The 55,076-nt window shown below is 71.7% G+C and carries 50 protein-coding genes, 1 tRNA gene and 1 pseudogene (1 of these 52 running past the window's edge); 22 read left to right on the top strand and 30 right to left on the bottom strand.

What is annotated here, in order from left to right; all coding sequences use genetic code 11:
- From ACFVJX_RS28580 to ACFVJX_RS28560, 5 genes are all read right to left on the bottom strand, one after another.
- Positions 1 to 984, bottom strand: the 5' portion of a protein-coding gene (locus ACFVJX_RS28580; RefSeq protein WP_384135945.1) for an ABC transporter permease. Its footprint begins 69 nt before the window's first position; the window shows 984 of its 1,053 coding nt (coding positions 1-984); it begins with the start codon at positions 982 to 984; its stop codon lies off the left edge, out of view.
- Complete coding sequence (locus ACFVJX_RS28575) at positions 981 to 2,501, bottom strand: sugar ABC transporter ATP-binding protein (RefSeq protein ID WP_384135943.1); 1,521 nt, start codon at positions 2,499 to 2,501, stop codon at positions 981 to 983. Before ACFVJX_RS28575 ends, ACFVJX_RS28580 begins: the two co-directional genes overlap by 4 nt.
- 2 nt (positions 2,502 to 2,503) lie before the next feature.
- On the bottom strand, positions 2,504 to 3,544 hold the full coding sequence (locus ACFVJX_RS28570; protein ID WP_384135942.1) for a sugar ABC transporter substrate-binding protein: 1,041 nt from the start codon (positions 3,542 to 3,544) through the stop codon (positions 2,504 to 2,506).
- Positions 3,545 to 3,635: 91 nt separating this feature from the next.
- Complete coding sequence (locus ACFVJX_RS28565) at positions 3,636 to 4,415, bottom strand: SDR family NAD(P)-dependent oxidoreductase (protein ID WP_384135940.1); 780 nt, start codon at positions 4,413 to 4,415, stop codon at positions 3,636 to 3,638.
- On the bottom strand, positions 4,412 to 5,749 hold the full coding sequence (locus ACFVJX_RS28560; RefSeq protein WP_384135938.1) for an enolase C-terminal domain-like protein: 1,338 nt from the start codon (positions 5,747 to 5,749) through the stop codon (positions 4,412 to 4,414). Before ACFVJX_RS28560 ends, ACFVJX_RS28565 begins: the two co-directional genes overlap by 4 nt.
- Before the next feature lie 257 nt (positions 5,750 to 6,006).
- Here ACFVJX_RS28560 and ACFVJX_RS28555 point away from each other — a divergent pair, with 257 nt between their 5' ends.
- Complete coding sequence (locus tag ACFVJX_RS28555; protein WP_384135936.1) at positions 6,007 to 7,092, top strand: PAC2 family protein; 1,086 nt, start codon at positions 6,007 to 6,009, stop codon at positions 7,090 to 7,092.
- Positions 7,093 to 7,158: 66 nt separating this feature from the next.
- Here ACFVJX_RS28555 and ACFVJX_RS28550 read toward each other — a convergent pair.
- From ACFVJX_RS28550 to ACFVJX_RS28530, 5 genes and pseudogenes are all read right to left on the bottom strand, one after another.
- A pseudogene (locus ACFVJX_RS28550) lies at positions 7,159 to 10,203 on the bottom strand (NPCBM/NEW2 domain-containing protein); the annotation flags it as partial.
- Between the two features lie 109 nt (positions 10,204 to 10,312).
- The gene (gene mshC, locus ACFVJX_RS28545; RefSeq protein WP_384128246.1) at positions 10,313 to 11,542 is read right to left on the bottom strand and encodes a cysteine--1-D-myo-inosityl 2-amino-2-deoxy-alpha-D-glucopyranoside ligase; all 1,230 of its coding nucleotides are present in this window, start codon (positions 11,540 to 11,542) and stop codon (positions 10,313 to 10,315) included.
- Positions 11,543 to 11,709: 167 nt separating this feature from the next.
- Positions 11,710 to 12,549, bottom strand: a complete 840-nt coding sequence (locus tag ACFVJX_RS28540) for an SCO1664 family protein (protein ID WP_384128244.1) — start codon at positions 12,547 to 12,549, stop codon at positions 11,710 to 11,712.
- Positions 12,513 to 13,103 carry a DUF3090 domain-containing protein gene (locus ACFVJX_RS28535; protein ID WP_384128242.1) on the bottom strand — a complete coding sequence of 197 codons (591 nt, stop codon included), beginning with the start codon at positions 13,101 to 13,103 and terminating at the stop codon, positions 12,513 to 12,515. The genes ACFVJX_RS28540 and ACFVJX_RS28535 overlap by 37 nt, the downstream gene beginning before the upstream one ends.
- A gap of 105 nt (positions 13,104 to 13,208) precedes the next feature.
- Entirely contained in the window at positions 13,209 to 13,931 is a 723-nt protein-coding gene (locus tag ACFVJX_RS28530; protein ID WP_384128240.1) for a histidine phosphatase family protein, read from the bottom strand.
- Positions 13,932 to 14,075: 144 nt separating this feature from the next.
- Between ACFVJX_RS28530 and corA the strand changes: the two genes are divergently transcribed.
- Positions 14,076 to 15,071, top strand: a complete 996-nt coding sequence (gene corA, locus ACFVJX_RS28525) for a magnesium/cobalt transporter CorA (RefSeq protein WP_384128238.1) — start codon at positions 14,076 to 14,078, stop codon at positions 15,069 to 15,071.
- A 16-nt stretch (positions 15,072 to 15,087) separates the two neighbouring features.
- Here corA and ACFVJX_RS28520 read toward each other — a convergent pair whose 3' ends face one another.
- Together ACFVJX_RS28520 and ACFVJX_RS28515 are read right to left on the bottom strand one after the other, a co-directional pair.
- On the bottom strand, positions 15,088 to 15,876 hold the full coding sequence (locus ACFVJX_RS28520) for a ferritin-like domain-containing protein (RefSeq protein WP_384128236.1): 789 nt from the start codon (positions 15,874 to 15,876) through the stop codon (positions 15,088 to 15,090).
- Positions 15,877 to 16,205: 329 nt separating this feature from the next.
- Positions 16,206 to 17,255 (bottom strand): LLM class F420-dependent oxidoreductase, encoded by a 1,050-nt coding sequence (locus tag ACFVJX_RS28515; protein ID WP_384128234.1) that lies wholly within the window; start codon positions 17,253 to 17,255, stop codon positions 16,206 to 16,208.
- Between the two features lie 140 nt (positions 17,256 to 17,395).
- Between ACFVJX_RS28515 and ACFVJX_RS28510 the strand changes: the two genes are divergently transcribed.
- Positions 17,396 to 18,379 carry an aldo/keto reductase gene (locus ACFVJX_RS28510; RefSeq protein ID WP_384128232.1) on the top strand — a complete coding sequence of 328 codons (984 nt, stop codon included), beginning with the start codon at positions 17,396 to 17,398 and terminating at the stop codon, positions 18,377 to 18,379.
- A complete protein-coding gene (locus tag ACFVJX_RS28505) occupies positions 18,376 to 20,676 on the top strand; it encodes a helix-hairpin-helix domain-containing protein (protein WP_384128230.1) in 2,301 nt (766 codons plus the stop codon). The genes ACFVJX_RS28510 and ACFVJX_RS28505 overlap by 4 nt, the downstream gene beginning before the upstream one ends.
- Positions 20,677 to 20,853: 177 nt before the next feature.
- Here ACFVJX_RS28505 and ACFVJX_RS28500 read toward each other — a convergent pair whose 3' ends face one another.
- Positions 20,854 to 21,513, bottom strand: coding sequence for a hypothetical protein (locus ACFVJX_RS28500; protein WP_384128228.1), 660 nt, complete (start codon positions 21,511 to 21,513; stop codon positions 20,854 to 20,856).
- 47 nt (positions 21,514 to 21,560) lie between these two features.
- Between ACFVJX_RS28500 and ACFVJX_RS28495 the strand changes: the two genes are divergently transcribed.
- On the top strand, positions 21,561 to 21,749 hold the full coding sequence (locus ACFVJX_RS28495; RefSeq protein WP_250970632.1) for a DUF5703 family protein: 189 nt from the start codon (positions 21,561 to 21,563) through the stop codon (positions 21,747 to 21,749).
- Positions 21,750 to 21,816: 67 nt separating this feature from the next.
- Here ACFVJX_RS28495 and ACFVJX_RS28490 read toward each other — a convergent pair whose 3' ends face one another.
- From ACFVJX_RS28490 to ACFVJX_RS28480, 3 genes are all read right to left on the bottom strand, one after another.
- The gene (locus ACFVJX_RS28490; protein WP_384128226.1) at positions 21,817 to 22,596 is read right to left on the bottom strand and encodes a chaplin; all 780 of its coding nucleotides are present in this window, start codon (positions 22,594 to 22,596) and stop codon (positions 21,817 to 21,819) included.
- A 138-nt stretch (positions 22,597 to 22,734) separates the two neighbouring features.
- The gene (gene chpH / locus ACFVJX_RS28485) at positions 22,735 to 22,968 is read right to left on the bottom strand and encodes a chaplin ChpH (RefSeq protein ID WP_136328227.1); all 234 of its coding nucleotides are present in this window, start codon (positions 22,966 to 22,968) and stop codon (positions 22,735 to 22,737) included.
- Positions 22,969 to 23,111: 143 nt separating this feature from the next.
- Complete coding sequence (locus ACFVJX_RS28480; protein WP_384128223.1) at positions 23,112 to 24,446, bottom strand: M20/M25/M40 family metallo-hydrolase; 1,335 nt, start codon at positions 24,444 to 24,446, stop codon at positions 23,112 to 23,114.
- A gap of 183 nt (positions 24,447 to 24,629) precedes the next feature.
- Here ACFVJX_RS28480 and ACFVJX_RS28475 point away from each other — a divergent pair.
- The 5 genes from ACFVJX_RS28475 (at position 24,630) to ACFVJX_RS28455 (ending at position 31,202) form a co-directional block, all read left to right on the top strand.
- Positions 24,630 to 24,714 (top strand) — tRNA-Leu (locus ACFVJX_RS28475).
- 138 nt (positions 24,715 to 24,852) lie between these two features.
- Positions 24,853 to 27,735: a glycoside hydrolase family 2 TIM barrel-domain containing protein gene (locus tag ACFVJX_RS28470; protein WP_384128221.1), complete on the top strand. Its 2,883-nt coding sequence runs from the start codon at positions 24,853 to 24,855 to the stop codon at positions 27,733 to 27,735.
- A gap of 103 nt (positions 27,736 to 27,838) precedes the next feature.
- Positions 27,839 to 28,906, top strand: a complete 1,068-nt coding sequence (locus ACFVJX_RS28465) for a hypothetical protein (protein ID WP_384128219.1) — start codon at positions 27,839 to 27,841, stop codon at positions 28,904 to 28,906.
- Entirely contained in the window at positions 28,903 to 30,126 is a 1,224-nt protein-coding gene (locus ACFVJX_RS28460; protein ID WP_384128217.1) for a hypothetical protein, read from the top strand. Before ACFVJX_RS28465 ends, ACFVJX_RS28460 begins: the two co-directional genes overlap by 4 nt.
- A gap of 140 nt (positions 30,127 to 30,266) precedes the next feature.
- Positions 30,267 to 31,202, top strand: coding sequence for a pseudouridine synthase (locus ACFVJX_RS28455; protein ID WP_384128215.1), 936 nt, complete (start codon positions 30,267 to 30,269; stop codon positions 31,200 to 31,202).
- Between the two features lie 21 nt (positions 31,203 to 31,223).
- Here ACFVJX_RS28455 and ACFVJX_RS28450 read toward each other — a convergent pair whose 3' ends face one another.
- The 3 genes from ACFVJX_RS28450 to ACFVJX_RS28440 all read right to left on the bottom strand — a co-directional run bounded on the left by ACFVJX_RS28450 (position 31,224) and on the right by ACFVJX_RS28440 (position 33,731).
- On the bottom strand, positions 31,224 to 31,853 hold the full coding sequence (locus ACFVJX_RS28450) for an MBL fold metallo-hydrolase (RefSeq protein ID WP_384128213.1): 630 nt from the start codon (positions 31,851 to 31,853) through the stop codon (positions 31,224 to 31,226).
- Positions 31,853 to 32,938, bottom strand: coding sequence for an S-(hydroxymethyl)mycothiol dehydrogenase (locus tag ACFVJX_RS28445; RefSeq protein WP_384128211.1), 1,086 nt, complete (start codon positions 32,936 to 32,938; stop codon positions 31,853 to 31,855). Before ACFVJX_RS28445 ends, ACFVJX_RS28450 begins: the two co-directional genes overlap by 1 nt.
- 91 nt (positions 32,939 to 33,029) lie before the next feature.
- Positions 33,030 to 33,731: a FadR/GntR family transcriptional regulator gene (locus ACFVJX_RS28440; protein WP_384128209.1), complete on the bottom strand. Its 702-nt coding sequence runs from the start codon at positions 33,729 to 33,731 to the stop codon at positions 33,030 to 33,032.
- Between the two features lie 143 nt (positions 33,732 to 33,874).
- On the opposite strand from ACFVJX_RS28440, the gene ACFVJX_RS28435 reads away from it, so the two are divergent.
- Both ACFVJX_RS28435 and ACFVJX_RS28430 read left to right on the top strand, forming a co-directional pair.
- Positions 33,875 to 34,384: a gluconokinase gene (locus ACFVJX_RS28435; protein ID WP_384128207.1), complete on the top strand. Its 510-nt coding sequence runs from the start codon at positions 33,875 to 33,877 to the stop codon at positions 34,382 to 34,384.
- An 11-nt stretch (positions 34,385 to 34,395) separates the two neighbouring features.
- On the top strand, positions 34,396 to 35,793 hold the full coding sequence (locus tag ACFVJX_RS28430; protein ID WP_384128205.1) for a GntP family permease: 1,398 nt from the start codon (positions 34,396 to 34,398) through the stop codon (positions 35,791 to 35,793).
- 191 nt (positions 35,794 to 35,984) lie between these two features.
- Here ACFVJX_RS28430 and ACFVJX_RS28425 read toward each other — a convergent pair whose 3' ends face one another.
- Both ACFVJX_RS28425 and ACFVJX_RS28420 read right to left on the bottom strand, forming a co-directional pair.
- Entirely contained in the window at positions 35,985 to 36,674 is a 690-nt protein-coding gene (locus ACFVJX_RS28425) for a cytochrome b/b6 domain-containing protein (RefSeq protein ID WP_384128203.1), read from the bottom strand.
- Positions 36,616 to 37,380 (bottom strand): molybdopterin-dependent oxidoreductase, encoded by a 765-nt coding sequence (locus tag ACFVJX_RS28420; protein ID WP_384128201.1) that lies wholly within the window; start codon positions 37,378 to 37,380, stop codon positions 36,616 to 36,618. Before ACFVJX_RS28420 ends, ACFVJX_RS28425 begins: the two co-directional genes overlap by 59 nt.
- A gap of 110 nt (positions 37,381 to 37,490) precedes the next feature.
- On the opposite strand from ACFVJX_RS28420, the gene ACFVJX_RS28415 reads away from it, so the two are divergent.
- The gene (locus tag ACFVJX_RS28415; RefSeq protein WP_384128199.1) at positions 37,491 to 37,922 is read left to right on the top strand and encodes an ASCH domain-containing protein; all 432 of its coding nucleotides are present in this window, start codon (positions 37,491 to 37,493) and stop codon (positions 37,920 to 37,922) included.
- An 18-nt stretch (positions 37,923 to 37,940) separates the two neighbouring features.
- Here ACFVJX_RS28415 and ACFVJX_RS28410 read toward each other — a convergent pair whose 3' ends face one another.
- Positions 37,941 to 39,173, bottom strand: a complete 1,233-nt coding sequence (locus ACFVJX_RS28410) for an aromatic acid exporter family protein (RefSeq protein ID WP_384128197.1) — start codon at positions 39,171 to 39,173, stop codon at positions 37,941 to 37,943.
- A 91-nt stretch (positions 39,174 to 39,264) separates the two neighbouring features.
- A complete protein-coding gene (locus ACFVJX_RS28405; protein ID WP_384128195.1) occupies positions 39,265 to 40,920 on the bottom strand; it encodes an FAD-binding dehydrogenase in 1,656 nt (551 codons plus the stop codon).
- 218 nt (positions 40,921 to 41,138) lie between these two features.
- Here ACFVJX_RS28405 and ACFVJX_RS28400 point away from each other — a divergent pair, with 218 nt between their 5' ends.
- The 4 genes from ACFVJX_RS28400 (at position 41,139) to ACFVJX_RS28385 (ending at position 43,394) form a co-directional block, all read left to right on the top strand.
- On the top strand, positions 41,139 to 42,032 hold the full coding sequence (locus ACFVJX_RS28400; RefSeq protein ID WP_384128193.1) for a DMT family transporter: 894 nt from the start codon (positions 41,139 to 41,141) through the stop codon (positions 42,030 to 42,032).
- A 78-nt stretch (positions 42,033 to 42,110) separates the two neighbouring features.
- The gene (locus tag ACFVJX_RS28395) at positions 42,111 to 42,623 is read left to right on the top strand and encodes an NUDIX domain-containing protein (RefSeq protein ID WP_384128191.1); all 513 of its coding nucleotides are present in this window, start codon (positions 42,111 to 42,113) and stop codon (positions 42,621 to 42,623) included.
- Between the two features lie 37 nt (positions 42,624 to 42,660).
- Complete coding sequence (locus ACFVJX_RS28390; protein WP_384128189.1) at positions 42,661 to 43,056, top strand: YidH family protein; 396 nt, start codon at positions 42,661 to 42,663, stop codon at positions 43,054 to 43,056.
- A complete protein-coding gene (locus ACFVJX_RS28385; protein WP_384128187.1) occupies positions 43,053 to 43,394 on the top strand; it encodes a DUF202 domain-containing protein in 342 nt (113 codons plus the stop codon). Before ACFVJX_RS28390 ends, ACFVJX_RS28385 begins: the two co-directional genes overlap by 4 nt.
- A gap of 33 nt (positions 43,395 to 43,427) precedes the next feature.
- On the opposite strand, the gene ACFVJX_RS28380 is transcribed toward ACFVJX_RS28385, so the two are convergent.
- Together ACFVJX_RS28380 and ACFVJX_RS28375 are read right to left on the bottom strand one after the other, a co-directional pair.
- A complete protein-coding gene (locus ACFVJX_RS28380; RefSeq protein WP_384128185.1) occupies positions 43,428 to 44,363 on the bottom strand; it encodes an NADP-dependent oxidoreductase in 936 nt (311 codons plus the stop codon).
- Between the two features lie 36 nt (positions 44,364 to 44,399).
- A complete protein-coding gene (locus ACFVJX_RS28375; protein ID WP_384128183.1) occupies positions 44,400 to 45,038 on the bottom strand; it encodes an NADPH-dependent F420 reductase in 639 nt (212 codons plus the stop codon).
- 110 nt (positions 45,039 to 45,148) lie between these two features.
- Here ACFVJX_RS28375 and ACFVJX_RS28370 point away from each other — a divergent pair, with 110 nt between their 5' ends.
- Entirely contained in the window at positions 45,149 to 45,490 is a 342-nt protein-coding gene (locus ACFVJX_RS28370) for a winged helix-turn-helix transcriptional regulator (protein WP_384128181.1), read from the top strand.
- Between the two features lie 47 nt (positions 45,491 to 45,537).
- On the opposite strand, the gene ACFVJX_RS28365 is transcribed toward ACFVJX_RS28370, so the two are convergent.
- Positions 45,538 to 46,827: a glucarate dehydratase family protein gene (locus ACFVJX_RS28365; RefSeq protein ID WP_384128254.1), complete on the bottom strand. Its 1,290-nt coding sequence runs from the start codon at positions 46,825 to 46,827 to the stop codon at positions 45,538 to 45,540.
- Between the two features lie 169 nt (positions 46,828 to 46,996).
- Between ACFVJX_RS28365 and ACFVJX_RS28360 the strand changes: the two genes are divergently transcribed.
- Positions 46,997 to 48,019, top strand: a complete 1,023-nt coding sequence (locus ACFVJX_RS28360) for a phosphotransferase family protein (protein ID WP_384128179.1) — start codon at positions 46,997 to 46,999, stop codon at positions 48,017 to 48,019.
- A gap of 8 nt (positions 48,020 to 48,027) precedes the next feature.
- Positions 48,028 to 49,242 (top strand): acyl-CoA dehydrogenase family protein, encoded by a 1,215-nt coding sequence (locus ACFVJX_RS28355; RefSeq protein ID WP_384128177.1) that lies wholly within the window; start codon positions 48,028 to 48,030, stop codon positions 49,240 to 49,242.
- 86 nt (positions 49,243 to 49,328) lie between these two features.
- Here the strand turns inward: ACFVJX_RS28355 and ACFVJX_RS28350 are convergent, their stop codons facing one another.
- Positions 49,329 to 49,493 (bottom strand): hypothetical protein, encoded by a 165-nt coding sequence (locus tag ACFVJX_RS28350; RefSeq protein WP_384128175.1) that lies wholly within the window; start codon positions 49,491 to 49,493, stop codon positions 49,329 to 49,331.
- A 74-nt stretch (positions 49,494 to 49,567) separates the two neighbouring features.
- Here ACFVJX_RS28350 and ACFVJX_RS28345 point away from each other — a divergent pair, with 74 nt between their 5' ends.
- Positions 49,568 to 50,449: a LysR family transcriptional regulator gene (locus tag ACFVJX_RS28345; protein WP_384128173.1), complete on the top strand. Its 882-nt coding sequence runs from the start codon at positions 49,568 to 49,570 to the stop codon at positions 50,447 to 50,449.
- Between the two features lie 4 nt (positions 50,450 to 50,453).
- Here the strand turns inward: ACFVJX_RS28345 and ACFVJX_RS28340 are convergent, their stop codons facing one another.
- From ACFVJX_RS28340 to ACFVJX_RS28330, 3 genes are read right to left on the bottom strand one after another with little or no spacing between them, the layout of a single operon-like run.
- Entirely contained in the window at positions 50,454 to 51,047 is a 594-nt protein-coding gene (locus ACFVJX_RS28340) for a TetR/AcrR family transcriptional regulator (RefSeq protein WP_384128171.1), read from the bottom strand.
- Positions 51,048 to 51,104: 57 nt separating this feature from the next.
- Positions 51,105 to 52,763: a class I adenylate-forming enzyme family protein gene (locus ACFVJX_RS28335; RefSeq protein ID WP_384128169.1), complete on the bottom strand. Its 1,659-nt coding sequence runs from the start codon at positions 52,761 to 52,763 to the stop codon at positions 51,105 to 51,107.
- Positions 52,760 to 53,524, bottom strand: a complete 765-nt coding sequence (locus ACFVJX_RS28330) for an SDR family oxidoreductase (RefSeq protein WP_384128167.1) — start codon at positions 53,522 to 53,524, stop codon at positions 52,760 to 52,762. The genes ACFVJX_RS28335 and ACFVJX_RS28330 overlap by 4 nt, the downstream gene beginning before the upstream one ends.
- Positions 53,525 to 53,708: 184 nt before the next feature.
- Here ACFVJX_RS28330 and ACFVJX_RS28325 point away from each other — a divergent pair, with 184 nt between their 5' ends.
- Entirely contained in the window at positions 53,709 to 54,998 is a 1,290-nt protein-coding gene (locus ACFVJX_RS28325; protein ID WP_384128165.1) for an exo-beta-N-acetylmuramidase NamZ domain-containing protein, read from the top strand.
- The last annotated feature ends 78 nt before the right edge of the window (positions 54,999 to 55,076 follow it).

The raw sequence follows: 55,076 nt of genomic DNA, 5'->3' as shown, positions 1-55,076 counted from the left end.
GAACTGGTTCCAGAGCGCGGGGACACCCCCGAGGGTCATCACGTTGACCACGAGTTGCAGGGTCAGTACGCCGGTCAGCGCACCGAACAGGGTGCCGCGGCCGCCCTTGAGGCTGATGCCGCCGATGACCGCGGCGGCGAACACCTGGAAGATCCAGCCGTTGCCCTGGGTGGCGGCGACCGCGCCGTAGTGGCCGGTGTAGAGGACGCCCGCGAAGGCCGCCAGCAGGCCGCCGACGGCGAGCACGATCCAGGTGACCCGGTCGACCCGGATCCCGGCGGCGCGGGCGGCTTCCGGGTTGCCGCCGATCGCGTACAGCGAGCGTCCGTGCCGCAGCCAGGCCAGTGCCGCGCCGCCGATCGCGAAGAGCACCAGGCAGATCCAGACCGCGGCCGGGGCGCCGAACCACGAGGTCTTGCCCAGGTAGCGGAAGGACTCCGGGACATCGGTGATGGACTTGCCCTCGGTGATGCCGATGTGGAGTCCGCGCAGCATCGTCAGCATGCCGAGCGTGGCGATGAAGCCGTTGACCCGCAGCTTCAGCATCAGGAAGCCGTTGACCGCCCCGATGGCGAGGCCGACCAGCAGGCAGACCGGGATCGCCGTCCAGGTGGGGAGCACTCCCAGGCCGGAGAAGCGGCCGCCCTCGGAGGGCAGGACCAGCCACATCGCGACGACGGGCGCGATGCCGATCGTCGACTCCAGCGACAGGTCCATCCGCCCGCAGATGAGGATCAGCGCCTGGCCCAGGACCAGCAGGCTGAGCTCGGAGGACTGCTGGACGACGCTGATCAGGTTGTCCGAGGTGAGGAAGACCGGCGAGACGATGAAGCCGATCACCATCAGCACCAGGATCACCGGCACCAGCGAGAAGTCGCTCCACCGGATCAGCTTGAGCCGGCTCAGCGGGCTCTCCCCGTCCACGCCGCCCTTCGGCGTCCCGTCGAGGTCCTCGGCCGCGGACGGCCGTATCGTGCCGGTCATTCCCTCTCCCCCACACCTTCCATGGCGGCGACGAGTTCGCCGTCCGTCCACCCGCTTGCGAACGTTGCGACGACCCGCCCGTGGAACAGGGCGAGCACCCGGTCGCAGACCCGCAGATCGTCCAGCTCGTCCGAGACGACGACCGCGGCGTTGCCCTCGTCGGCGACCCGCCGGACGACCCCGAGGAGCGAGTCCTTGGACTTGACGTCCACCCCCGCTGTCGGCCGGACCGCCACCAGCACGCTGGGCCCGCGGGCCAGTGCGCGGGCGACCACCACCTTCTGCTGGTTGCCGCCGGAGAGCCCGGTGACGGGCTGTTCGGGCCCCTGGGTCTTGATGTCCAGCGAGTCGATCATGCCGCGGGCGAACTCCCGCGTACGGGAGGGCAGTACGGTCCCCCACGGCCCGAGCTGGTCGGCGACCGTGAGGGTGGCGTTCTCGGCGACGCTGCGCTGCGGGACCAGCCCCTGGTCGTGCCGGTCCTCGGGGATGTAGCCGATCCCGGCGGCCAGCGCGTGCGGCACGCTTCCCGAGCGCACCTCCCGGCCGTGCACCCGGACCGTCCCGCCGCCGGCCTTGCGCATGCCCGCCAGGACCTCGCCCAGTGCCGTGTTGCCACTGGCCGCGGCCCCGGCCAGGCCGAGCACCTCGCCGGGGCGCACCTGGAGGTCAAGGGGCTCGAACCGGCCGTCCAGGGTGAGCCCCTCGGTGCGCAGGACGGGTTCCGCCGACGGGTCGGGCGGTGGGGCGGTGCCCGCCGCGTGCCAGGCGACGGCTCCGGCCGGCTTCTCGCCCGTCATCGCCGCCACCAGCTCCGCCTTGGCGACGTCGGCCACCGGGGCCGTCAGGACGTGCCGGGCGTCGCGGTAGACGGTGACCGCCGTGCAGAGCTCGTACACCTCCTGCAGGTGGTGGGAGATGAAGAGGAACGCCACTCCCTGGCTCTGCAGTTCCCGGAGTTTCCCGAAGAGCCGTCCGATGCCGCGGGCGTCGAGCTGGGCGGTCGGCTCGTCGAGGACGATCAGCCGTGCGCCGAAGGACAGCGCACGGGCGATCTCGACGAACTGCCGCTGCTCGACGGCGAGATCGCGCGCCCGGGTGTTCGGGTCGACCTGGACCCCGTAGTCGGCGAGGAGCCGCTCCGCGCGCTTGCGCAGCCGCCCCCAGCTGATCCACCGGGAGTTTTCGTCGAACCGGTTGAGGAAGAGGTTCTCGGCGACGGTCAGGTCGGGGACGACCATCGACTTCTGGTAGACGCAGGCGACCTTCGACTGCCAGGCCGTGGTGTCCCCGAAGGCGGGTGCGGGCTCTCCGCCGAACGTGACCGTGCCGGCGTCCGCCCTGTGGAGTCCGGTCAGGACGCCGACCAGGGTCGACTTGCCCGCCCCGTTGCGGCCGACGAGGGCGTGCGACTCACCTGGCCGCACGGTGAGCTTCACCCCGTCGAGCGCGACGGTCGGTCCGAAGCGTTTGACGACGCCTTCCGCCTGTACGGCGGGTTGGGGTGCCTGGTCCATGGCTATTTCTTCTTCTCCAGCTGGTTGGCCCACAGCTTCGGGTCGTCGACGTTCTCCTTGGTCACCAGAGGCGCGGGGAGCTGGTCCTCGAGACCGTTGGGGATCTTGATGATCGTGGAGTCGTGGTCGGTCGGACCCTCCTTGAAGGTCTTCCCGTCCAGCGCCGCCCTGGCGTAGTACAGCGCGTACTTCGCGTACAGGTCGGCGGGCTGGGAGATCGTCGCGTCGATCTTTCCGGCCTTGATGGCGTCGAACTCCTCCGGGATGCCGTCGTTGGAGATGATGGTGATGTGGCCCGGCGAACCGGCGGGCTTCAACAGCTTCTTCTGCTCCAGGAGCGCGAGGGTCGGCTGCAGGAAGACGCCACCGGCCTGCATGTAGATGCCGTTGATGTCGGGGTGCGCGGCCAGGGTCGACTGGAGCTTGGCGGAGGCGACGTCGCCCTTCCAGTCGGTGGCGAGCTCGAACACCTTGATGCCCGGGAAGTCCTTGTCCATGCAGGCCTTGAAGGCCTGGGACCGGTCGCGGCCGTTGATCGAGGAGAGGTCGCCCTGGAACTCGACGACCTTGCCCTTGCCCTTCAGCTGCTCGCCGAGGTACTTGCAGGCTTTGGTCCCGTACGCCTTGTTGTCTGCCCGCACCACCATGTAGACGTCGCCCTTGTCGGGGCGGGTGTCGACGCTGACGACCGGGATCTTCTTCCCGTTCAGGTTGCTGAGCGACTCGGCTATCGCGCCGGTGTCCTGCGGGGCCATCACCACGGCCTTGGCGCCCTGGTCGCTGAAGGTCTGGACGTTGGCGACCAGCTTGCCGATGTCGTTCTGCGAGTTGGTCAGCGGCAGCGCCTTGACCTCGCCGCCCTTGACCCCCTTCTCGATGTAGTTCTGGTAGGAGTTCCAGAAGTCGCTGTCGCTGCGCGGCAGGTCGATTCCGACCTTCCCGCCCCCCGCGCCGTCGTCCGACGATTCGCGGTTGCAGCCCGCGAGGGCTGTGACGGCCAGCAGTACGGCGCAGGCTGCCGCACTCGTCGTACGCACTCTCATTGGTGTCCCGTTCCTTTGTGGAGTAGCGGCTCGGAGATCCGTTGGCATGTGCTGGTTGCGGGTGGTGCGAGGGATGCGGCTCAGGTGATCGTCAGCTGTCGGCGGGGCGCAGGCGCAGGCCCTGCATTCCGCCGTCGACGGCCAGTGCGGTGCCCGTGACGGAGGCCGCGGCGGGGCTGGCGAGGTAGACGATGGCGGCGGCCACCTCGTCGGCCGAGACAAGCCGGCCCAGCGGCTGGCGTGCGTTGAGGGCGGCGCGTTCGGCGTCCGGGTCGTCCGCCCGGCCGAGCAGCCGGCCGATCCACGGGGTGTCCGCGGTGCCCGGGTTGACGCAGTTGACCCGGACGCCCTCGCGGACGTGGTCGGCGGCCATGGCGAGCGTCAGTGAGAGCACCGCGCCCTTGCTCGCGCTGTACAGGGCCCGCTGCGGCAGGCCGGCGGTCGCCGCGATCGAGCAGGTCTGGGTGATCGACACGGCACCGGGGCGACGGGCCGCGGCGCTCCGCAGATGGGGCAGGGCGTGGCGGGCGGTGCGCACCATGCCGAGGACGTTGACGTCCAGGACCCGGGTCCACTCCTCGTCGTCGTTGTCCTCGACGGAACCGATGGAGCCGATACCCGCGTTCGACACGAGGGTGTGCAGGGAGCCCAGTCCGGCCGCCGCACGGTCGACGGCCTCGCGCACGGCCGCGTCGTCGGTGACGTCCGCCTCGACGGCGAGCGTGCCCTCGGGGGCGCCCGCTGTCTCGCGGTCGAGGACGGCCACCTGGGCGCCCCGCTCCATGAGCATGGCCGCGACGGCGGCCCCGATACCGGAGGCTCCACCCGTCACCAGGGCGTTCATCCCCTCGAAGTCGCGTGTGCCGGTCATCGGCCGTCCTCCTCGGTGGTGCGGCGGGCCTGCCAGACGGGGCCCTCCGGGTAGCGGTGTGCGGCGATCGACTCGGGGAACATCTGCGCGGAGAAGCCCGGGGAGGCCGGGGCCCGGTAGCGGCCCGCCTCGATCACGGTGGGATCGACGAAGTGTTCGTGCAGGTGGTCGACGTATTCGATGACCCGGTCGTCCCAGCTGCCGGAGACGGCCACGTAGTCGAACATCGAGAGGTGCTGCACCAGTTCGCAGAGGCCGACGCCGCCCGCGTGCGGGCAGACGGGGACCTCGTACTTGGCGGCGAGCAGCAGGATCGCGAGGTTCTCGTTGACGCCCGCGACCCGTGCGGCGTCGATCTGGACGAAGTCGACCGCGCCCGCCTGGAGCAGTTGCTTGAACACGACCCGGTTGGCGACGTGTTCGCCGGTGGCGACCTTGACGGGCTGTCCGGCGCGCACGGCCGCGTGTCCGAGGACGTCGTCGGGACTGGTGGGCTCCTCGATCCAGTGCGGGTCGTACGGCGCGAGCGCGGTCATCCACTTCACCGCGTCGGCGACGTCCCAGCGCTGGTTGGCGTCGACCGCGATCCGCACGGTGTCGCCGACGGCCTCACGGGTGAGCCCGAGCCGGCGGATGTCGTCGTCCAGATCGCCGCCGACCTTCAGCTTGATCTGGGTGAAGCCGTCGGCGACGGCCTCCTTCGCCAGCCTGACCAGCTTGTCGTCGGAGTAGCCGAGCCAGCCGGGCGAGGTGGTGTAGGCGGGGTATCCCTCGGCGCGCAGCCGCGCGGCCCGTTCGGCCCGGCCCGGTTCGGCGGCGCGCAGGATCGTGAGCGCCTCCTCGGGGGTGAGGGCGTCGCTCAGGTAGCGGAAGTCGATGAGGGAGACGAGCTCCTCGGACGTCATCTCGGCCAGGAACTGCCAGACGGGTCTGTCCGCCCGCTTCGCCGCCAGGTCCCAGGCGGCGTTGACGACCGCGCCGGCCGCCATGTGCATCACGCCCTTCTCCGGACCCAGCCAGCGCAGCTGCGAGTCATGGGTGAGGTCCCGGTACAGGGCGCCGAGGTCGGCTGCCGTACGGGGGACGGGGCGCCCGACCACGTGGGATCGCAGCGCCCGGATGGCGGCGGCCATCACCTCGTTGCCGCGCCCGATGGTGAAGGAGAAGCCATGTCCCTCGATACCTCCGCCGTCACCGTCCACGGCGTCGGTACGCAGGACGACGTAGGCGGCCGAGTAGTCGGGGTCGGGGTTCATGGCGTCCGAGCCGTCCAGTTGTTCCGAGGTCGGAAAACGGATGTCGTGGACCTCGAAATCCGTGACGGTCTGACTCATGCGCGCCCCCAGGGGAAATAACATCGGACCTCTGCTCTGGTCATCCGATGTATAGCGGTCCGAAGGTTCCAACGTCCAGGGTCGAGGCGAAATTGGCCGCACACAGCTCGGATGTATGACAGGCTGGATGCCCTGATTAGGCCGGTGATGCACCCTCGTGGCCCGGGTTCGTCCGGCGACGGTCGGGAACTGCGGCGGGAGTGGCCGGAAGCCGTAAGGTTGTTCCGTACGCAAGGGAACTTCGGAAGGAGGCCTGGGTGATCGAGCTCGAGGGGGTTCCCGAGCTGATCGACCCGGTCATGGTGGCCGCGTTCGAGGGGTGGAACGACGCAGGTGACGCCGCTTCCACAGCGGTCGCGCACCTGGACCGGGAGTGGAAGGGCGAGGTGTTCGCGGCGCTGGACGCCGAGGACTACTACGACTTCCAGGTCAACCGCCCGACGGTGTGGCTGGACGGCGGGGTGCGCAAGGTCACCTGGCCGACCACCCGGCTCTCCGTGGTCCGCATCGGCGGGGACAAGCCCCGCGACCTCGTCCTGGTCCGGGGCATCGAGCCCTCCATGCGCTGGCGCTCGTTCTGCAACGAGATCCTGGGCTTCGCCCATGAACTGGGTGTCGAGATGGTGGTGGTGCTCGGCGCGCTGCTCGGCGACACCCCGCACACCCGCCCGGTCCCGGTCAGCGGCGTCACGTCCGATCCGGACCTGGCGCGGACCATGGACCTGGAGGAGACCAGGTACGAGGGGCCGACGGGCATCGTCGGCATCCTCCAGGAGGCCTGCACCCACGCGGGCGTGCCCGCGGTGAGCCTGTGGGCGGCGGTGCCGCACTACGTGTCGCAGCCGCCCAACCCGAAGGCCACCCTGGCGCTGCTGAACCGTCTGGAGGATCTCATCGGGCTGCGCATCCCGCTGGGCGAACTGGCCGAGGACGCACGCGCCTGGCAGCTCGGGGTGGACCAACTGGCCGCCGAGGACAGCGAGGTGGCGGAGTACGTGCAGACGCTGGAGGAGGCCCGGGACACCGCGGAGCTGCCCGAGGCGAGCGGCGAGGCCATCGCCCGGGAGTTCGAGCGCTATCTGCGCCGCCGGGATCCCGGTCCGCTGTCCGGGCCGGGTGGGCACGCCACGGAGAGCGGCGACGCCTCGTATCTGCGGGACACCTCCAGCGGCCGCACCAGGCCGCCGAAGCCGACCCGGCCGGAGACCGGCCCGGGGCCGGTGAGCGGCTCCGGCAGCGGGCCCGGAGCCGGTCCCGCGACGGGCCCGGAGCCGGACGACGGCGGTGAGGCCCACGGGGCCGACGGCCGGCAGGATCCGCCGGAGGACTCGCCGGAGGACTGACCGGGACAGCGGGGAGCCCGGCGGGGGCCCAACCCCCCGGCGCCCCCCATTGGCAGCGGTCAATAAGGAACAGACGAAGCGCGCGGCGCCCCAGTCGCCGTGGTCGCCGGTCTTGGAACCGTTGGTGTCCGTGACCTTCAGACGGACGTGGCGCGCACCGTCGAGCGCCACGTCGACCGGTACGGCGGCCGACGCCCCGGTGACCTTCGGCGAGGTCCAGAGCACCTTCCCGTCGGCCTCGACGGAGAACGCCACCTCGCCGTATCCGTCGATCTCGTCGTCGATGCCCGCGTCCGCGGTGAACTTCGAGCAGTGTCCGCCGAGATAGACCTCGATGTCGGAGTCGGCGTGCGTGCCGATTCCCTTCTCGTACACCTTTCCGGCCAGCGTGAGCGGGCCGCCGTCCTCGGCCCCCGACTCGCCGTTGCTGCGGTCACGCTCCGCCGGGCCGTAGCCGTTGACGGAGTTCAGCCACTCCAGATCACTCGCCCACACCTCACCGGCGGGCGGCGGCGGCATCACCGAGGCGGCGATCCGCCGAACGGCCGTCCGGGGTTCGCCGGCCGAGCGGTAGCGGGCGAGCGCGGTGATCCGCTCCTCCCCCACCGCGGCGTCCTTCGCCGGGGTCACCGACACCTCGACCCGCCGGGTGGTGCCCGCCGGGATCCGGCGCACGGCGGTGGCCGGGGTGACCTTCCAGCCCTTGGGGACATCCAGCGAGACCGCCGCGTCCGTCACATCGCCGCTGCCCGCGGTGACGTCGACGGCGACGGTGGCCGGGGCTCCCGCGCCGATCTCCTGCCCCTGCGGCGCGGAGACCGTGGCAGCCGCGGCCGCGTTCCGTCCGCCGACCGCGCTGGTGTTCTCCAGCTTCACGGAGAACTTCCTGTCCGTGGACAGCGGTGCGGTCTTGATCTTGACCACGCCGCCGCGGTCGTCGCGGTCGTACCACCAGCCCTGCTTCGCCGAGGCGTACGCCGCGGCGGAGCCGAGCCGGGGCAGCTTGCCCGCGAGCTTCACCGCACCGGGCTCGGAGCCGGTGTGCACGCTGAACTCGTACGGACGGCTGCTCTGCTTGCCCGCGAACTTCCCCTTGCTCGCACCGATGTCGACGGTGACGTCGCCCGCACCCTTGGCCGGGGCACGGACGTCGGCGGTCTGCGTGGCGTACGCGCCGTCGCGGTGCTGCCGGGTCACGCCGTCGTCCTCGTACAGGGTGAACGAGGACTTGCCCTGCGGGTAGATGTCCCAGGCGAGCGGGGAGCCGGCGGTGCGGTCCTTGTACGAGCGGATGCCCGGCCACATCGGCACACTGGCGCCGCCCTTGACGAACAGCGGCAGGGTGTCGAGCGGGGCACTGTAGTCGTCGACGGTGACCGGCCCCCGGTAGGTCCGCCCGGTCCAGTAGTCGGTCCAGGTGCCCTTGGGCAGGTAGATGCCGTCGCGCTCGGTGCTGTCCTGGTAGACGGGGGCGACGAGGAGGTCCTCACCCGACATGAACTCGTACTTCGCCGCGTCCGTCGCGGCCTTCGGGTCGTCCGGGTACTCCAGCACCAGCGGCCGGACCATGCCGACACCCGTCTTCGTCGCCTCGTGCGCGTAGGAGTACTGGTAGGGCAGCAGCGACTCCTTGAGCTTGAGGTAGTCGCGGTTGATGGAGGTGTACGGCTCCCCGTAGCGGTAGGGCTGCTTGTCGTCGGCCGCCCAGCCGTCCATGGTCATCGTGGTCCCCAGGAACATCTTCCACTGGAGGTCACGGGTGTACGTCTTGGCGCTGCCGCCGAAGATGCCGTCGACGTCGCCCGTGGTGTAGGCGAGGCCGGACATCGTGGCGCCGGCGTAGGTCGGGATCTGCCAGCGGATGTAGTCCCAGGTGCCGTACTGGTCGCCGGACCACTGCACACCGCAGCGCTGGGCACCCGACCAGCTCTCGGGGGCGTAGGTGAAGCCGCGGGCGTCGCTGTTGTCCTCGATGCCCTTGTAGGCGTCCTTGCAGCCGTCCAGGGCGAACTTGTAACCGTCGCCGACCCAGGCGACGTCCAGCTTGGCCACGCGCTGGCCCGCCTTGACCTGGTCGCCGAGCTTGTCGATACCGTCCTCGGTCCACAGGCCGAGCTGCATGTCACGGTCCTTCAGGCCCTTCGCGGTCTCCGCGAGATCCTCGTATCCGCAGCCGTAGCCGTCGTTGACGAGCATCCAGCCGTTCGGCATGTCGTTCTCGACGTATCCGTCGGCGACCTTCAGCGAGTCCAGGGTGCGGCGCTCGCCGCGGTTGGCGTTGTGCAGGTAGCAGTCCGAGTCGCCGATCTCCATGCCGTACACGGGCGGCAGGAACGGCTTGCCGGTGAGCTTCGTGTACTGGCCTATGACGTCCTTGGCGCTGTCACCGGCGAAGTAGTAGGCGTCGAAGCGCTGCTCCTGGGCACTGGTGGTCACCGGGTCGGTGAAGGCGTAGGTGTTGGGTGCGAAGGTGTTGCGGAACACCCCGTAGCCGGCCGACGAGAGGTAGAACGGCACCGAGTTGGGGTGGCCGCCGTCGTCCCAGTCGTAGTCGACGCCGACCTCGACGGTCCGGTCCCGGTGCGAGGTGTTGCCGCGCCCGTTCTGCATACCGGCGCCGTAGAACTGCTCGTCGCCGCCGCGCGCGAGGGTCTGGGTGGTCTTCTCGCCGTCCCAGCTCAGCCCCTTGGCCTCGGACCACACCCGGCTGCCGTCGGCCCGGTACAGGGCGAACCGCAGCGGCGACTTGTAGGCACGGAGCGTGATGTCGCCGGTGGAGAGGTCGTAGCGGTCGCCGCGCTCCTTCCAGCGGGTGCGGGGCGGCGATCCCTGGGGCAGCACGATGGCATCGCCTGCCGGGTCGGAGAACGTGCCGTCCGGGGCGAGTTCGATCCGGAAGGTCTCGTCGGACACGAAGCTGACACGGGCCTCGGCAGTGCCCGCGCGCAGGTGGTAGACGGATCCGTCGGCCGAGAAGCCGGTGAGGTCGCCGACCGTCGTCCCGTCGGGTGCGGCCGGATCCGCCGCCGCACCGCCCGGTCCCGAGAGGACGGCGAACAGCCCCAGCAGCGCTGCAACTACTGCCGATCTGATGCGCGTTGATGATTGCATAGAGCGCTTTTAGCGCAGCATCGAGCATTTGACCATGGACAAAACGGAACCGGCCCCGAACTTCATCAAGAAGTTCGAGGCCGGTGAACGGACCTGATCCTGCGGAGAGTTACAGCGCGACACCGAGCAGCGCGTCGACGGTGCGCGAGACGAGTCCCGGCGCCCCCTCGTCCGAACCGCCCCCGGCGGTCTGCCGCTCCGCCCAGCGGTCCACGGCGGCCAGCGCGGCCGGGGTGTCCAGATCGTCGGAGAGGGCCTCGCGGACCTCCTCGACCACCGCGTCGGCGGACAGCCCGTCGGGCCGCGAAACGGCGGCACGCCAGCGCGCAAGACGCTCCACCGCGTCGGCGAGCACCTGGTCGGTCCACTCCCAGTCGGAGCGGTAGTGGTGCGAGAGCAGGGCCAGCCGGATCGCCGCCGGGTCCACACCGTCGCGGCGCAGCGCCGAGACGAAGACCAGGTTCCCCTTGGACTTGGACATCTTCTCGCCGTCCAGGCCGACCATGCCGGCGTGCACGTACGCCTGGGCGAACGGGTGCTCGCCGGTCAGCACCTGGGCGTGCGAGGCGCCCATCTCGTGGTGCGGGAAGGCGAGGTCGGAGCCGCCTCCCTGGACGTCGAAGCCCATGCCGAGGTGGTCCAGGGCGATGGCGACGCACTCGATGTGCCAGCCGGGCCGTCCGGCGCCGAGGGAGCCGCCGTCCCAGCTCGGCTCGCCCGCGCGGGCGGCCATCCAGAGCATCGGGTCGAGCGGGTTCTTCTTGCCGGGGCGCTCCGGGTCGCCGCCGCGTTCGGCGGAGAGCAGCCGCATCGCCTCGGCGTCGAGGTTGGAGACCTGACCGAAGTGCGGGTCGGTGTCGACGGAGAAGTACACGTCTCCGTCGAGGTCGTAGGCGGCGCCCGCGTCCCGGAGTCGTTCGACGAGCGGCACGATGCCGGGTATCGCCTCGACGGCTCCGATGTAGTGCTGCGGCGGGAGCATGCGCAGGGCAGTCATGTCCTCGCGGAACAGGGCCGTCTCGCGCTCGGCGAGCTCGGTCCAGTCCTGCCCGTCGCGCACGGCCCGCTCCAGCAGCGGGTCGTCCACGTCGGTCACGTTCTGGACATAGTGAACCTGCCGCTTGGTGTCGAGCCACACGCGCTGAACCAGGTCGAACGCGTTGTAGGTCGCCGCATGACCCATATGGGTCGCGTCGTACGGCGTGATGCCGCAGACATAGATGCGGGCGACGGGACCGGGGTCAAGGGTGATCCGTCCGCCGGTCGCGGTGTCGTGGATCCGAAGGTCGCGGCCCTTGCCAGGCAGGGCGGGGACCTCAGAAGCGGGCCAGGCATGCATGCCACGAGCGTAACCGGACGCAGCTTCCGGATACGAACCGGAGGGGGGATCCTGTCCGAAGAGGCACTCTTGCGCACGGCCCCGAAATGTGTCCGGGCCCCGCCCGGCGGGCCGCCGGACCCGGTCTCCGGGCGATGCGGTGCCCGGGCCGCCGCCCCCGGCCCCGCCTACACCGGCGGCCACGGAATGGCCGGCCACCCACCGCTCGGCTCCCGGTGCAGCCCGGTGGAACGCAGCCCCGCCACACGGGCCCGCAGCGCCTCGATCTCGGCCGCGGTGATCAGTTCGCCCAGCCGGGTGACCAGCGCAGCCCCCGGCTCGAGCTCCCCGGCCAGCCGGTCCAGCACCTGCGTGGCCTCCGCGGGCAACGGCTCGCCGGCCCAGCCCCACAGCAGGGTGCGCAGCTTGTCGTCGGCGTTGAAGGTGACCCCGTGATCGATGCCGTACAGCCGGCCGTCGGGCGCGGGCAGCAGGTGTCCGCCCTTGCGGTCACCGTTGTTGATCACCGCGTCGAGGACGGCGAGCCGCCGCAGCCGGGGATCGTCGGCGTGCACCAGCAGCGCCGTCCTGCCCTCGCCGACCTCGGCGAGCGCCACGGCCTTCCAGCCCTCGCCCGGCTCCTCGTCCTCGACGAGCGCGAGCAGCCCCGGTTCGTCCTCGCCCTGCGGCACCGCCTCGATCCACAGCTGGCACATGCCCTGGCCGTAGGGTCCGTCCCGCAGCACGGTCGGCGGCACCAGCCCCCAGCCCATCGCCTCGGAGACCTCGTACGCGGCCACCTCGCGCTGGGCGAGGGTGCCGTCGGGGAAGTCCCACAGGGGCTGTTCGCCGGCCACCGGCTTGTAGACGCAGTGCGCTTCGTCGCCCTCGTACGCGACCGAGCAGTACAGCACCGCGTTGGAGGCCCCCCGAACCTGCCCGAGGACGGTGAGCTCGCCCTTGCCGAGCAGGGTCAGCCGCTCGGCGTCGGTCAGGCCCCGCGGCGGTATCCGTTCTGGCGCGGGCATACGTGTCCTTCCGGATCGAGCGGGAGGCTGCACAGGGGGCACGGCGGGCGGCCGGCGTTCACGACGTCCAGAGCCCGTTTCGCGAAGGCGCGAGCCTGCGCCCCGCTGAGCCGGACGCGGAGCATCGGCGGGCCGTTCTCCTCGTCCTGGAGCAGCCGCTCCTCGGCCTCCGCGAGATCCTCGACGGATTCCGCGTCCAGCTCGACCAGGGCCTGCGCCTCGACGATCATGCGCTGTTCCTCGCCGTCCCAGGCGAGCGCCATCGTGCCGACCCGGAACTCCTCCTCGACGGGGGCGTCGAGCGGGGCGGTGTCGGTGACGTCCATCGGGGCCACGGCGGGCACCGGGGAGTTGCCCCCCGTGCGCCGGACCACTTCGTCGAGCAGTTCGTCCACCCGCTCGGCGAGGGCGGCGACTTGGGTCTTCTCCAGGGCCACGCTGGTGACACGTCCGCCTGAGGATGCCTGCAGGAAGAACGTACGACGTCCAGGCAGCCCGACCGTACCGGCCACGAAACGGTCCGGGGGGTCGTAGAGGAACACCTGACGGGACACGTCCTGTCTCCCTTGTGATTTGACGCGGATGGGGGGCGGCCGGGGCCCGGGAGAGTCCTCCCGGAAAAGGCGCCTACGGCGCGTCCACCCTACTGCGCGGAGCGATCACGGTGATCCAGCGCCGCCGCCGACCGCCGCGTCCCCTTCCCCGCCGCTCTTCGCACCCGCGCCGTCGGCGGAGTCAGGGGCCGGTTCGCGCGGCGCCAGGGGGGCGAGGTCGCCGGTGTCACCGAGCCTCAGCAGGAACGGCCGCAGCCGGGTGTAGCGGATCGCGGTGACCGAGCACGGGTCGGCGTGAACGCGCTGGAAGAGGTCCAGATGCATGCCGAGCGCGTCGGCGACAAGGGACTTGATGATGTCGCCGTGCGAACACATCACGTACACGGCGTTCTCGCCGTGCTCCGCCTCGATCCGCGCGTTCCACTCCCGTACCGCGTCGACGGCCCGTGCCTGCATCGCCCGCATGGACTCGCCGCCGGGGAACGCCGCCGCCGACGGGTGCTGCTGCACGACCGTCATCAGCGGCTCGTCGACGAGCTCCGCGAGCTTGCGGCCCGCCCAGTCGCCGTAGTCGCACTCGCTGATCCGCTCCTCGGTGTGGAGAGGCAGTTCCGGCCGGGCGTCGAGCAGCGGCCGCAGCGTCTCGCGGCAGCGCTGCAGGGGGCTGCTGACGGCCGCGACGAGCGGGAGCGCGGCCAGCCGGCCGGGAAGCGCCGCGGCCTGCTCGGTGCCGCGCTCGTCGAGCGCGACGCCGGGTGTCCGGCCCGCGAGCACCCCGGCGGTGTTGGCGGTGGAGCGTCCGTGACGTACGAGGATCAGGGTGGGCATGCGGCCAGCCTAAGGGCAGTCCGTTCGGACCAGGCCGGGCTCCCGGGCCCCGCTCCCTGATCCGGCCCGATCCGGCATGGTCCGGACGGCAGGCCCTGGGCCGACACCCCCGCAAAGGTGCGTCCGGGAGCGGAGCAGGGCAGAATGCGCGCCGTGATTGTGGACTGTGCCATCTACCGGGACGGGCGCCGCACCGACGGCCCCGATGACTTCTCCGACGCTCTCGAAGAGGCCCGGGCCGCCGGTGACGCGTTCTTGTGGATCGGCCTGCACGAGCCGACGGAGAAGGAGTTCGACCGGGTCAGCAGCGAGTTCGGACTGCACCCGCTGGCCGTGGAGGACGCCCTGTCCGCGCACCAGCGTCCGAAGCTTGAGGTCTACGACGACTCGCTGTTCGCGGTGATCAAGCCGGTCATGTACGACCACGACACCGACACGGTCGACGCGGACGAACTGATGGTGTTCATAGGCGACTCGTTCGTGGTCACGGTCCGGCACGGCGAGGCCGCGCCGCTGGCCGCCGTACGCCGCCGCCTGGAGGCCGAGCCCGATGTGCTGAAGCACGGGCCCACGGCCGTGCTGTACGCGGTCAGTGACGCGGTCGTGGACCACTACATCGACGTCGCGGGAGAACTCCAGGTCGACCTGGAGGAGCTGGAGACCCAGGTCTTCGCCCCCAGCGGGACCGGCGACTCGAAGAACACCGCGGCCCGCATCTACACGTTCAAGCGCCAGGTGCTCGAGTTCCGCCGGGCCACCGTCCCGCTGGCCGCCCCGATGGCCCGGCTGGCGAGCGCGGGGGTGCCCTTCGTCCACGAGCGTTCGCAGCCGTTCTTCCGGGACGTCCAGGACCATCTGACACGCGCCAACGAGCAGGTTGAGGGGCTCGACAGGCTGCTCTCCGACATCCTGTCCGCGCATCTCGCGCAGATGGGGGTGCGGCAGAACGACGACATGCGCAAGATCTCGGCCTGGGCCGCCATGGCGGCGGTGCCGACCATGGTCGCGGGGATCTACGGCATGAACTTCGACCACATGCCGGAGCTGCGCTGGGTCTGGGCGTATCCCGCGGTGATCCTGCTGATGGTGGGTGTGGTCCTCGGCCTGTACCGCCAGTTCAAGCGTCGGGGCTGGCTCTGAGGGAGGGCGGCCGGACTCAGCCGAACTCGGGTGCCGGGACGGCCTGGCCGCCCAGCGCGTCGCGCCGCTCGGGCGGTGCCAGGCTCACCATGCGCCGCCAGCCCCCGAGGAGCTCGTACGCGTAGACGGCGTGGATCCCCGCGGCCAGCGCGGCGGCCTTGGCACGCGGCCAGTCCAGGATGCGGCCCATGTGATCCATCACGGCGAGACTGACGTCGCGGTAGACCCGGATCTCGCCGAGCGCGCACTCACGCAGGATGCTCTGGATCGTGCGGCCGTGTCCCGACCGGGCGAGGCGCAGCAGTTCCTCGTGGCAGTACGCCAGGTGGTTGTCCTCGTCGTTCGAGATCATCCGCACCGCGCGGCCCAGGTCGGGATGGTCGGCGAAGTACCTGCGCAGTAGCCGCATCTGCTCGGACGCGCGCTGTTCGGTCACCCGGCTGTGCGCGAGGTAGGTGATGATGTCGCGCTCGGTGAGCGGCTCGTCCCGCCCCAGCCGCTCATGGGACAGGCCGATGCCCGACCGCTCCAGCAGCATCGTGTAGTCGGTCTCGTGCGGGACCTCGGCGGGTGCCAGACCGCGCTTCTTGAGCAGGGCGTTGAAGATCCGGCCGTGCTTGTCCTCGTCGGCGCCGTGCCGGGCGATCTTCGGGGCGAGCGCGCGCTGGCCGACGGGTGCGAGGGCCGCGATACGGCCGTTCTCCCAGCCGCCCTGGGACTCGCCGCCGGCGGCGATGGAGCAGAACAGCCGGAACGACTCGTCGTCGTCGAGGATCTCCTGGAACAGGCTCTTTGCCGAGAGCATCACTGCCACCTCCGTACCGGCGTCCGCCGAGCGACAGTCAAATGCGCCCGGGCCCGACGGGCAACAGGAACACCCCCGCACTGGGCCGAACGAGCACCCGCCGGAGCCCTGTCACCGACCCCGGCGAACCGTTTCCGCACAGGCCCCGTAACCCAACCGCCGGCGGCCGCGTTGTTCCGCGTGACGGCCGTGGCGGGGAGGCCCCCGAGCCCCCACCACGGCCGTGGTGCCACCGCCCCGGCGCCCGCCGTCCGGGCGGACGGCGGGACTTCCGAAACAGGCCCCGGGACGCGCCGGGCCGCGCGCCCGCCGGGGTTACGGGACGGCTCTCAGGCGAGTCCGGACCGCTCCAGGGCCTCCGTGCCGGCGCGCAGCGCGGTGATCCGCTCGTCGAGCGTGAAGCCCGCCGGGGCGAGGGTCAGGGTGGTGACGCCCGCGGCCGCGTAGGCCTGCATCCGGTCGGCGATCCGCTCCACCGAGCCCAGCAGCGTGGTCTGGTCGATCAGCTGGTGCGGTACGGCGGCGGCCGCTCCGCTCTTGTCGCCGGACAGGTACTTCTCCTGGATCTCGGCGGCTTCCTTCTCGTACCCCATGCGCTGGGCGAGCTGGTTGTAGAAGTTCTGCTTGGGACTGCCCATCCCGCCCACGTACAGCGCGGTGTAGGGCCGGAACATGTCGGCGAGGCCGTTGACGTCGTCACCGAGCGCCAGCGGCAGCGTCGGGCAGACGTCGAAGCCCTCCATCGTCTTGCCGGCCTTCTCCCGGCCCGCCCGCAGGTGCTTCACCGCGGTGTCCTCGAGGTGGTCCGCGGACGGGAAGATCAGCAGGGCTCCGTCGGCGATCTCGCCGGTCTGCTCCAGGTTCTTCGGGCCGATCGCGGCGATGTACAGCGGGATGTGCTCGCGCTGCGGGTGGATGGTCAGCTTGATCGGCTTGCCCGGTCCGTCCGGCAGCGGGAGCGTCCAGTGCTGTCCCTCGTACGAGAGCCGCTCGCGGGTCATCGCCCTGCGGACGATCTCGACGTACTCCCGGGTGCGGGCCAGCGGCTTGTCGAACTTGACGCCGTACCAGCCCTCGGAGACCTGCGGTCCCGAGACCCCGAGGCCGAGCCGGAACCGGCCGCCGGACAGCGAGTCGAGGGTGGCCGCGGTCATCGCCGTCATGGCGGGCTGACGGGCCGGGATCTGCATGATCGCGGAGCCGACGTCGATGGACTCGGTCTGGGCGGCCACCCAGGTCAGCACGGTCGGCGCGTCGGAGCCGTAGGCCTCGGCCGCCCAGCAGACGTCGTAACCGAGCCGGTCGGCCTCCTGCGCGACGGCGAGGTTGTCCCCGTCCATACCCGCGCCCCAGTAACCGAGATTGATGCCGAGCCGCATAGCCGCTCTCCTTACTGATCAGTAACGTCCGTGTGTTCCGGACTCTAGCGCGCGGGACGGGGATCCGGCAGGGGTGACCCGGGGCCCGGTTGTCCACAGCCCTGCGCCCGGTGGAGCCATGGCCAGTAATCTCAGCGCCCATGGAGCAGAGGCATCTCGGCCGCACCGGCCTTCGAGTGTCCCGGATCGGGCTCGGCACCCTCACCTGGGGCCGGGACACCGACGAGCACGACGCTGCCGAGCAGCTGAAGGCCTTCTGGGAGGTGGGCGGCACCCTGGTCGACACCGCGGACGTGTACGGCGGCGGCGAGTCCGAGTACCTGCTCGGGCAGCTCGTCGACGGCCTGGTGCCGCGGAGTGATCTGGTCATCGCCACCAAGGCCGGGAGCGTGCCCGATCCGTACCGCAGATTCGACGGTTCGCGCGGGCACCTGCTGGCCGCACTCGACGCCTCGCTCGCCCGGCTCGGCACGGATCACGTCGACCTGTGGCAGGTGCACGCCTTCGACCCGGTGACCCCCTTGGAGGAGACACTCCAGACGCTGGACCTGGCGGTGTCCAGCGGACGCGCCCGCTACGCGGGGGTGTCGAACTTCTGCGGCTGGCAGCTGGCCAAGGCGGCGACCTGGCAGCTCGCATCGCCCGGCGCACGGACCAGGCTGGCCAGTACGCAGATGGAGTACTCGCTGCTGCAACGGGGCGTGGAACGCGAGGTGTTGCCGGCCGCGCTCGACCTCGGGGTGGGGCTGCTGCCGTCGTCGCCCCTGGGCCGGGGGGTGCTGACCGGCAAGTACCGCACCGGCACTCCGGCGGACTCCCGCGGGGCCTCCGAGCTGCTGGCCCCGTTCGTCGAGCCGTATCTCGACGAGGCGGCGAGCCGCATCGTGGACGCCGTGGCGACCGCAGCCGACGGCCTGGCCACGACACCGCTCCAAGTGGCCCTGGCCTGGGTGCGGGACCGGCCCGGCGTGGTGGCCCCGATCATCGGCGCGCGCAACGCGCGGCAGCTCACGGAGGCATTGTCAGTGGAGGCGCTTAGTCTTCCTGACGAGATCTGCCGCGCGCTCGACGATGTGTCGGCGCCCGTGCACCGCTATCCCGACCAGGACTGGAGCACGCTGTGACTGCGCTTCCCCGGGGGGAATCCCCCGGCCCCTCGGCCACCGACGACGACAGCGTTGTCGCGGACGCCCCCGTGCCCGCCCCCGCCGAGGGGACCGCCGGGGCGGGCGAGCCGGCGGACGCCGGCGACACCGGAGACGAGACGCCAGCCGCGGCCGACGGCACGGAGGAAGCGACCCACGGTACGGACGAGGCTGCGGACGGTACGGACGAGACCGCGGACGGCGCGGACGCGACAGCGGAGGGCGCGGAGAAGGACGCGGCAGCGGAGGGCGACGCCGCCGCCCCGGCCCTCTCCGAGGCCGAGGCCGAGCTGGCCGCCCAGCGCGAACTGCGGGAGCGGATCGACAAGCGCAAGGCCGAGAAGGAGGGCCCCATCCCGGCCGGCACGAAGCTGAGCGGCCCGGCCGCCGATCTGCTGGCTGCCGTACGGGCCGTGGAGAGCGGCGAGAAGCCGGGGGCCGCGTTCTTCGACTCCCCCGCCCCGGCCGTCCCCCGCCGGACCGCCCCGGTGCCCGCACCGGCGCGTGAGCGGCCCCAGGAGCCCGCCCAGGCCCCCCAGGGCCCCGAGCCCTCGACGGTCGCCGCCGTGGCCGCCGTGCTGGCCGGGGGCGGGGCTCCGGAGAGCCTGGCCGCCCCGGCCGCCGGGACGCTCGGTGGACAGGCTGCCGATGTCCTGCGGGAGGACCCCTGGCAGCTGCTCTCCGTCCCCGGCGTCGCGCCGGAACAGGCCGACGGCTTCGCCCGGGCGCTGCTGGGGCCCGAATGCGGACCGGACGACGAGCGGCGCACCGCTGCCCTGGTGGGCTGGCTGCTGGAGCGCGCGGCACTGCAGGGCCACACCGCGCTGGACGCGACGGAGGTGCGGGCCGCGCTCGCCGGCCGCGCGGTGACCGACCCGGACGCGGCCGTGCAGCACGCCGTGGCCGAGGGCGTCGTCCTGGTCTTCCAGGACGGCGGGGACGACGAGGGGGCCGAGGAGGCGGAAGACGCCCCGGAAGGCGGCTCGGAGGCCGACGAGGGCGCGCAGGAGCCGGTGCAGGTGTTCCTCGGCCTCGACCGGTACGCACTGGCCGAGGAGAGCCTCGCCGACGGCCTGGCCCGACTGGTGAACGCCTGCGAGAAGGACGCCGACTGGTCCGCGGCCGCCTCGTCCGCGCCCTCCCCCTCGGCCGCCGAGCTGATCCGCGCCGCCGCGGCGCACGGGCTCGTCGCGCACACCGGCGGCGAGGCCGCCAGGGCCGAGCCCGCCGCCCTGATCGCGGCGGCGAACGGCCTCGGCCTGCGGGCGCTGGGCGCCACCCACAGCGTGGACGGCAGGCAGCGGCTCGCCGAGGCGGTGGGCGATCCGAGGACGGCCGTCACGCTGGCCGGGCTGCTCTCCGGCGCCGAAGGCCCCGGACGGGACGAGGAGGGTGCCGTCGCCGTCGATCTGCTGGTCGTGCTCGATGCCCCGCAGGTCGACGTCGAGACCGGCGCGATGCTGGTGGAGGCCCTGGCCGACGGGACCCGTCTGGTACTCAGCGGCGATCCGGGCGTGCTGGCATCGGCGGGCGCGGGCCGGGTCTTCGCCGATGTGCTGGCCGCCCGGGCGTGCCCGCAGGTCGTCTCGCGCACACCGGATCCCGGTCCGATGGGCGAGCTCGTCTCCGGTATCGGCATCGGGGAGCTGAACCAGGTGGCGGCCCCGGGCAAGGAGGTGGTGATCGTCCCCGTGCGTGACGCGGGCGAGGCGGTGCACCGCACCGTCCAGCTGGTCGCCGACTCGGTGCCGCGCGCCATCGGGGTGCCGTCGTCCGACACTCAGGTGATCACCGTCGGCCACGGCGGCTCGGCGGGCACCCGGGCGCTCAACGAGGCCCTCAAGCAGCGGCTCAACCCCGGCCCCGGGCGGTTCGGCGGCTTCGACCCGGGTGACCGGATCGCGCACGTCCCCGCGCCGGGCAGGACCGTGCCGGGCGTGGTCGTGTCGGCCGACGCCGAAGGCCTGCACCTGGACTGCGCGGGGACGCCGGTCGTCGTACCGCAGGAGCGGGTGGAGGCTTCCGTGCGCCATGCCTGGGCGCTCAGCGCCCATCAGGCGGCCGGCATGCGCTGGCCCGCGGTGGTCGTCGTGCTGCCGGGTGACGCGGCGCAGGGGCTCAGCCGCCCGTGGGTCCACACCGCCTTCAGCCGGGGTGAGCGGCACCTTTCGGTGGTACACGGGGTGGACCAGGCGCTGCCGCGTGCGGTCGCCCAGTCCCCCTCGCAGGACCGCACCACCCGGCTGCGCACGCTGCTGGAGGCATCGGACGGGTGAGCGCGGACTGCCGGGCGGATGCGCCGCGCATCCGCCCGGCAGTCCGGCACACACCGGTCAGGACCGCTCTGACACCCAACCGTCCGGCACACACCGGTCACGATCGGTCAGGACCGGTCTGGATCGGCCTTGAGGGCAGGTCGGGTCGGGAGAGACGGGCCGGGCTCGGGGGACCGGTCAGGAGCCGTCCCGCGCCAGGCCGTCCAGCTCTCCGTCCAGCTCGTCCTCGTCGAAGACGGCGCTGACGTCGAACCGGCAGACCACCAGTTCGGGGTCAGCGTCGTCGAAGGGCGCGCCCAGCCACTCTCCCGGCTCCGGCAGCTCGTCAGCCGCCGCGACCCAGAGCGTGGAGTCGCCCTCCTCGAGACCGAACTCCGTGTGCCGGGACGCGATCTCGTCCGCCTCGTACTCCCCGAAGAGCACCCCCAGCGCCGCATGGACGCTGCTGCCGGCCACGGCCGCGCTCGTACCGTCGCGGTCGTCCGGATCCACGTCGGCGAGGCGCTGGGCCTGCGCGAGAAGCCGCTGCGGCTCCACCACCGCGTAGTCGCGGCGGATCAGCACACTGATCGCGTTCGGCTCCTCGGGACCGTTGTAGGGCGGCAGGGCGTCCTGCGCCCCCGGAATCTCGAAGGGGGTGACCTCGTCGTGGCGGTCGTAGAGCAGTTCGTCGTAGACCTCCGCCGCAGCGGCCAGTGCGTTGAACGCGTCGTAAACAGCGGGGTCGTCGTCCCCGGACCGGCGTTCGACCGCCTCGAGGTGGCGGTCGAGCGCGACCTTGACCGCATCGGCGGCGGCGCGTACCTCGGCAGCGGTGGGCTGCGCAGCATCAGACATAGGGCAGACGCTATCCGTACACGGGCTCTGCCCGCACAATAGATGCGATGCCGGAATACGAATTTGTCGACGTGTACGTACCGCGCGGGGTGTCCCGGAAGGAGACGACCCGCCTGCTGACCGACCATGCCGAGTACGGGCACTGGGAATTGGACCGCCTGTCGCTGCGCCGCGACGGCAGCCGCAGGGTGCGGCTGCGCCGCCGGATCATCCGCCAGCTGCGTGCCACCTGGTGAAACGGAACGGGCCCCGCTGTCGCGGGGCCCGCTCCCTTCGCCGTGCTCCTGCCCGGTGCCGTCTGCGCTAGGCGGCCCGGCCGCGGCGGTAGAGCACCGTGCCCGCGCCTGCCAGCAGCAGACCCGCGCTCGCCGGGATGAGCAGGTCGAGCCCGCCCGCTCCGGTGTGTGCGAGCTGCGGGGTGCTCTCCGGCACCGTCTGCGGCTCGGGCGCGTTCGGGATGGTGCGCGGTCCGGGTGACGGCGGTGTCACGTGGTGGACCGGGGTCTCCGGAACGTCGACCGGCGGTGCGCTCTCGTTCTCGCACGTGTTGCCGGACGCGGGGTTCAGCAGGCCGATGATGGTGACGCTGTTCCCGCAGGCGTTCACGGGAATGTCGATGGGGACCTGGACCTGGTTGCCCGAGAGCAGACCGGGTGAGCCCTGCGTGTACCCCTGGGCCGTCGCCCCGCCCCCGTCGTCGCTGCGGGCGGCCCGGTGCTTACCGGTGCCCGCCCGCACCCCCTGACCGCGGTCGTCCGACGCGCTGCCGCTGCGGCTGTCCGCCGCGTGGCTGCCGGACGTGCCGGCGGTTGATCCGCCGGATCCGGCGGCCGCCCCGCCCGAACCGTTTCCGCAGGCATTTCCCGCGGTCGGGTTGAGCAGTCCGACGACGCTCACGGAGTTACCGCAAACGTTGACCGGGACGTCGACCGGGATCTGTACCGAATTCCCAGAAAGCACCCCCGGGGAATTCGATGCGCCGCCGGACGCTCCCGCGTCGGCGTGCGCGTAACCGCCACTGAGCGCGAGCACGCCGCCCGCCGCCGCCATGGTGATCAGGCCTTTACGCGTGACCTGTCGCATAGGTTGTTTCCTGCCTTCTACCTTCCGGAATACCCCCGGACTTGAACGTGCGGAGGCAAAGGACCCGACGGCCCCGGAGCACATGGCTTGTGCTGCGGGGCCGACCGGGCTCAAACCCTTGCGGGTTGACGCACAACGTCAGGCGTTGACGCAGGTGTTGCCGAAGGTGGGGTTCAGCAGCCCGATCACGGAGATCGTGTTGCCGCACACGTTCACGGGAACGTGGACGGGAACCTGGACGACGTTGCCCGAGAGCACGCCGGGGCTGCCGATGGCGGCACCCTGGGCGCCGGAGTCCGCGACGGCCATGCCGGCACCCGCGAGCACCAGACCACCGGTGACAGCCGCAGCGGCGACGATCTTCTTGATCATTATTCCTCCTAGTTGGCAAATGCGGTCCCAGCCGCGGACCGCATCACCTGTAACGAGGAGGAAGTAATGGGGCTACGAGCAGGAAGCCCCTTTCACTCTTTCCGGTTAGATACGTACAAGCTGGCGAATATCTCGATGGCGGGTCAGCTGTTGTCGATGAACCGGTCGAGAACACGGGCGCCGAATTTCAGGCCGTCGACCGGCACCCGCTCGTCCACACCGTGGAACATGCCCGCGAAGTCGAGCTCCGGGGGGAGCTTCAGCGGGGCGAAGCCGAAGCAGCGGATGCCCAGGTCGTCGAAGGACTTGGCGTCCGTACCACCGGAGAGCATGTACGGAACAGCGCGGGCGATCGGGTCCTCCGCCTTCAGCGCGATCTGCATCGCGTCGACCAGCGAACCGTCGAAATCGGTCTCCAGCGCCTTGTCGCCGTGCACGTCCTCACGCTTGACGCGCGGGCCGAGGATCCGGTCCAGGTCGGCCAGGAACTCCTGCTCGTACCCGGGCAGGAATCGCCCGTCGACATGGGCGGTGGCCTGCCCCGGGATCACGTTCACCTTGTAGCCCGCGCCCAGCATGGTGGGGGCGGCCGAGTTGCGCAGGGTGGCGCCGACCATCTTGGCGATGCCGCCCAGCTTGGCCAGCGTGGCGTCCATGTCCTCGGGGTCGAGCGGCGTGCCGAGCGCGTCGGACAGCTCGTCCAGGAAGGACCGCACCGTCTTGGTGACCCGCACCGGCCAGGTGTGCCGGCCGAGCCTTCCGACCGCCTCGCAGAGCTCGGTGATCGCGTTGTCGTCATTGGTCATCGAGCCGTGGCCGGCGGTGCCGTCCACGGTCAGCCGCATCCAGTGCATGCCCTTCTGGGCGGTCTCCACGAGATAGAGCCGCAGGTTCTCGTTGACCGTGAAGGAGAAGCCGCCGACCTCGCCGATCGCCTCGGTGACGCCCTCGAACAGATCGGGGTGCTTGTCGACGAGATAGCGGGCCCCGTACGTACCGCCCGCCTCCTCGTCCGCGAGGAAGGCGAGGACGATGTCCCGCGGGGGCTTGCGCCCGCTGCGCATCCGCTCGCGCACGACCGCGAGCGTCATCGCGTCCATGTCCTTCATGTCGACCGCGCCCCGGCCCCACACGCAGCCGTCCGCGATCTCCCCGGAGAAGGGGTGGTGCGTCCAGTCGTGGGCGTTGGCCGGGACGACGTCGGTGTGGCCGTGGATCAGCAGGGCGGGCTTGGAGGAGTCCTCGCCCTCGATCCGCGCCACGGTGGAGGCACGGCCCTTGTGGGACTCGAAGATCTGCGGCTCCAGCCCCACCTCCGCGAGCTTCTCCGCCACGTACTCGGCGGCCTGCCGCTCGCCCGGCCCCGAATGGTCCCCGTAGTTGCTGGTATCGATCCGGATGAGATCACGACAGAGGTCCACGACCTCGTTCTCGGCGCTCTCGCCGGAGCCGGTCCGGGCCGCTCTGGTCTCGCTCACGCTGGTTCCTTCCACTGTCGCTGTGGTGCTCCCCCTCATCCTCCCGCGCCCGGCCCGCACACCCAAGGCCCCCCACCTCTCGTCATGCGCCCTTCACACGAACCCGGGCGTGATCGAGCACCCCTCAATGTTTGCTATGGTTTTCCACGTCGGAACGGGCCGGGCCCGCGAGACAGACACCTTGTCCGGGTGGCGGAATGGCAGACGCGCTAGCTTGAGGTGCTAGTGCCCTTTATCGGGCGTGGGGGTTCAAGTCCCCCCTCGGACACAGAAGCAAGTGCCGATCAGGAGCGATCCTGGTCGGCACTTCGCGTTTCCCGGGGAAGCGGGCCGCGCACCCTTGTTGAATCGGTTCAGCCCTGGTTAACGTCCCCGGTGACAAGGGCGCTGCCGACCGAGGAGACCCATGAGCCGCACAGCTGCCGACACTCCCTGGTACGAGGACATGGGTCCGGGATCGGGCGGACTCGCACCACGCTCCTGGTACGCGGCGTCCGATGCCGCGCGGTTGTCCCTGAACGGCGAATGGGCCTTCCGGCTCTCGCCGCGCGCCGACACCGAGGACGAGTCGTTCGCGCGGCCGGGGTTCGACGCGTCGGCGTGGGGTTCGGTCGAGGTGCCCGGGCACTGGGTGCTCCAGGGCGCCGGGGGCGCCCCCGCGTATACGAACGTCGTCTATCCCTTCCCCGTCGATCCGCCACGGGTGCCGTCCGAGAATCCGACCGGCGACCATCTGCGGACGTTCACCCTGCCCGCGGGGCTGCCTGCGGGCGGCGGGAGCGTGCTCCGGTTCGACGGAGTGGAGTCGTGCGCCCGGGTCTGGCTCAACGGGCAGGAGCTGGGCGACTTCAAGGGCTCCCGGCTGGCGCATGAGTTCGCCGTGGGCCATCTGCTGCGGGCCGGTGAGAACGTGCTGGCCGTACGGGTGCACGCCTGGTCGTCGGGGAGCTACCTGGAGGACCAGGATCAGTGGTGGCTGCCGGGCATCTTCCGTGACGTGACACTGCTGCACCGGCCGCAGGGCGCGCCCCGGGACCTCTTCGTGCACGCCGGGTACGACCACCGCGACGGCTCCGGGACGCTGCGGGTGGAGTGCGAGGGAACCGAGGGACGGGTTCTCGTGCCGGAGCTGGGGATCGACGTCCCGGCGGGCGAACCGGTGACCGTGGCGGTGGAACCCTGGACCGCCGAGACGCCCCGGCTGTACGCCGCGGAGCTGGTGACACCGGGCGAACGGATCCCGCTGCGGGTCGGCTTCCGTACGGTCGTCGTCGAGGACGGCGTCATCAAGGTAAACGGGCGGCGGCTGCTCTTCCGCGGGGTGAACCGGCACGAGTTCCACCCGGAGACCGGCCGGGCCGTCGACGCGCGGACCATGCGGCGCGATCTGGTGCTGATGAAGCAGCACAACATCAACGCCGTACGGACCAGCCACTATCCGCCGCACCCCGCCTTCCTCGATCTCTGCGACGAGCTGGGTCTCTGGGTGATCGACGAGTGCGATCTGGAGACACATGGCTTTGTCGACCTGGAGTGGCGCGACAACCCGGTGGACGACGACCGGTGGACACCCGCGCTGCTGGACCGTGCGGCCAGGATGGTCGAACGCGACAAGAACCACGCCTCGGTGATCATCTGGTCGCTGGGCAACGAGTGCGGTTCGGGCCGCGGCCTGAGCGCGATGGCCGAGTGGATCCGGGGGCGGGACCCGGAGCGGCTGCTGCACTACGAGGGCGATCACTCGTGCGAGGACGTCGATCTGTACTCACGGATGTATCCGACGCACGCCGAGGTCGAGCTCATCGGCAGGCGGGCCGAGGAGCCGTGGGCCGACGCGGCGCTGGACGCCCGGCGGCGGGCCATGCCCTTCTTCATGTGCGAGTACGCCCACGCCATGGGCAACGGGCCCGGCGGACTCAGCGAGTACCAGAGGCTCTTCGAGCGGTACGAACGCTGCCAGGGCGGATTCGTCTGGGAGTGGATCGACCACGGCTTCGCCCACCCGGAGCTCGGTTTCGCCTACGGCGGGGACTTCGGCGAGGAGCTGCACGACGGCAACTTCGTCTGTGACGGCCTGCTCTTCCCCGACCGCACTCCCTCCCCGGGGCTCGTCGAGTACAAGAAGGTGATCGAACCGGTGCGGATCGGCCCGGGCTCCTCGGCGGGCGCCTTCACGGTCACCAACGGCCATGACTTCTCCGGGCTCGGGCAGCTGGAGTTCCTGTGGTCGCGCGAGGTGGACGGAGCGGTCGTCGCCTCGGGCACCCTGGCGGTTCCGGAACTGGCCCCCGGCGCATCGGCCGAGGTCGTGGCGGAGGACGGCGGCGAGGGCGTGTGGACGGTGCGGGCGGTGCTCGCCGAGGACACCTCCTGGGCCGAGCGCGGGCACGTGGTGGCGTGGGGCCAGGCCGAGGCGGGTGCGCCGGGGCTCCCCGCCCCGGCGGCCGGTGCGCGTCCGGAGCGCCATGGGGACGTGATCACGCTCGGGCCCGGTGTCTTCGACGCGGCGACCGGGGCGCCGGTACGGCTGGGGAACATCGCGGTGGAGGGGCTGCGGCTGGATGTGTGGCGGGCGCCCACCGACAACGACAACGGTGCGGCGTGGCAGCCGGACGAGCGGTACGGGGTGCGGTGGCGGGAGCTGGGGCTGCACCGGATGCGGCACCGCCTCGACGCGGTCGAGGCCGGGGAGGACGCCCTGACCGTACGGACCCGGGTGGCGCCCGCCGGCTGGAACCTGGGCCTTCGCACCACGTACCGCTGGACCGCGGCCGGGGACCGGCTCGGCCTCACGGTGTCCGTGGTGCCGGAGGGCGACTGGCGGGTGCCGCTGCCCCGGCTGGGCATCCGGTTCGCGCTGCCCGCCGCGTACGACGGGGTGCGGTGGTTCGGCGGCGGTCCCGGTGAGGCGTACCCGGACACCCGGGCCGCCGCGATGCTGGGGCACTGGGAGATGGACGTGGACGCCTTGCAGACGCCGTACGTCAGGCCGCAGGAGAACGGCGCGCGGGCCGGCGTCCGGTGGGCGGAGCTGACGGACGGCGACGGTGCGGGGCTGCGGGCCGAGGGCGGTGCGCCGTTCTGGCTCACGGCGCGGCGCTGGACCAGCGAGCAGCTGGACGCGGCGGAGCACCTGCCGGAGACCGTGGCCGGGGACCGGGTGTGGGTCAATCTGGACCACGCGGTGCAGGGCATCGGCTCGCAGTCGTGCGGGCCGGGTGTGCTGCCGCAGTACCGGCTGGAAGCGGTCCCCGCCGAATTCTCCTTCGTCTTCTCGGCGTTGGGCTGACCTCCGACCGGCCCCGCGCCAAACCCCCTTCCCGGCCGGGGCCGGTGACGACGTAGCATCGTCGTTTTGCGGTGATCATCGCGGTTCACAAGGGGGAGATGTCATGGGCAGCGGTGGTGTACGGCGGGCCACGGTGCTCGCCGGGGTGGTGGCCGGCGCGGTCCTCGCATCCGGCATCGGGCTCTGGGCGACGGACAGTTGGCCCTTCCGCGACACCTACTGCTGGGGTGCGTGGGAGCAGGACAGCGGCCCGTCGTTCCTCGGCGACCAGGCGCTCGGCAAGTCCGGTTCGCAGCGCCGGGCCACCGAGTCCGCGCCGCCCTCGGCGGACCGGCCGCACGGCACCTGCACCCTGGCGGTGACCTCCGAGGTCGAGGACGACGACTCGGACCAGCCGCTCACCTTCAAGGAGCAGATCACCCTGGAGTACGGCCCCGTCCCGGCCGGCGCCAAGGAGCGCCGGGCCTGGATAGCCCAGTACTTCCACGGCTCGGCCTCGCCGCTCCCGGACGGGCTCGACGGGCTGGTCGCCGGCGACCGGGCCATGCTGGTCCTGCCCGAGGCGTGCGACGCGGACGGCAGGGCATCGGCCGTGACGATCAGGAGCGAGAGCTCGGGCGACGGCCATCTCGGCAAGGTGGCCATGCCGTTCGCGATCGGTGCCACCACCGATGTCGGCCGGATGCTGCTCGACGCGGCCAACACCACGATGAAGAAGGCGGGCTGCGCCCCGGACGAGTCCCTGCGCACGGTCTCGCCGATGGTGACGGTGGCCGAGGACCACGAGAGGGCCGTGCACCCGCTCTGCCGGATACCCGGGATGACCTTCGATTTCGGCGAGGGCTCGCACTACGAGCAGCAGGTGGGGGCGGTCACCGACCGGCTCCAGACGTGTTCGGTGGTGTGGCGGGCGCCGGGGGTGCCCGACGAGCCGTCGGCACAGTACGTGATGGCACGCCGGCCGCGCATGGTGGCCCTGTTCGACGGCCTCCCCGAGGGCGGCGCCCACGGTCTGCTGCGCACCACCTGCGGCGGGCGGCGGACGGTGTTCTACGGGAACGTGGAGACCGGCCTCAAGGGCCGGGGCAGTCCCGACGACCGGCGGGTGTTCGAGAACTTCGCCGACTCCGTGAGCCGGCGCATCGGGTGCGCGGACGGTGAGGGCGCATGAGCGAGGACAGCTCCATGGAGAACGCCCCGGACGCCCCGGACGCCGGGCACAGCGGTGCACCCGCCGCGGACACGGCGGACACGGCGGATGGCCGGGAGGGGAGCGGGCCCGCCGTTCCCGGAGCCGGCCGCGCCTCCTTCGTGCGCCGCCTGCTGCGGAGCCGTACCGCTCGCGCGGTCACCGCCGCCGGTCTGGTCGGTGCCCTGATCGGCGCCGGTGCGGTCGCCTGGCGCACCGACACGCTGCCGCTGCTCGGGCCCGCTCCCTGCTGGGACTCGCTCGGTGACTCCACCGTGTCTGAGCTCCTCGGTGACCGCCGGGTCGAGGTCGAGGAGCAGTCGCTCCAGAGCGATCCGCAGGGCGGGCTTTCGTACGGGCAGTGCCGCATCACCGGCTACGAGAACGACCGGGCCCGCCGTCAGGTGACCGTCGGGGTGCGCCTGCTGGACGGTCTGCGGGGGGCCGACGGGACGCAGTGGCCCCGGGAGTTCCTCACGGCCTCGATGGTGTCGCTGGGCGACGGCCTGCCGGGGATGGTGTCCGGCTCGCGGGGGTGGCTGGCGCTGCCGCAGAGCTGCACGGGCCGCGGTGAGTTCACCGGCCCCACCGTGGTGGAGATCGGCATGGGCCGGGCGGACCTCGAGATCTCCTCGGAGTACGAGCGGAAAGACCGCGCCGCTCTGACCGGCGCCCTGGTGGAGGCGGCCAACGGCGTCATCCGGTCCTTCGGCTGCTCGGGCAGCTACCCGGAGCCGCGGACCCTGCCGCCCGTCGTGGGCTGGAAGGACACCGACACGGCCGCGCTGTGCGGCATCAAGGGCCTCGCCCTTCCGGCGGCGTACCGCAAGGACCTGTCGCACACCAGAGTCGGCGGCGACGGCGGGCCGGCCCGGGTCTGCGAGGCCGGTGGCGACTACCGCGAACCGCTGCTGCGGATGACGACGGTGGTGGACCCGGCGCTGACCGAGATCTACTCGTGGGACGCGCTGCGGTCCGGCGCTACCGTGAAGGGCACCGGGGGGTACGGGAAGCTGGCCGGGAACCGGGCGGTGTACCGGACGCTCTGCCAGACCGGTCCGGTGATGTTCGTGGTGGAGCAGTTGAGGCAGACGAGGAACGCCGGGTTCACGCTCACGGCTGATCTGCTGCCGGCCTATGTCGCGGCGGAGACCGAGCGGATCGGCTGCGGCCCGCTGAAGGTGACGCTCCCCCGCACCTGACGCGCCCGACGCGGCTCACACGCACCCGCTCGTGAGCCGCGTCGGGTGCGTGGCCGAGTGGGGCCCCGTTCCTGTGGAAGGATTCGCCGGACCATGAGAACCAGCATCCCGGGGGCGGACCGGCCGGCGGACGGGCCCCGGTGAGGGGCCGCGCGAAGCCTCCCCCGTCACCCCTGCCCCAGCGCGACGGGATCGATCCGGTCCGGGTGCGGCTCCCGGAGGATCCGGACGGGCAGTGGCCCACGGTCGGTGATCATCTGCTGGCGCGGTTCGGCGCCGCGATCGGTGCCGACCGGGTCGGGGCGATGCTCACGGACGGCAGGTTCGTCGCGGCCCGGGGCGCGGTGACGGGCCGGGAGCCGTACGAGGCGGGCCGGTACCTCTGGTTCCACCGGGACTTCGCGCCTGAGGAGCCGGTGCCCTTTCCGGTCGGTGTCGTGCACCGCGACGAGCACCTGGTCGTCGTGGACAAGCCGCACTTCCTCGCCACGACGCCCCGCGGCCGGCACATCACCGAGACCGCGGTGGCCCGGCTCCGCCGTGAGCTGGGGCTTCCCCTGCTCCAGCCCGCGCACCGGCTGGACCGGCTGACCGCCGGGCTGGTCCTGTTCGTGGTCCGGCCCGGGGAACGGGGCGCGTACCAGACGCTGTTCCGGGACCGCCTGGTGCGCAAGGAGTACGAGGCGGTGGCCCGGTACGACCCCGGGCTGGCCCTCCCGCGCACCGTCCGCAGCCGCATCGTGAAGGAGCGCGGGGTGATCGCCGCCCGCGAGGAGCCCGGCGAGCCGAACAGCGAGAGCCGGATCGAGCTGCTGGACCACCGGGCGGGTCTCGGGCGCTACCGGCTGCTCCCCGCCACCGGACGGACGCATCAGCTGCGGGTCCATATGAACAGCCTGGGGCTGCCGATCGTCCATGACCCGGTCTATCCGGTGGTCCGGCCGGACGGCGCGCCGGACGACTGGTCGCACCCTCTCCAACTGCTGGCACGGGTACTGGAGTTCACCGATCCGGTCACGGGAGGGCCGCGCCGCTTCGAGAGCGGGCTGCGGCTCTCCGCGTGGCCGGAGGGGTGAGTCCGGTGGCCGCGCGCCGCCTCAGTGGCCGCGGGCGATCCACTCGTCCAGGTGCGGGGCCTCCGCGCCGATGGTCGTGGAGTCGCCGTGGCCGGTGCGGACGGCGGTCTCCGGGTCCAGGGCGAGCAGCCGGTCCCTGATCGAGGCGACGATCGTCGGGAAGTGGGAGAACGACCGCCCGGTGGCGCCCGGCCCGCCCTGGAAGAGCGTGTCACCGGTGAAGACGGTGGAAAGCCCGGGGGCGTACAGGCACACGGCACCCGGGGCGTGCCCGGGGGTGTGCAGGACCTCGAGGGTCGTGCCGGCGATCCGGATCTCCTGACCGTCGGTCAGTTCGCCGTCCGGGGTCCGGTCCGGGTGGGTCTGCTTCCACAGCGGCAGGTCGTCCGGGTGGAGCAGGACCGGTGCGCCGGTGGCGTCGGCGAGCGCCGGGGCCGCGTCGATGTGGTCGTTGTGCGCGTGGGTGCAGATGATGGCGCGCAGCGTGCGGCCGCCGAGCGCGGCCTCGATGGCGGCGGCGTCGTGGGCGGCGTCGATGACGACCGCCTCGGTGTCGTCGCCGACGATCCAGACGTTGTTGTCGACATCCCATTCGCCGCCGTCGAGGGCGAAGGTGCCGGAGGTGACGAGGTGGTCGATGCGGGCGCTCATCAGAAGACCACCACCGAGCGCAGGACGTCGCCGTCGTGCATCCGGGCGAAGGCCTGCTCGATGTCGCCGAGTCCGATGGTCTCGGTGACGAACGCCGCGAGGTCGATCCGGCCCTGCTGGTGCAGGTCGATGAGCATCGGGAAGTCGCGCGATGGCAGGCAGTCGCCGTACCAGGAGGACTTGAGGGAGCCGCCGCGGCCGAAGACGTCCAGCAGCGGGAGTTCGAGCTTCATCTCCGGGTTGGGGACGCCGACCAGGACGACGGTGCCGGCGAGGTCGCGGGCGTAGAAGGCCTGCTTGTACGTGTCGGGGTGGCCGACCGCCTCGATGACGACGTCGGCGCCGTTGCCGTCGGTGAGCGAGCGGATCGCCTCGACGGGGTCCGTGGAACGGGAGTTGACGGTGTGCGTGGCACCCATCTTCTTCGCCGTCTCCAGCTTGCGGTCGTCGACGTCCACGGCGATGATCTTCGCCGCGCCGGCCAGCCGAGCGCCCGCGATCGCGGCGTCACCGACACCGCCGCAGCCGATCACGGCGACCGAGTCGCCGCGGCCGACCTGGCCCGTGTTGATGGCGGCGCCGATGCCCGCCATCACACCGCAGCCGAGGAGCCCGGCGACGGCCGGTGCGACCTCGGGATCGACCTTGGTGCACTGGCCGGACGCGACCAGGGTCTTCTCGGCGAAGGCGCCGATGCCGAGGGCCGGGGAGAGCTCGGTCCCGTCCAGCAGGGTCATCTTCTGCTTCGCGTTGTGGGTGTCGAAGCAGTACCAGGGGCGGCCGCGCAGACACGCACGGCACTGCCCGCACACCGCACGCCAGTTGAGGACGACGAAGTCGCCCGGGGCGACGTCCGTGACCCCGTCGCCGACGGACTCCACGACGCCCGCGGCCTCGTGGCCGAGGAGGAAGGGGAACTCGTCGTTGATGCCGCCCTGCTTGTAGTGCAGGTCGGTGTGGCAGACGCCGCAGGCCTGGATCCTGACCACGGCCTCACCGGGGCCGGGGTCCGGAATCACGATGGTCTCGACGCGCACCGGCTCGTTCTTGCCCGGTGCGATGACCCCTTGTACGTGCTGCGCCATTCCCGTGGACTCCCTTTCCCGACGTTCCCGAAGATCGATCACGGGCAACGGTACGCCGTGCGGGGTACCGAGGGGCCGGGCACGACCGTCTTCAGGGCGCGAGCACGTCGAGTTCGTGCAGGGCGCCCACCGCGATCTCCTTGGTCAGCCGCTCCGCACCGGCCGCGTCGCCCTCGCGCACCGCTTCGGCGAGCCGGACGTGGAGGGTGACGGCCGCCGGGTCGGGGTCCTCGAACATCACCTGGTGGTGGGTGCGCCCCGCCAGGACCTCGGCGACCACGTCACCGAGGCGGGCGAACATCTCGTTGCCGGAGGCGTTGAGGACGATCCGGTGGAATGCGATGTCGTGTTCGAGATATCCCTCCAGCTGCTGGCCGCGCGAGGTGGCGACCATGCCGAGGGCCCGTTCGGTGAGCTGCGCGCACTGGTCCGCGGTGGCGTGGCGGGCGGCGAGCGAGGCGGCGACGGGCTCGATCGCCGAGCGCAGGACGGTCAGCGACCGCAGCTGGCGCGGCCGGTCGGCGCCGGCCAGCCGCCACCGGATGACCCGCGGATCGTAGACGTTCCACTCCTCGGTGGGCCGCACGGTCACCCCGACCCGTCGCCGGGACTCCACCAGGTGCATGGACTCCAGGACGCGGACGACCTCCCGCACCACCGTGCGGGAGACGTCGAAGCGCCGGGACAGCTCGTCGGTCCGCAGCACCTGACCGGGGCAGTGCTCCCCCGCGGTGATCTCCAGACCCAGGGCGTCCAGCACATGCGCATGCAGCCCCTGGGCAGGTGTGGTCATGGCCCAAGGGTACGGGGCCCCTCTCGGGAACATAAAGTACGACGTTTATGTCACAGCATCTTGAATAAGTCGTACGTATAGGTTTCAGTAGCGCGACGGACCGATGTCGAGGAAGACATCGACGAGGACAGCGAGGCACCGCAATGAGCACCCCCCACGTCGTCGTGGTGATGGGCGTCGCAGGAACCGGCAAGACCACGATCGGCCCCCTGCTCGCCTCCGCACTGGGCGTTCCGTACGCCGAGGGCGACGACTTCCATCCCCCGGCGAACATCGCCAAGATGTCGGCCGGCACTCCGCTGGACGACGCGGACCGGTGGCCCTGGCTCGACGCGATCGGGCAGTGGGCGCACGGCAGGGCCGGGCTCGGCGGCGTGGTCAGCAGCTCGGCGCTGAAGCGGGTCTACCGCGACCGGCTGCGCAGCGAGGCCCCCGGCGCCGTGTTCCTCCACCTGACGGGCGACCGGTCCCTGATCGAGGAGCGGATGGCGGACCGCAAGGGCCATTTCATGCCGACCGCACTCCTCGACTCGCAGTTCGCCACGCTTCAGCCCCTCGATGACGACGAGGCCGGCGTCGCCGTGGATGTGTCCGGCACCCCCGAAGAGATCACCCAGCGAGCCGTCGCGGCACTGCGCCGGCTGGACAACTAAGGATCATCACCGTGACCAGTCTCAGCGTCGAGATGCTGGCAGCGGACGCCGCCGAACCGATCACCTCGGCCGGCAACGCTCAGTTGGGCATCGCAGTCCTGGCGGGCATCGCCGTCATCGTTCTGCTCATCACCAAGTTCAAGATGCACGCGTTCCTCGCGCTCACCATCGGCTCGCTCGCGCTCGGTTCGTTCGCAGGCGCCGCGCCGGCCAAGACGATAGCGAGCTTCACCGCGGGCCTCGGCTCGACCGTGGCGGGCGTCGGCGTCCTCATCGCGCTCGGCGCGATCCTGGGCAAGCTGCTCGCCGACTCGGGTGGCGCCGACCAGATCGTCGACACCATCCTCGCGAGGACGAGCAAACGGGCCATGCCGTGGGCGATGGTCCTGATCGCCTCGATCATCGGTCTGCCACTCTTCTTCGAGGTCGGGATCGTGCTGATGATCCCGGTGGTACTGCTGGTCGCCAAGCGCGGCAACTACTCACTGATGCGGATCGGCATCCCGGCCCTGGCCGGTCTCTCCGTGATGCACGGGCTGATCCCCCCGCACCCCGGCCCGCTGGTCGCGATCGACGCCCTCGACGCCAACCTGGGCGTCACCCTGGCCCTCGGCGTGGTGGTCGCGATCCCGACGGTGATCCTCGCCGGCCCCGTCTTCTCCCGCTACGCCGCCCGCTGGGTGGACATCAAGGCGCCGGAGAAGATGATCCCGCAGCGCCCGTCCGAGGACCTGGACCGCAGGCCCGGCTTCGGCGCCACGCTCGCGACGATCCTGCTGCCCGTCGTGCTGATGCTGATCAAGGCCCTGGTCGACATCGTGGTGGACGACCCCGAGCAGGGCGTACAGCGGGTCACCGATGTGATCGGCTCCCCGCTGATCGCGCTCCTCGCGGCCGTCGTCGTCGGTATGTTCACGCTGGGCCGGGCGGCCGGATTCACCAAGGGCCGCCTCTCCGCCACCGTGGAGAAGTCCCTGGCCCCCATCGCCGGTGTGCTCCTGATCGTGGGCGCGGGCGGCGGATTCAAGCAGACCCTGATCGACGCCGGCGTCGGCCAGATGATCCTGGACTTCTCCGAGAGCTGGTCGATCCCCGCCCTGCTGCTCGGCTGGCTGATCGCCGTGGGCATCCGGCTCGCGACCGGTTCGGCGACCGTCGCCACCATCTCGGCGGCCGGTCTGGTCGCCCCACTGGCGGCCGACATGTCGACTTCGCACGCCGCCCTGCTGGTCCTCGCGGTCGGCGCGGGCTCGCTCTTCTTCAGCCATGTCAACGACGCCGGGTTCTGGCTGGTGAAGGAGTACTTCGGGATGGACGTCGGCCAGACGGTGAAGACCTGGTCGGTCATGGAGACCATCATCTCCGTGGTCTCACTGGTCTTCATCCTGCTGCTGTCGCTGGTCCTCTGAGGGCCGTCCCGTAGTCCCTGGTCAGCGCGCGGCGTCGGATGGCGGCGCACCGCAAGGCGGAGGAACGTCCGCGTACTGGATGTATTCGGGCGTTCCGACAACGCGGCGAGGCGCCGTAGCCGGCGTCGCGCGCCCGCCGGGGACCACGGGACAGCCCTTAGCGGCTCAGGACGCCGCGGGCCCGGTCTCCGTCACGGCTCCCGCGGCGGCTCGGCCGGGTCCGCGGGGATCCGCCACAGCGGGTGCTCGCTGCTCGCCCAGCGGCGCTCGACCGACCCGGTGCGCATGCCACGGCGTGCCTCCGGGTCGGCGTACGCCATCGCGATGTGACCGCCCAGCACGATGCCGATCGCCAGGGCCAGCCAGTCGTGGACGAAGGTCGCGCCGGTCCGCCACATCAGCGGGGCCAGGCCGGTGAACCACATCAGCAGCCCGGTACCGGTCATCACCAGCACCGCACCCGCGATCCAGGCCGCGTAGAGCTTCTGCCCGGCGTTGAACTTCCCGGCCGGCCGGGAGCCGGTCCGGTGGTCACGGCGGCGCACCGCCCGCAGCCACGTCCGGTCGTGCGGACCGAAGCGGTTGAGCCGTGACAGGTCGCCCCGCACGGCCCGCGAGAGCAGCCCGGCCAACAGCGGTACGGGGATCAGCAGCCCGGACCACTCGTGCACGGTGACCACCAGGTGGCGGCGGCCGACGAGTTCGGCGATCTGCGGCACGTACAGGCAGGCGGCCGTCGCCACGCAGAGCAGCATCAGCGCCGAGGTGGTGCGGTGCACCCACCGCACCGACCGGTGGAACCGCCGGACACGGCCGGGTGCCTCAGGTCGTGGGGGCGTCGTCACGGCCGTTGGACCGGCCGACCCAGGCGTCGACGTCATAACCGAGCTCCTCCCAGTAACCGGGGCGTACGGAGTCCGTGACGGTGATCCCGGAGAGCCATTTCGCCGACTTGTAGAAGTACATCGGGGCCACGTAGAGCCGGACCGGGCCCCCGTGGGAGTGCGATACCGGCCGGTCCTGCATGCGCAGCGCGACCAGCACATCGGCGCGGCGGGCCTGGGCGAGGGTGAGGCTCTCGCTGTAGGTGCCGTCGAAGCAGGTGAAGCGGATCGCCTTCGCTCCCGGCCGGACACCCGCCGCGTCCAGCAGCGCGGAGAGCCGCACGCCCTCGAACGGGGTCTCGGGGACTCGCCATCCGGTCACGCACTGCACATCGCGGACCATCCGGGTCTGCGGCAGCGCCTTCAGCGTGTCCAGGGTGTACGTGGCCGGCCGGTCGACCAGCCCGTCGACGGTCAGCCGGTAGTCGGCGGCGCTCTTCGACGGTACGGACGATGCGACCGAGTAGTAGCGGAAACCGCCGCCGTTGGGCAGCAGCCCGGTCAGCCCGGTTGGATCCTTGTCCGCGACCGCGCCCAGGCCCGATTCAAGGGTCCGCTGCAGGACCGGGGCGGCGACGAGCCCGGCGGCGCCGAGGCCGAGCATCGTCAGGACCAGGCGGCGGCCGAGCGGTGCGCCGACGGAATCCGGATCGGGGCCGGGCGCAGCCGGATCGGGGCCGGTACCGGGAGAGGGACTGTTCACTCCTCGATTCGAGCACTCCGGGCCGCCGGACGCCAGGGGCGGCCGCGGTCCGTCACCGGTCCGTCAGATTCTCCCGGCCACGGGCGGACCCCGGATGTCAGACTTGCGCCATGCCGAACCGTGAAGCGCTCAAGCCCTTCCTTCTCGTCTTCCCCGGACCGCTGCGCGACCAGCTGGTCACCGCGGTGCTCGACGGCCGGAAGGTGTCGACGACGGGACTGCTCGTGGAGTACGAGGCGGAGAAGGAGGAGCCGCCCCCGGTGGGCGAGCGGTCCGCCCTGATCGACTCGGACGGCCGGGAGATCGCGGTGCTGGAGGTGACGGAGGTACGGATCCTGCGCCTCGGGGACGTCGGCCTCCAGCACGTGCTCGACGAGGGCGAGGGTGACACCTCGGTCGCCCAGTGGCGCGCCGGCCACGAGCGGTTCTGGCACAGCGACGAGATGCGGGAGGCGCTCGGCGACCCGGAGTTCACGGTCGACGACGACACGATGGTGGTCGCCGAGCGGTTCCGGGTCGTGGAGCTGATCGACCCCGTCTGACCGGACGGGCGGGGAGCCTCATCCGCCGCCGGTCCGGGCCGGGTCCGTGTGCTTGGCGAGGTCCAGCCGGCGCCTGATCGCGAGCAGGCGGGGGTGGCGCTCGTGCAGTTCTCCCGAACGGCGGTCGAGCTCGTTGCCGAGGCGCTCCGTGCGCTTCTCGATGTCGAGCTCGTCCAGGATCCGGTCGACCTCGGCGAGCAGCGCTCCGTGCAGCTGCCATTTCCGGGGGTGGTCCTGGACCGCTGCCAGCAGCATGTCCGCCACCCGGTCCCGGGTCGCGCGGCTGACCGTGAGCGCGTCGGTCAGCCGCGTCTCGGCTCCTTCCGCGTTCGCGGCGACCGGAGTGGTGATCAGCATCGAGAAGCTCTCGACGGCCTCGGCCATCTGCCCGAAGAGTTCCGTGAGCCCGGAGGCCACGTCGGCGGGGAAGAGGGGTTCGTCGACCCGGTCCCTGGCGAGGTCGGTCAGGGTCCTGGCCAGTACCCGCAGCACCACAGCGCAGATCTCCAGGGTGTCCAGACCGGTGCGCAGCACGACGCGGTAGAGCAGCCCCTGCCGGACCCGGGGGTTGAGCATGAGGCTCTCCTCGGCCTGGCGCAGCGAGGCGTCCACGGCCACGATGTCGTGGTCGATGCGGCGGGCCCGGTGCAGCCGGTCGCCCGCCTGCTCGACGGTGACCCGCCCGGCCAGGTCGCCGCCCAGGTCACGGAACATCTCCCCCATCTCGCGGGCCAGTCCGTCGATCGACGCCCCCGCCGTCTCCACCCACACGGGCGGGGCGAACAGCAGGTTGAACAGCAGCCCCACGCCCGCGCCGATCAGCGTTTCGTACACCCGCTCCAGCGCGGTGTTGGCGACCTGGGCGACGCCGAGCACCAGCATCGCGCTGATCGCCACCTCGGGGACGAACTCGTTCACCCGGACCAGCCGGCCGATGATCAGCGAGGTGAAGATCGTCAGTCCGAGGCTCCACCAGGACAGTCCGACCAGCGAGCTGAAACCGCTCGCGATGAGCACACCGACGACCACCGCGTTCACCCGTCGGATGCCCGTGGTGAGCGTGGCGTACAGCGTGACCTGAACGACGAGCAGTGCGGTCAGCGGAGCGGTCAGGGGGGCGGGCTGGGACAGCGTCGCCGTCGCCACGGCATAGGCGATGACCGCGGCACCCGTGGAGCGCAGGGTCTGGACCCGCACGGATTCACTGGTGCGGCGGACGAGGTTGATCACGGGCTCGGCTACTCCTGGCATGTCCTTCTCATGCCCCGCATCCGGTGTCCCTCCACGGTTCGGCGCCCCGAACCCCACCGGACGGACGCGCGAAGGCATCACACGGCGTGGGTCAGCCGACCGCCTCCGCGGCGGCTCGGCCCGCGGCCCGGCCGGAGAAGATGCAGCCGCCGAGGAAGGTGCCCTCCAGCGAGCGGTAGCCGTGCACTCCTCCGCCGCCGAAACCGGCCGCCTCGCCGGCCGCGTACACCCCGGCCAGCGGGGTGCCGTCGGCGGTGAGCACCCGGGAGGACAGGTCCGTCTCCAGTCCGCCGAGCGACTTGCGGGTCAGGATGTTCAGCCGTACGGCGATCAGCGGGCCGGCCTCGGGATCGAGGATGCGGTGCGGCGCGGCCGTCCGGATCAGCTTGTCGCCCAGGTAGGTGCGGGCGCCGCGGATGGCGGTGATCTGGAGGTCCTTGGTGAAGGGGTTGGCGATCTCCCGGTCGCGGGCGGTGATCTCGCGGCGCAGGTCGTCCTCGTCGATGAGCCCCTCGCCGGTGAGCGCGTTCATGCCGCGGACCAGGGCGCCGAGGTCCTTCTCGACGACGAAGTCCGCCCCGTTGTCCATGAACGCCTTGACCGGGCCCGGCACGTCCGCGCGCGCCCGGCCGATCACGCCGCGGATGGACTTGCCGGTCAGGTCGGGGTTCTGCTCGGAGCCCGAGAGGGCGAACTCCTTGCCGATGATCCTCTGGTCCAGGACGAACCAGGTGTAGCCGTGGCCGGTCCGCATGATGTGTTCGAGGGTGCCGAGCGTGTCGAAGCCGGGGAAGAGCGGGACGGGCAGGCGCTTGCCGCGGGCGTCCAGCCAGAGCGAGGAGGGGCCCGGCAGGATCCGGATGCCGTGCCTGGCCCAGATCGGGTTCCAGTTCTCGATGCCCTCGGTGTAGTGCCACATCCGGTCGCGGTTGATGTGGTGGGCACCCGCGTCCTCGGTGATGCCGACCATCAGCCCGTCCACGTGGGCGGGGACGCCGGAGAGCAGCTTGGCGGGCGGGGTGCCGAGCCGTTCGGGCCACTGCTCACGCACGAGGTCGTGGTTGCCGCCGATACCGCCGGAGGTGACGATCACCGCCTGGGCCCGCAGCTCGAAGCCGCCGGCCGTCTCGCGGCTGCTCGCGGTCCCGCGCGCGGCGCCGCTCGGCTCCAGGATCTCGCCGCTGACGGTGTCGATCACGCCTCCGGTGCGGCCGAGGCCGGTGACCCGGTGCCGGAAGCGGAAGGTGACGAGGCCCTTGGCGACGCCCTCGCGCACCCGGCGCTCGAAGGGGGCGACGACGCCGGGGCCGGTGCCCCAGGTGATGTGGAACCGGGGGACGGAGTTGCCGTGGCCGTTGGCGTCGTAGCCGCCGCGCTCGGCCCAGCCGACGACGGGGAAGAACCGCAGGCCCTGCGCGTGCAGCCAGGAGCGCTTCTCACCGGCGGCGAAGTCGACGTACGCCTCGGCCCACTGCCGCGGCCAGTGGTCCTCCTTCCGGTCGAATCCGGCCGTGCCGAGCCAGTCCTGGAGGGCCAGCTCATGGCTGTCCTTGACCCGCATCCGGCGCTGTTCGGGCGAGTCGACGAGGAAGAGGCCGCCGAAGGACCAGTGCGCCTGGCCCCCGAGCGACTGCTCGGGCTCCTGGTCGAGCAGGATCACCGAACGCCCCGCGTCGACGAGCTCGGCTGTGGCGACCAGCCCCGCGAGTCCTGCCCCGATCACGATCACATCAGCGTCGTACGCCATGGGTTCCATCCTTGTCGGGACGATCCGGACACGGTCCGGCGGCAGGACCGCACGTCACCCGTGCGGCCGCTCGCGAAGTTACTGGTGCGTCAGATCTTCGGTACCGGCCGCCCCCGCGTCAACCGCCCGGTCGGCGGCGCTCCGGCCGCACCCGGGACGCCCACGCGTTATCGTCGAAACAATTCGTGCTCTTCCGGCCTGACTTGGGGTAGAGAAGCGTGTCGGTGCTGGTTCTCGTACTCGCCGTGAGCGCCGCCTGCTGTCTGGGGTTCGGCTTCGTGCTTCAGCAGGCCGCGGCCAGCCATGCCCCGAAGAGCGACTACCTGTCGTTCCGGCTGCTGCTGGACCTGATGCGGGTGCGGAGCTGGCTGGCCGGTATCGCTCTGATGGTCTGCGGCCTGGTGCTGGGCGCGGTGGCCCTGGGCAAGGGCGAGGTCTCCGTCGTCGAGCCGCTGCTCGCGACCAATCTGCTCTTCGCGATGACGCTGTCGCGCCACCGCACCGGCCAGCGGCTCGGCCGGCAGGGCTGGGCCGGGCTCTGGCTGCTGGCGTGCGGGGTGGCTGCCTTCCTGCTGGCGGGCGAGCCCACGGGCGGCGCGGCGGTGTCGAGCCCGCTGCGGCACTGGCTGGTGATCGGCGTGGTGGCGGGTCTCGCCGTGGTGCTCACTATGTTCGCCGCGCGCTCGCGGTCACCGGCGTCCCCCGCCCTCCTCGCGGTGGCGGCCGGGCTGCTGTACGGACTCCAGGACGCGCTGACCCGGGTCAGCGGGCAGCGGATCGGCGACGACGGCTGGGCGGCCCTGGTGATGAGCTGGCAGCCGTACGCCGTGCTGGTGCTGGGGGTGACGGGGCTGCTCCTGGTGCAGAGCGCGTTCGAGACGGGTCCGCTGCGGATGTCGCTGCCCGCGCTGACGGCGGCCCAGCCACTGGCCGGGATCGCCTGCGGGATCGGCTTCCTCGGCGACCAGGTGCGCACCGACACGGGCGCCCTCGCCTGGCAGGCGATCGGACTGGCGGCGATCGTGGTCGGGATCGTGCTGCTGGGGCTGCACCCGGCCATGCCGGAAGGCCCGATGGGCGGGCGCCGCGCGGAGAGTCTCCAGCCGCGCTGAACCCGTCTTCCTGCTCCCGCTCGCTGATGATCACGGGCGGCGGCCCGGTGCCAAACGGGCTGATGTTGGATGAGGGGCATGACTCCTTCTGACGAGATCCTGGACATCGTCGACGAGAACGACGAGGTCGTCGGCCGGGCCACGCGTGGCGAGGCGACCGAGCGGGGGCTGCGCCACCGCTGCGTGTTCATCGAGGCCCGGGACGCCGACGGCCGGATCTTCGTGCACCGCAGGACCGCGACCAAGCTGGTCTTCCCGTCGCACTACGACATGTTCGTCGGCGGGGTGGTCGGCGCGGGCGAGACGTACGACGAGGCGGCGCTGCGGGAAGCCGAGGAGGAGCTGGGGGTCACGGGACTCCCCCGCCCCGAGCCGCTCTTCAAGTTCCTCTACACGGGCGGCCGGCACACCTGGTGGTCGTCCGTCTACCGCGTACGGTGCGAGCTGCCCGTGAGGCCGCAGGTGGGGGAGGTCGCCTGGCACACCTTCCTCGACGACGCGGAACTGGCCGAGCGGCTCGACGACTGGCTCTGGGTCCCGGACGGACTGGAGTGCCACCGGCGGCTCCGGGCGTTCCGTGAAGCGTCCTGAACCGGCCCGCCGCCGGGACAGCCCTTAGGGTCCGGATGTGAACGAATTCGTACAGAGCCTGCGGCTGTGGTTCGCGCCGCAACGGATCCGCGAAGAGGGCGACACCCCCGACTACCGCTTCTCGCTCGCCAACGAGCGCACCTTTCTCGCCTGGATCCGGACTGCTCTCGCGCTGATCGGCGGCGGTTTCGCGGTCGACCAGTTCCTCCCGGAACTCTCCTGGGGCGTCCGGGCCGGCCTGGCGCTGGCCCTGCTCGTGGCCGGTGTGCTGTGTGCCCTGCGGGCGGTCAATCACTGGGTGCGCTGCGAGCGGGCCATGCGGCGGGGCGAGGATCTGCCGGTCTCCCGGTTCCCGACGCTGCTGGGCCTCGCGGTCGGCGTCGTCGCCGTGGTGATGGTGGTGGTGGTCCTGTTCGGCTGGGAGGGGCGGTGAGCGGCCCGGGGCGGGCGCCCGCCCCCCGGGGTGCCGCGGACCGCGATCCCGGCCTCCAGCCGGAGCGGACCAGACTGGCCTGGCGGCGCACCACCCTCTCCTGCACGGTGGTCGCGCTGCTGGCGGTGAGACAGGCGCTGCACGCCGGGACGGGCCCGGCCGGGATCGTCGCACCGGCGCTGAGCGTGCTCGCCTGGCTGGGGTTCCTGTGGGTGGCCAACCGCCGGGTGCAGGGCATGGGCACCGCCCGCCCCCGGCCGCTCGGGCCGCGCGAGGCCGCCGCGGCGGCGGTGTGCACCCTGGCGCTGGCCGTGTTCGCGGCGGCGATGCTGTTCTGACCCGACGGCGACGGCGTTTCGGGGTCCGGGCCGTCAGCCGTCCCAGTCCACGGTGACGACGATCTTGCCGCGGGTGCGCCCCCGCTCGTTCAGCCGGTGGGCCTCGGCGGCCTCCGCAAGCGGGAGCACCCGGTCGACATGGACCGTGATGATGCCCCGCTCGGCCAGCTCCGCCAGGTGCGCCAGATCCGTGGCGTCGGGACGTACGAAGGCGTATTTCCCGCCGTACGAGAAGACCTCGTCGTCCGCGATGGAGGTGAGGCGTCCGTCCGGTGCGAGCGTCTCGGCCGACACCCGGAGGGCGTCCCCGCCGACGGTGTCGAAGGCGGCGTCGATCCCCTCCGGGGCCAGCGCCCGCAGCCGGTCGGCGAGCCCGTCCCCGTACTCGACCGGTTCCGCGCCGAGCTGCCGCAGATGGTCGTGGTTGTGGGCGCTCGCGGTCCCGATGACCCGGCATCCGGCGTGGCGGGCCAGCTGGACGGCGAACGAGCCGACACCGCCCGCCGCCGCGTGGACGAGGACGGTGTCCCCCTCGCGGATCCGCAGCGACCGGTGGAGCACCTGGTACGCGGTGAGTCCGGCCAGGGGCAGCCCCGCCGCCTCCTCGAAGCTCAGGCTCAGCGGTTTGCGGGCGAGGGTGCGCACCGGGGCGGCGACGTACTCGGCGAACGTACCGCGGCTGAGGAAGTCCTCCCGGACGTACCCGATCACCTCGTCGCCGACCTCGAACTCCTCGACCGCGATGCCCGGCTGCACGACCACCCCGGAAACGTCCCAGCCGGGGATCACGGGGAACACGGCTTCCAGGGCGGCGTCGAGCAGGCCTTCGCGGGCCTTGCGGTCCACCGGATTGACCGCCGCGGCGCGCACCTTCACCAGGACGGCGTCGGGACCCACCCTGGGGTCGGGCCGTTCGCCGTACTCCATGACGTCGGCCCCGCCGTACCTGCTGTAACTGATCGCCTTCATCCTTCGACCATCGGCGCGGGCCGGGGGCGGCGCAAGTCATGCCGTGGCGGCCTCGAAGGGCGGCAGCAGGGTGCGCGGGTCGTGGCCGGAGTGCCAGAGCCCGATGAGGAAGGCAGTCGTCGTCTCCAGGTACACGGCCCGGTCGAGCCCACCGGCCCTCAGGGGCGCGCAGCCGAGATCCCGCACGAGTGCCGCCACGGTCCGCAGCGCCTCCTCGTCGTCCCCGCACAGCGGTACGGCGACGGGCCCGTCGGCGAAGGCGGGCGGGGTGAGCCGCCAGACCGTGTCCGGAAGGTGGTTGAACGCCTTGATGACCCGGGCACCGGTGGCGTCGGCGATGGTCCGGGCCGCGCCGGGGCCGCCCTCGGTGGTGAGGACGAAGCCGGGGCCGACGGCGTTGGTGCAGTCGATCAGCAGTCGGTCGCGCAGTGCCCCGTCGGCGGCGCCGAGCCCGGCGAGGGTGGCGGACACGGCGGCGTGGGGCAGCGCGAGAAGCACCGCGTCACCGGAGAGGGCCGCCTCGCGGAGGGTCGCCGCGCGGCCACCGGCCCGTGCGGCGAGGGCGCGGGCCCGGTCGGGTGAACGGCCGCCGAAGAGGACCTGGTGCCCGGCCCGGACCCACTGGGTGCCCAGTGCCTCGGCCATGTTGCCCGTACCGAGAATGCCGATGCGCATATCCGTCTCCCTGACCGCCGTTGGCGTAGCGTCGTACCGATGGAGGGGACGGTAGGAGATCCGTTGCTCACCATTCGGTGCCCAACGGGCGCCACGGGGAGGGGAGACCTGTGGAACGGCTGCTGGCGGACTGTCCGGCCAGGCTCGGCTTCGATCTGCTGTCGCACACCTGGAACGCGGTGGTGCTGCAGGCGCTGGGCGAGGGGCCGCGCCGCCCGGGGGACCTCCGTACCGAGATCGGCGGGATCAGCGCGAAGGTGCTGACCGAGACGCTGCGACGGCTGGAGGGGTACGGGCTGGTGGAGCGGCAGGCGTACGCGGAGGCCCCGCCACGGGTCGAGTACGCGCTGACGGAGCTCGGCGGGACCCTGCTGGAGCCGATCAGGTCACTGGGCCGCTGGGCGGTGGAGCACGGCGACGCCTTCGCGGCGGCGCAGGGCTGGGACGACTGAGCGGACGCCGGGGCCGGGCGCGGGACGGACCGCCCCGCGCCGGGCTCTCACCAGCGCGGTATCGACGGCGTGCGCCACTGCGGCTCGGCCTTGCGCATCGCGGCGGCGTCGTCGCGCTCACGCATCGTGCCGTCGTCGTCGAGCCAGCGGCGGTGCAGTACGGCAAGGCGCTCACGGTCGAGTTCGACGCCGAGGCCCGGAGCGTCGGAGACGGTGAGCCGGCCGCCCTCGAAGACGTGGCGGGCGGTGATGACGTCCTCGGTCTGCCAGGGGTAGTGGCTGTCGCAGGCGTAGTCGAGGTTGGGGACGGTGGCCGCGACGTGCGTCATGGCGGCGAGGCTGATCCCCAGGTGGGTGTTGGAGTGCATGGAGAGGCCCACGCCGAAGGTGCGGCAGATCCCGGCCAGTTCGCGGGTGCGGTGCAGTCCGCCCCAGTAGTGGTGGTCGGAGAGGACGACCTGCACGGCGTCCCGGGCGAAGGCCTCCGGTACCTCGGCGAGGGTGGTGACGCACATGTTCGTGGCGAGGGGGACGTCGGTGCCGGCGGCGACGGCGGCCATCGGATCCGTGCCGCTCGCCGGGTCCTCCAGGTACTCGAGTACGTCCTTGAGCTGCTCGGCGACGTGCAGCGAGGTCTCGACGGACCAGGCGCCGTTCGGGTCGAGCCGCAGCGGCTGCCCGGGGAACGCGTCGGCCAGCGCGCGGACGGCGGCGATCTCCTGGTCGGGCGGGAAGACGCCGCCCTTCAGCTTGAAGGAGGAGAAGCCGTACTCGCGGGCGAAGCGCCGCGCCTGGGCGACGACTCCGGCGGGGTCGACGGCCGCGCCCCAGTCGTCGCGTTCGCCGCCCTCCGGGTGCTCGGCCCAGCGGTAGAAGAGGTACGCGCTGTACTCGACGGTGTCACGGACCTTGCCCCCGAGCAGGGCGTGCACGGGCAGGCCGAGCGATTTGCCCAGGGCGTCCAGGCAGGCCACCTCGAAGCCGGACACCACCGAGAGCCGCAGCTTGTCAGCGGTCTGGACCCCGCGCAGCCCGCCCGCGTCGACGCGTTCGTCAGCGGCGCGTGAGTCTGCGCACACCTCGTCGGCCAGGGCGAAGAGGCCGTTCAGATCGCTGACCGGCCGCCCGGCCAGTGCGGCGGCGAGCGGCTCGGCCAGTTCGAGGTACTTGCCGTCGCCGTAGGTCTCCCCGACGCCGGTCGTCCCGCCACGGGTGACGACTTCCACGATGAGCCGCGGGGTGTAGGGCTGGTGGACGCCCTGGGTGTTGAGCAGCGGCGGGTCGGCGATGAGGATCGGGGTGAGCCTGACTTCGTCGATCAACAAGGCGTTATCCATACGGGCTGTATCCATACGTGAACTGTATTCAGAGATACGACTCAGCACCAGAGGTCGGCCGTCGATCCGAGCGCAGCGGGCGACATTCCGTTCCGGGAGTTCACTGGACGACATACCGACTGGTCGGCATCATGAACACCGACCGTTCTTCACCCCGGAGGTGCGCACGATGAGCCCAGTCCACCCGCCAGGTCTCGACCTCGACCGGTTGCGCGGACACCTCGACCGCGAACGGCCGGGGCTGGTGAACGGACCGCTCGACGCCCGGCTCATCGAGGGCGGCCGGTCGAACCTCACCTACATCGTCACCGACGGCACCGGCCGCTGGGTCGTCCGCCGGCCTCCGCTGGGTCATGTGCTGGCCACGGCGCACGACATGAAGCGCGAGCACCGGGTGATCAGCGCACTGCACCCGACGGCCGTCCCGGTCCCCGAGCCGCTGCTGCTGTGCGAGGACGACTCCGTCATCGGTTCGCCGTTCTACGTCATGGAGTACGTCGAGGGCACCCCGTACCGCACGGCCGGGCAGCTCGCCCCGCTCGGCGCCGAGCGCACCCGTGCGGCCGTCCTCGGTCTGGTGGACACCCTCGTCGAACTGCACGCCGTGGACCCGCAGGCCGTCGGGCTGGGCGACTTCGGGCGCCCCGAGGGCTTCCTCGACCGGCAGCTGCGCCGCTGGGGCAAGCAGCTGGACGCCTCCCGCAACCGTGAACTGCCGGGCATCGACGAGCTGCACGCGGCGCTCGGCCGCGAACTGCCCGTCTCCCCCGCCCCGACGGTGGTGCACGGCGACTACCGCCTCGACAACGTCCTGATCGGGGACGGCGACCGGATCAACGCCGTTCTCGACTGGGAGATGTCGACGCTCGGCGACCCGCTGACCGACCTCGGCCTGCTGGTGATGTACAGCTCCGACCTCGGGCTGCCCGAGTCACCGGTCTCCACCACCAGCGGCGCGGCCGGCCACCCCTCCCCCGCCGAGCTCATCGAGCGCTATGCCGCGGGCTCCGGCCGGGACACCTCCGCCATCTCCTGGTACACGGCGTTCGCCTGGTTCAAGCTCGCCGTGATCCTGGAGGGCATCCACTACCGCTACACGCTGGGCCAGACGGTCGGCGGCGGCTTCGACCGGATCGGCGACCTCGTCCCCGTCTTCATCGCGCACGGCCTCACCACCCTCCAGGAAGGCTGATCAACCCCATGGACTTCGCATTCGACGCCCGCACCGAAGAGCTGCGCGCCAAGCTGCTCACCTTCATGGACGAGCACATCCACCCGGCGGAACGGATCGCGGAGGAGCAGCGGGAGCTGCTCGCGTCGCCGTGGGACACCCCGCAGGTCGTGGAGGACCTGAAGGCCGAGGCGCGCAGGCAGGGGCTGTGGAACCTCTTCCTGCCGGACGCCGGGTACGGCGCCGGGCTGACCAATCTCCAGTACGCCCCACTGGCCGAGATCCTGGGCCGCTCCCCGCAGTTGGCGCCGACCGCGCTGAACTGCGCGGCGCCGGACACCGGGAACATGGAGGTGCTCGCCCAGTTCGGCACCGATGAGCAGCGCAAGCGGTGGCTGGAGCCGCTGCTGGCCGGTGAGATCCGGTCCGCGTTCGCGATGACGGAGCCGGAGGTCGCCTCGTCGGACGCGACCAACATCGAGACCCGGATCACCCGTGACGGCGAGGACTACGTCATCAACGGGCGCAAGTGGTACATCTCCGGGGCGATGAACCCGGACTGCGCGATCTTCATCGTGATGGGCAAGACCGACCCGGACGGCGGCGACATCCGCCGCCAGCAGTCGCAGATCCTCGTCCCGCGCGACACCCCGGGGCTGACCGTGAAGCGCGCCATGAAGGTGTACGGCTACGAGGACCACTACCACGGCGGTCACGCCGAGGTGGTCTTCGACGACGTACGGGTGCCCGTCACCAACCTGGTGGGCGAGGAGGGCGGCGGTTTCGCCATCGCCCAGGCGCGACTGGGGCCGGGCCGCATCCACCACTGCATGCGGCTGATCGGCATGGCCGAGCGCGCCATCGAGCTGATGTGCCGGCGCGCGGTGTCCCGGGAGGCCTTCGGCAAGTCGCTGGCCCAGCAGGGCGTGGTGCAGAACTGGATCGCGGACGCCCGGGTCACGGTGGAGCAGCTGCGGCTGCTGGTGCTGAAGACGGCCTGGCTGATGGACACGGTGGGCAACCGCGGTGCGCACACCGAGATCCAGTCCATCAAGATCGCCACCCCGCGTGCGGTGGTCTCCATCCTGGACCAGGCGGTGCAGCTGCACGGTGCGGGCGGCGTCAGCCAGGACTTCCCGCTGGCGGAGCTGTGGGCTGCGGCGCGGACGCTGCGGCTGGCCGACGGCCCGGACGAGGTGCACCAGCGGTCGCTGGCGCGGCGCGAGATCAAGAAGTACCTCTAGGGCGCCGGACGCCGCGGGGCGGGCTGGACTTCCGGGCACGCCCCGGGGCGTGCCGGTCCCGCCCCCGCGCGGGCCCGCCGCCGGTTTCAGTAGCCGCCGTACGGTACGTGGTCGGCGAGGGCCAGCTCGCGGGCGAAGGCTTTCGCCCGCAGCAGCCACCGCGCGAGGCCCCGGACAGCGCGGTGCCGGTGCGGCCCGTAGGCCGCGTTCCACAGGACGGGTACACGCGTCGATACCTGGATGTGCGCCATGTATCCAGCTTCACCCCGTCCTCGCGGTCGGTCCAACAGATGGATTCGCTGGCTGCCATCGATACCGTGGATGGATGGAGATACGTCAGCTCCGCCACTTCATGGCGGTGATCACGCACGGCAGTTTCACGGCGGCCGCCCGCGCCGAACTGATCGTGCAGTCCGCCCTGAGCACATCGGTGCGCAATCTCGAACGGGAGCTGGGAGCCGAGCTGTTCGAACGGACCGGCCGCCGGGTGGTGCTCACCGAGGCGGGGCGGGCGCTGCTGCCGTCGGCCCGGACGGTCATCGCGGGGACGGACGCGGCGCGTGACGCGGTGGCCGCCGTCTCGGGCCTGGCCACCGGCCGGGTGCGGATCGGCACGATCCAGACGCTGACCTGTGTGGATCTGGCCGCCGAGCTGGCCGCGTTCCACGGGCTGTGGCCCGGGGTGCAGATCTCGCTGCGTGAGGCGACGACCCCGGAGCTGGTGGCGGGGGTACTCGCCGGCGAGCTGGATCTCGCCTATCTGGCGCCGGACGCCTCCCAACTACCGGACGGGCTCGTGGAGTTCGCCTCCTGGCGGGAGGATCTGGTGCTGATCACCGCTCCGGGCCACCGGCTGGCGACAGCCGGGCGCACCCTGATCAAGGACCTCGCCGACGAGCCGTTCGTGGACTTCCGTGCAGGCACCGGACTGGAGACGGCGGTGCGGCGGCTGGCCGCGCACTGCGGCCTGGAGCGCCGGATCACCTGCGACGTCACCCAGATCCGGCTGCTCGTCGATCTCGTACGGGCGGGCATCGGAGTGGCGATCGTGCCGCGCCGGATCGGCGAGGACGCGGGGCTGCCGTGCGTGTCCATCCGGCAGCCGGAGCCGGGCCGCACGGTGCTGCTCGTGGGCCGGGCACCCCGGCCGCGCAACCCGGCGGCCGAGGCACTGCTGGGCCGGCTGGCCGGTGCCGGCCCGGCCTGACGGATCAGGGCCGCAGGGCGCGCAGCAGCAGGTCGGCGAGGTGGTCGGCGACCTCCTGCTGGGTGAGCGGGCCGTCCGGCCGGTACCAGGTGGACAGGTGGTGGACCGAGCCGAAGTGGTAGTCCACGATCAGGTCCGCGGGGGTGGCCGTGGAGAACACCCCGCTGCGCTGCCCCTCCTCCACCAGGGCGCGGAAACGCTCGTGGTAGCGGCGGCGCTCCACCCGCACCTGCTTGTTCTTCTCCGGGCTCAGATGGTGCATGGAGCGGAAGAAGATCGAGGCGTCGTCGAGGTTCTCGATGGTGGTGACCACCACGTCGGCCGCGGCGTCCCGCAGCCGCTGCTCGACGGGCGCCTCGGCGTCCGCGAACGCGTCGAGGCGCTCCTGCTGGAGCCGGAGCACCCGGGCGTAGACCTCCTGGAGGAGATCCTCCTTGGAACCGAAGTAGTGGTAGAGCGCGCCCTTGGTGACCCCGGCCGCCTCGACGATCTCCTGGACCGATGTGCGGTCGTAACCCTGCTCGGCGAAGAGCCGGGTGGCGGCGGCCAGCAGCCGCTGGGGAACGGGGGTAACGCTCCCGTCCGTCGCCTTGGCCATAGCCGCCACCTTCCTTCCGTGAGTCCGTGAACCGGTCCTGGAGTCCGTGAACCGTTCCTAGCGGGGTGAACGCAGTTCCCGCCTGAGGATCTTCCCACTTGCCGTCTTGGGAAGTTCGTTCAGGATCTCGACTTCGCGCGGGTACTTGTAGGCGGCGAGCCGTTCCTTGCAGTACGCACCCAATTCGTCGGGTTCGACCGAGGAGCCCGGCCGCAGGCTGACGTAGGCGCGGACCGTCTCGCCCCGGTAGGCGTCCGGGACGCCCACGACGGCCGCCTCACGGACGGCCGGATGGGTGTACAGGACGTCCTCCACCTCGCGCGGCCAGACCTTGAAGCCGGAGGCGTTGATCATGTCCTTCTTGCGGTCGACGACGTAGAGCCAGCCCTCGCGGTCCATGAAGCCGATGTCGCCGGTGCGCAGTTCACCGTCCGGGAAGGCCGCGGCGGTGGCCTCGGGCAGCCGCCAATAGCCGGAGACGACCTGCGGGCCGCGCACCGCTATCTCGCCCTGCTCGCCGAAGGGCATGTCCGCGCCGTTCTCGTCGATGATCCGCACGACCGTGTCCGGGCCGGGCACGCCGACCGAGAGGGTGCCGGAGACGGGGTCGACGGGGGCCTCGCGCTCGGGGGGCACGGAGGCGCAGGGCGCGGTGCACTCGGTGAGTCCGTAGCCGTTGCGGATGTACGGGCCGAAGCCCGCCCGGAACTTCTCGACGAGCGCGGGCGGCAGCGGTGCGCCGCCCGAGGAGATCACCTCGAAGGAGGCGAAGTGCTCGGGCGTGACGCCGGGGGTCGCGGCGAGCGCCATGAAGGCGGTCGAGGGGCCGACGGTGTACGCGGGGCGGTGCTCGGCGAAGGCGTCCAGGACCACGCCGGGGTGGAAGCGGTACGCGAGGACGAGGGTGCCGGCGTTGGTGAGGCAGGCGGCCAGCTCGCACACCATTCCGGTGATGTGGAAGAGCGGGGCGAGGGCGAAATAGGCGGAGCCCTCGGCGATGGGGTGGCCGGTGCGCTGGCGCTCGGCGTTGACCATGATGTTGCCGTGGGAGTTCATGGCGCCCTTGGGGGTGCCGCTGGTCCCGGACGTGTAGCTGATCAGCGCCACGTCGGCGGCGGTCAGCTCCCGGCCTGCGGGGGCCGTGAGGCCGCGCCGGGCGACGGTTACCAGATCGTCGGCGTCCTCGGCGGCGGGCAGCCGGTCGAAGTCCAGCACCCGGTCGTCGTTCGTCGTCTGGAAGTCCAGCTCGCAGGCGGTGACGGCGATCCGGACGTCCGGGGCGGCCGCCGCGGTGTCCCGGAGATACCCCTCCCAGGCCCGGTCCGAGCAGATCAGCGCGGTGACCTCGGCGTCCTTCAGCACATGGCCGACCTCGCCGGACTTGTACATCGGGTTGAGCGGGACGACCGTCGCGCCGGCCTTCCAGGCGCCCAGCAGAGCGAGCACGAACTGCGGCGAGTTCTGCAGCATGATCGCGACCCGGTCGCCGCGCTCCAGCCCCCGCGCGGCCAGGTGTCCGGCCACGGAGTCGGAGAGCTCGTCGGTCTCGCGGTAGCTGAGGCGACCGTCGAAGTAGGCGAGCGCCGGGTGTCCGGGGGCGCGGCCGACGGAGTCCCGGAAGGCGTGCACCAGGGTGGCGGCCGGGTGGACGGGGGCCCGCTGGGCCTCGCTGAGCAGCGGGAGCCAGGGCTTCGCCGCGTAGATCGACTCGCTCATGCGCCGGTCTCCTCCCACTTCTGCTGGAGATGGTTCATGCTGCCGATCCAGTGGTCGGTGTCCTTGGCACGGGCCCGGTAGTAGCCGGCGACCTCCGGGTGCGGCAGGACGAGGAAGCGGTCCTCGTCCATGGCCGCGAAGAGCGCTTCGGCGACCTCCTCCGGTTCGATGGCGCTGGGCGCGAGCACGAGCTTCCCGGCCGATCCCGCAGCGGTCAGCATGTCCGTGCGCACGCCCTGCGGACAGATCGCGTGGACCTTGATGCCGCGGTGGCCGTAGGTGAGGGCGAGCCATTCGGCGAAGGCGACCACACCGTGCTTGGTGACGCTGTACGGCGCCGCGCCGATCATCGTGAGCAGTCCGGCGGCCGAAGCCGTGGAGACGAACCTGCCGCTGCCGCGCTCCAGCCAGTCCGGGAGCAGCGCCCTGGCCGCGCGGACGTGGGCCATCACGTTGACGTCCCAGGCGGCGGCCCAGACCTCCTCGTCGGCGAACGCGTCGCCCGGCGAGGCGAGGCCCGCGTTGGCGCAGTAGACGTCCACCGTGCCGTCCAGGGCGTCCCGGGCGGCTTCGACGATCTCCGAGGCGTCACCGGCGACGGCGGTGCCGCCGATCTCCTCGGCGAGCGCCTTGATCCTGCCCTCGTCCAGGTCGTTGACCACGACCCGGGCGCCCTCGGCGGCGAATCTGCGGGCCAGCGCGGCTCCGATGCCGCCTCCGGCCCCCGTGACCACTACGCCCGCGCCCTGCACCGTACTCATCGGTCCCGCCTCTCTCAGCCGACTGCACCAGCAGACTAACCAGTCGGTATGTCGTCGGGGAAGGGGCTGGCGCCAGTCATACGTCACTCCTGCCTCATCCGTCCCGTCGGGCACGTTCCCTGCGGCCCGGGGGCGCGCTAGCGTGCGTGACCATGACAGATGTCGCGATCATGGAGGTAGCCGAATGAGCCTGACCAGACGCGGTTTGCTGGCCGCCGGCGGTGCCGTGGGAGCTCTCGCGGCGACGGCCGCGTCGGCCGGGCCAGCGGCCGCCGGCACATCGCACGGCACCGGACACGGGCACGGGGGCGGCAGCGGGCGGCACGGGCTCCGCACCGGATTCGACCGGCTGGCGGCGGACGGCTACGCGCTCCTGAAGGGGCAGCGGGTCGGCATCGTCACCAACCCGACCGGGGTCACGTCCGATGTCCGGCACATCGTCGATGTGATGCACCCGGACGGCCGGGTGAACCTGACGGCCGTCTTCGGTCCCGAGCACGGCTTCCGGGGCACCGCGCAGGCGGGCGGCTCGGAGGGGCGGTACGACGACCCGGCGACCGGGCTCCCGGTCTACGACACGTACCTGAAGAGCGGGCAGGAGCTCGCCGACGTCTTCACCGCCTCCGGCGTCGACACGGTCGTCTTCGACATCCAGGACGCGGGCGCCCGCTTCTACACGTACATCTGGACGCTGTACGACTGCATGGAGGCGGCGGCCCTCGCGGGCAAGAGGTTCGTCGTCCTGGACCGGCCGAATCCGGTGACCGGGCGGGCGGCGCTCGGGCCCGTGCTCGATCCGGCCTTCGGCACCTTCGTGGGCCGCCGGGAGATCTCCCAGGCGCACGGGATGACGGTCACCGAACTGGCTCTGCTGTTCAACGGGGAGTTCCTCGCGGACCGTCCGGCCGAACTGGAGATTGTGAAGATGTCGGGGTGGTCGCGCTCCGACTTCTTCGACGCGACGGGTCTTCCGTGGGTGCCGCCGAGCCCCAACATGCCGACACCCGACACCGCGCTCGTCTACTCGGGCACCTGTCTCTTCGAGGGGACGAACCTCTCCGAGGGGCGCGGCACGACACGGCCGTTCGAACTGCTCGGCGCGGAGGGCATCGACCACACCTGGGCGGCCGCCGCGAACGCGCTCGGCCTTCCGGGGGTGGTCTTCCGCGAGGCGTACTTCGCTCCGACGTTCTCCAAGTTCGAGGGCGTGACGGTGGGCGGGGTCCAGTTGCACGTCCAGGACCGCGAGGTCTTCGACCCGGTGCGCACCGGGATCGCGCTGCTGGTGACGGCGAAGCGGACCTGGAGCGGGTTCGCCTGGCGGGAGGACAACTGGATCGACAAGCTCACCGGCAACACCCGGGTCCGCACGATGATCGACGCGGGGGCGGACACGGACGAGGTCGTGGGGGCGTGGGCGGGGGATCTGGCCGCCTTCCGGGCGGTGCGGAAGCGGTACCTGCAGTACCGGTGAGGTGGTGCCGGGCGGGCCCGGCGGGTGGGGGGCCGCCCCGCGGGCCGGGTAAGCGGGGGGCGGGGGACAACACCACCA

This window comes from Streptomyces sp. NPDC127177, assembly GCF_042672475.1.
Classification (GTDB): Bacteria; Actinomycetota; Actinomycetes; order Streptomycetales; family Streptomycetaceae; genus Streptomyces.
This window is presented reverse-complemented; position numbering and strand designations above follow the sequence as displayed.

What these genes read in the sequence shown, in the direction of transcription:
- ACFVJX_RS28340 (WP_384128171.1), bottom strand. Translation starts at nt 51,047, where the DNA reads ATGGCCAAGGCGACGGACGGGAGCGTTACCCCCGTTCCCCAGCGGCTG.
- ACFVJX_RS28360 (WP_384128179.1), top strand. Translation starts at nt 46,997, where the DNA reads ATGAGCCCAGTCCACCCGCCAGGTCTCGACCTCGACCGGTTGCGCGGA.
- ACFVJX_RS28425 (WP_384128203.1), bottom strand. Translation starts at nt 36,674, where the DNA reads ATGACGTCGACGCCTGGGTCGGCCGGTCCAACGGCCGTGACGACGCCC.
- ACFVJX_RS28440 (WP_384128209.1), bottom strand. Translation starts at nt 33,731, where the DNA reads ATGACCACACCTGCCCAGGGGCTGCATGCGCATGTGCTGGACGCCCTG.
- ACFVJX_RS28515 (WP_384128234.1), bottom strand. Translation starts at nt 17,255, where the DNA reads ATGCGGCTCGGCATCAATCTCGGTTACTGGGGCGCGGGTATGGACGGG.
- ACFVJX_RS28350 (WP_384128175.1), bottom strand. Translation starts at nt 49,493, where the DNA reads ATGGCGCACATCCAGGTATCGACGCGTGTACCCGTCCTGTGGAACGCG.
- ACFVJX_RS28520 (WP_384128236.1), bottom strand. Translation starts at nt 15,876, where the DNA reads ATGCTCTCGGCAAAGAGCCTGTTCCAGGAGATCCTCGACGACGACGAG.
- mshC (WP_384128246.1), bottom strand. Translation starts at nt 11,542, where the DNA reads ATGCATGCCTGGCCCGCTTCTGAGGTCCCCGCCCTGCCTGGCAAGGGC.
- ACFVJX_RS28530 (WP_384128240.1), bottom strand. Translation starts at nt 13,931, where the DNA reads ATGCCCACCCTGATCCTCGTACGTCACGGACGCTCCACCGCCAACACC.
- ACFVJX_RS28495 (WP_250970632.1), top strand. Translation starts at nt 21,561, where the DNA reads ATGCCGGAATACGAATTTGTCGACGTGTACGTACCGCGCGGGGTGTCC.
- ACFVJX_RS28500 (WP_384128228.1), bottom strand. Translation starts at nt 21,513, where the DNA reads ATGTCTGATGCTGCGCAGCCCACCGCTGCCGAGGTACGCGCCGCCGCC.
- ACFVJX_RS28365 (WP_384128254.1), bottom strand. Translation starts at nt 46,827, where the DNA reads ATGGATAACGCCTTGTTGATCGACGAAGTCAGGCTCACCCCGATCCTC.
- ACFVJX_RS28490 (WP_384128226.1), bottom strand. Translation starts at nt 22,596, where the DNA reads ATGCGACAGGTCACGCGTAAAGGCCTGATCACCATGGCGGCGGCGGGC.
- chpH (WP_136328227.1), bottom strand. Translation starts at nt 22,968, where the DNA reads ATGATCAAGAAGATCGTCGCCGCTGCGGCTGTCACCGGTGGTCTGGTG.
- ACFVJX_RS28460 (WP_384128217.1), top strand. Translation starts at nt 28,903, where the DNA reads ATGAGCGAGGACAGCTCCATGGAGAACGCCCCGGACGCCCCGGACGCC.
- ACFVJX_RS28335 (WP_384128169.1), bottom strand. Translation starts at nt 52,763, where the DNA reads ATGAGCGAGTCGATCTACGCGGCGAAGCCCTGGCTCCCGCTGCTCAGC.
- ACFVJX_RS28565 (WP_384135940.1), bottom strand. Translation starts at nt 4,415, where the DNA reads ATGACCGGCACACGCGACTTCGAGGGGATGAACGCCCTGGTGACGGGT.
- ACFVJX_RS28395 (WP_384128191.1), top strand. Translation starts at nt 42,111, where the DNA reads ATGACTCCTTCTGACGAGATCCTGGACATCGTCGACGAGAACGACGAG.
- ACFVJX_RS28540 (WP_384128244.1), bottom strand. Translation starts at nt 12,549, where the DNA reads ATGCCCGCGCCAGAACGGATACCGCCGCGGGGCCTGACCGACGCCGAG.
- ACFVJX_RS28375 (WP_384128183.1), bottom strand. Translation starts at nt 45,038, where the DNA reads ATGCGCATCGGCATTCTCGGTACGGGCAACATGGCCGAGGCACTGGGC.
- ACFVJX_RS28570 (WP_384135942.1), bottom strand. Translation starts at nt 3,544, where the DNA reads ATGAGAGTGCGTACGACGAGTGCGGCAGCCTGCGCCGTACTGCTGGCC.
- ACFVJX_RS28575 (WP_384135943.1), bottom strand. Translation starts at nt 2,501, where the DNA reads ATGGACCAGGCACCCCAACCCGCCGTACAGGCGGAAGGCGTCGTCAAA.
- ACFVJX_RS28415 (WP_384128199.1), top strand. Translation starts at nt 37,491, where the DNA reads ATGCCGAACCGTGAAGCGCTCAAGCCCTTCCTTCTCGTCTTCCCCGGA.
- corA (WP_384128238.1), top strand. Translation starts at nt 14,076, where the DNA reads ATGCGCGCCGTGATTGTGGACTGTGCCATCTACCGGGACGGGCGCCGC.
- ACFVJX_RS28345 (WP_384128173.1), top strand. Translation starts at nt 49,568, where the DNA reads ATGGAGATACGTCAGCTCCGCCACTTCATGGCGGTGATCACGCACGGC.
- ACFVJX_RS28330 (WP_384128167.1), bottom strand. Translation starts at nt 53,524, where the DNA reads ATGAGTACGGTGCAGGGCGCGGGCGTAGTGGTCACGGGGGCCGGAGGC.
- ACFVJX_RS28445 (WP_384128211.1), bottom strand. Translation starts at nt 32,938, where the DNA reads ATGGCGCAGCACGTACAAGGGGTCATCGCACCGGGCAAGAACGAGCCG.
- ACFVJX_RS28410 (WP_384128197.1), bottom strand. Translation starts at nt 39,173, where the DNA reads ATGCCAGGAGTAGCCGAGCCCGTGATCAACCTCGTCCGCCGCACCAGT.
- ACFVJX_RS28465 (WP_384128219.1), top strand. Translation starts at nt 27,839, where the DNA reads ATGGGCAGCGGTGGTGTACGGCGGGCCACGGTGCTCGCCGGGGTGGTG.
- ACFVJX_RS28510 (WP_384128232.1), top strand. Translation starts at nt 17,396, where the DNA reads ATGGAGCAGAGGCATCTCGGCCGCACCGGCCTTCGAGTGTCCCGGATC.
- ACFVJX_RS28470 (WP_384128221.1), top strand. Translation starts at nt 24,853, where the DNA reads ATGAGCCGCACAGCTGCCGACACTCCCTGGTACGAGGACATGGGTCCG.
- ACFVJX_RS28325 (WP_384128165.1), top strand. Translation starts at nt 53,709, where the DNA reads ATGAGCCTGACCAGACGCGGTTTGCTGGCCGCCGGCGGTGCCGTGGGA.
- ACFVJX_RS28405 (WP_384128195.1), bottom strand. Translation starts at nt 40,920, where the DNA reads ATGGCGTACGACGCTGATGTGATCGTGATCGGGGCAGGACTCGCGGGG.
- ACFVJX_RS28380 (WP_384128185.1), bottom strand. Translation starts at nt 44,363, where the DNA reads ATGAAGGCGATCAGTTACAGCAGGTACGGCGGGGCCGACGTCATGGAG.
- ACFVJX_RS28560 (WP_384135938.1), bottom strand. Translation starts at nt 5,749, where the DNA reads ATGAGTCAGACCGTCACGGATTTCGAGGTCCACGACATCCGTTTTCCG.
- ACFVJX_RS28450 (WP_384128213.1), bottom strand. Translation starts at nt 31,853, where the DNA reads ATGAGCGCCCGCATCGACCACCTCGTCACCTCCGGCACCTTCGCCCTC.
- ACFVJX_RS28435 (WP_384128207.1), top strand. Translation starts at nt 33,875, where the DNA reads ATGAGCACCCCCCACGTCGTCGTGGTGATGGGCGTCGCAGGAACCGGC.
- ACFVJX_RS28355 (WP_384128177.1), top strand. Translation starts at nt 48,028, where the DNA reads ATGGACTTCGCATTCGACGCCCGCACCGAAGAGCTGCGCGCCAAGCTG.